The 49,744-nt window shown below is 42.9% G+C and carries 48 protein-coding genes (1 of these 48 running past the window's edge); 38 read left to right on the forward strand and 10 right to left on the reverse strand.

What is annotated here, in order from left to right:
- From J7384_RS13015 to glmS, 14 genes are all read left to right on the forward strand, one after another.
- A protein-coding gene (locus J7384_RS13015; RefSeq protein WP_209114731.1) for a ParA family protein crosses the window boundary here: on the forward strand, positions 1-425 show its 3' portion. It extends 373 nt beyond the left edge of the window; 425 of the gene's 798 nt are visible here — the last part of the coding sequence; the start codon falls outside the window, past its left edge; it ends in the stop codon at positions 423-425.
- Between the two features lie 41 nt (positions 426-466).
- Positions 467-1,372 carry a ParB/RepB/Spo0J family partition protein gene (locus J7384_RS13020; protein ID WP_209114733.1) on the forward strand — a complete coding sequence of 302 codons (906 nt, stop codon included), beginning with the start codon at positions 467-469 and terminating at the stop codon, positions 1,370-1,372.
- 182 nt (positions 1,373-1,554) lie between these two features.
- A complete protein-coding gene (locus J7384_RS13025) occupies positions 1,555-1,953 on the forward strand; it encodes an ATP synthase subunit I (protein WP_209114735.1) in 399 nt (132 codons plus the stop codon).
- Positions 1,954-1,956: 3 nt separating this feature from the next.
- Positions 1,957-2,784, forward strand: a complete 828-nt coding sequence (gene atpB, locus J7384_RS13030) for a F0F1 ATP synthase subunit A (protein WP_209114737.1) — start codon at positions 1,957-1,959, stop codon at positions 2,782-2,784.
- Positions 2,785-2,907: 123 nt separating this feature from the next.
- On the forward strand, positions 2,908-3,123 hold the full coding sequence (gene atpE / locus J7384_RS13035) for a F0F1 ATP synthase subunit C (protein ID WP_209114739.1): 216 nt from the start codon (positions 2,908-2,910) through the stop codon (positions 3,121-3,123).
- A 47-nt stretch (positions 3,124-3,170) separates the two neighbouring features.
- Positions 3,171-3,641 (forward strand): F0F1 ATP synthase subunit B, encoded by a 471-nt coding sequence (atpF, locus tag J7384_RS13040; RefSeq protein ID WP_209114741.1) that lies wholly within the window; start codon positions 3,171-3,173, stop codon positions 3,639-3,641.
- Between the two features lie 14 nt (positions 3,642-3,655).
- Positions 3,656-4,189, forward strand: coding sequence for a F0F1 ATP synthase subunit delta (gene atpH, locus J7384_RS13045; protein ID WP_209114743.1), 534 nt, complete (start codon positions 3,656-3,658; stop codon positions 4,187-4,189).
- A 24-nt stretch (positions 4,190-4,213) separates the two neighbouring features.
- Entirely contained in the window at positions 4,214-5,755 is a 1,542-nt protein-coding gene (gene atpA, locus J7384_RS13050; RefSeq protein WP_209114745.1) for a F0F1 ATP synthase subunit alpha, read from the forward strand.
- A 28-nt stretch (positions 5,756-5,783) separates the two neighbouring features.
- Positions 5,784-6,644: a F0F1 ATP synthase subunit gamma gene (gene atpG / locus J7384_RS13055; protein WP_209114746.1), complete on the forward strand. Its 861-nt coding sequence runs from the start codon at positions 5,784-5,786 to the stop codon at positions 6,642-6,644.
- 30 nt (positions 6,645-6,674) lie between these two features.
- The gene (gene atpD, locus J7384_RS13060) at positions 6,675-8,060 is read left to right on the forward strand and encodes a F0F1 ATP synthase subunit beta (protein WP_209114748.1); all 1,386 of its coding nucleotides are present in this window, start codon (positions 6,675-6,677) and stop codon (positions 8,058-8,060) included.
- A 50-nt stretch (positions 8,061-8,110) separates the two neighbouring features.
- Positions 8,111-8,530 carry a F0F1 ATP synthase subunit epsilon gene (locus J7384_RS13065; protein ID WP_209114749.1) on the forward strand — a complete coding sequence of 140 codons (420 nt, stop codon included), beginning with the start codon at positions 8,111-8,113 and terminating at the stop codon, positions 8,528-8,530.
- A 248-nt stretch (positions 8,531-8,778) separates the two neighbouring features.
- The gene (gene glmU / locus J7384_RS13070; protein ID WP_209114751.1) at positions 8,779-10,170 is read left to right on the forward strand and encodes a bifunctional UDP-N-acetylglucosamine diphosphorylase/glucosamine-1-phosphate N-acetyltransferase GlmU; all 1,392 of its coding nucleotides are present in this window, start codon (positions 8,779-8,781) and stop codon (positions 10,168-10,170) included.
- Between the two features lie 293 nt (positions 10,171-10,463).
- A complete protein-coding gene (locus J7384_RS13075) occupies positions 10,464-11,228 on the forward strand; it encodes a DeoR family transcriptional regulator (protein ID WP_209114753.1) in 765 nt (254 codons plus the stop codon).
- A 23-nt stretch (positions 11,229-11,251) separates the two neighbouring features.
- A complete protein-coding gene (gene glmS / locus J7384_RS13080; protein WP_209114755.1) occupies positions 11,252-13,084 on the forward strand; it encodes a glutamine--fructose-6-phosphate transaminase (isomerizing) in 1,833 nt (610 codons plus the stop codon).
- A 150-nt stretch (positions 13,085-13,234) separates the two neighbouring features.
- Here glmS and J7384_RS13085 read toward each other — a convergent pair whose 3' ends face one another.
- The 3 genes from J7384_RS13085 to grxC are packed head-to-tail and all read right to left on the reverse strand — an operon-like array spanning position 13,235 to position 16,298.
- Positions 13,235-14,755 carry an FMN-binding glutamate synthase family protein gene (locus J7384_RS13085; protein ID WP_209114757.1) on the reverse strand — a complete coding sequence of 507 codons (1,521 nt, stop codon included), beginning with the start codon at positions 14,753-14,755 and terminating at the stop codon, positions 13,235-13,237.
- 26 nt (positions 14,756-14,781) lie between these two features.
- On the reverse strand, positions 14,782-15,996 hold the full coding sequence (locus J7384_RS13090) for a bifunctional alpha/beta hydrolase/OsmC family protein (protein WP_209114759.1): 1,215 nt from the start codon (positions 15,994-15,996) through the stop codon (positions 14,782-14,784).
- Positions 15,997-16,028: 32 nt separating this feature from the next.
- Positions 16,029-16,298 (reverse strand): glutaredoxin 3, encoded by a 270-nt coding sequence (gene grxC, locus J7384_RS13095; protein WP_209114761.1) that lies wholly within the window; start codon positions 16,296-16,298, stop codon positions 16,029-16,031.
- Between the two features lie 159 nt (positions 16,299-16,457).
- Here grxC and J7384_RS13100 point away from each other — a divergent pair, with 159 nt between their 5' ends.
- Entirely contained in the window at positions 16,458-17,324 is an 867-nt protein-coding gene (locus tag J7384_RS13100; protein ID WP_209114763.1) for an AraC family transcriptional regulator, read from the forward strand.
- A 4-nt stretch (positions 17,325-17,328) separates the two neighbouring features.
- On the opposite strand, the gene J7384_RS13105 is transcribed toward J7384_RS13100, so the two are convergent.
- On the reverse strand, positions 17,329-18,105 hold the full coding sequence (locus J7384_RS13105) for a sel1 repeat family protein (RefSeq protein WP_209114765.1): 777 nt from the start codon (positions 18,103-18,105) through the stop codon (positions 17,329-17,331).
- A 228-nt stretch (positions 18,106-18,333) separates the two neighbouring features.
- Between J7384_RS13105 and J7384_RS13110 the strand changes: the two genes are divergently transcribed.
- The 14 genes from J7384_RS13110 to J7384_RS13175 all read left to right on the forward strand — a co-directional run bounded on the left by J7384_RS13110 (position 18,334) and on the right by J7384_RS13175 (position 32,648).
- Positions 18,334-18,624 carry an STAS domain-containing protein gene (locus J7384_RS13110; RefSeq protein WP_209114767.1) on the forward strand — a complete coding sequence of 97 codons (291 nt, stop codon included), beginning with the start codon at positions 18,334-18,336 and terminating at the stop codon, positions 18,622-18,624.
- Positions 18,625-18,643: 19 nt separating this feature from the next.
- Positions 18,644-19,006: a response regulator gene (locus tag J7384_RS13115; protein ID WP_209114769.1), complete on the forward strand. Its 363-nt coding sequence runs from the start codon at positions 18,644-18,646 to the stop codon at positions 19,004-19,006.
- 6 nt (positions 19,007-19,012) lie between these two features.
- Positions 19,013-21,148 carry a chemotaxis protein CheA gene (locus tag J7384_RS13120; RefSeq protein WP_209114771.1) on the forward strand — a complete coding sequence of 712 codons (2,136 nt, stop codon included), beginning with the start codon at positions 19,013-19,015 and terminating at the stop codon, positions 21,146-21,148.
- Positions 21,149-21,682 (forward strand): chemotaxis protein CheW, encoded by a 534-nt coding sequence (locus J7384_RS13125; RefSeq protein ID WP_247741785.1) that lies wholly within the window; start codon positions 21,149-21,151, stop codon positions 21,680-21,682.
- An 11-nt stretch (positions 21,683-21,693) separates the two neighbouring features.
- Entirely contained in the window at positions 21,694-22,161 is a 468-nt protein-coding gene (locus J7384_RS13130) for a chemotaxis protein CheW (protein ID WP_348523871.1), read from the forward strand.
- A gap of 20 nt (positions 22,162-22,181) precedes the next feature.
- Entirely contained in the window at positions 22,182-24,941 is a 2,760-nt protein-coding gene (locus J7384_RS13135) for a methyl-accepting chemotaxis protein (protein ID WP_209114773.1), read from the forward strand.
- A 3-nt stretch (positions 24,942-24,944) separates the two neighbouring features.
- Positions 24,945-25,796 carry a protein-glutamate O-methyltransferase CheR gene (locus J7384_RS13140; protein WP_348523872.1) on the forward strand — a complete coding sequence of 284 codons (852 nt, stop codon included), beginning with the start codon at positions 24,945-24,947 and terminating at the stop codon, positions 25,794-25,796.
- A 21-nt stretch (positions 25,797-25,817) separates the two neighbouring features.
- Entirely contained in the window at positions 25,818-26,474 is a 657-nt protein-coding gene (gene cheD / locus J7384_RS13145; RefSeq protein WP_348523873.1) for a chemoreceptor glutamine deamidase CheD, read from the forward strand.
- An 8-nt stretch (positions 26,475-26,482) separates the two neighbouring features.
- On the forward strand, positions 26,483-27,541 hold the full coding sequence (locus J7384_RS13150; RefSeq protein WP_209114774.1) for a chemotaxis response regulator protein-glutamate methylesterase: 1,059 nt from the start codon (positions 26,483-26,485) through the stop codon (positions 27,539-27,541).
- Between the two features lie 15 nt (positions 27,542-27,556).
- A complete protein-coding gene (locus J7384_RS19600; RefSeq protein ID WP_209114819.1) occupies positions 27,557-28,741 on the forward strand; it encodes a methyl-accepting chemotaxis protein in 1,185 nt (394 codons plus the stop codon).
- 13 nt (positions 28,742-28,754) lie between these two features.
- A complete protein-coding gene (locus J7384_RS13160; protein ID WP_209114776.1) occupies positions 28,755-29,060 on the forward strand; it encodes an STAS domain-containing protein in 306 nt (101 codons plus the stop codon).
- Between the two features lie 5 nt (positions 29,061-29,065).
- The gene (locus tag J7384_RS13165) at positions 29,066-30,796 is read left to right on the forward strand and encodes a fused response regulator/phosphatase (RefSeq protein WP_209114778.1); all 1,731 of its coding nucleotides are present in this window, start codon (positions 29,066-29,068) and stop codon (positions 30,794-30,796) included.
- Between the two features lie 5 nt (positions 30,797-30,801).
- Complete coding sequence (locus J7384_RS13170) at positions 30,802-31,710, forward strand: diguanylate cyclase (RefSeq protein WP_209114780.1); 909 nt, start codon at positions 30,802-30,804, stop codon at positions 31,708-31,710.
- A gap of 95 nt (positions 31,711-31,805) precedes the next feature.
- The gene (locus J7384_RS13175) at positions 31,806-32,648 is read left to right on the forward strand and encodes an HDOD domain-containing protein (protein WP_209114782.1); all 843 of its coding nucleotides are present in this window, start codon (positions 31,806-31,808) and stop codon (positions 32,646-32,648) included.
- A gap of 49 nt (positions 32,649-32,697) precedes the next feature.
- Here the strand turns inward: J7384_RS13175 and J7384_RS13180 are convergent, their stop codons facing one another.
- Together J7384_RS13180 and J7384_RS13185 are read right to left on the reverse strand one after the other, a co-directional pair.
- Positions 32,698-33,465 (reverse strand): alpha/beta hydrolase, encoded by a 768-nt coding sequence (locus J7384_RS13180; RefSeq protein WP_209114784.1) that lies wholly within the window; start codon positions 33,463-33,465, stop codon positions 32,698-32,700.
- 9 nt (positions 33,466-33,474) lie between these two features.
- On the reverse strand, positions 33,475-34,920 hold the full coding sequence (locus J7384_RS13185; protein WP_348523874.1) for an NAD(P)/FAD-dependent oxidoreductase: 1,446 nt from the start codon (positions 34,918-34,920) through the stop codon (positions 33,475-33,477).
- 97 nt (positions 34,921-35,017) lie between these two features.
- Between J7384_RS13185 and J7384_RS13190 the strand changes: the two genes are divergently transcribed.
- On the forward strand, positions 35,018-36,037 hold the full coding sequence (locus tag J7384_RS13190; protein WP_209114786.1) for an AraC family transcriptional regulator: 1,020 nt from the start codon (positions 35,018-35,020) through the stop codon (positions 36,035-36,037).
- 76 nt (positions 36,038-36,113) lie between these two features.
- On the opposite strand, the gene J7384_RS19605 is transcribed toward J7384_RS13190, so the two are convergent.
- Both J7384_RS19605 and J7384_RS13200 read right to left on the reverse strand, forming a co-directional pair.
- Positions 36,114-38,510 (reverse strand): TonB-dependent receptor, encoded by a 2,397-nt coding sequence (locus tag J7384_RS19605; protein WP_209114788.1) that lies wholly within the window; start codon positions 38,508-38,510, stop codon positions 36,114-36,116.
- 434 nt (positions 38,511-38,944) lie between these two features.
- On the reverse strand, positions 38,945-39,820 hold the full coding sequence (locus tag J7384_RS13200) for an EamA family transporter (protein WP_209114790.1): 876 nt from the start codon (positions 39,818-39,820) through the stop codon (positions 38,945-38,947).
- A gap of 240 nt (positions 39,821-40,060) precedes the next feature.
- Between J7384_RS13200 and J7384_RS13205 the strand changes: the two genes are divergently transcribed.
- From J7384_RS13205 to J7384_RS13215, 3 genes are all read left to right on the forward strand, one after another.
- Complete coding sequence (locus J7384_RS13205; RefSeq protein ID WP_209114792.1) at positions 40,061-40,831, forward strand: SapC family protein; 771 nt, start codon at positions 40,061-40,063, stop codon at positions 40,829-40,831.
- A gap of 111 nt (positions 40,832-40,942) precedes the next feature.
- Complete coding sequence (locus tag J7384_RS13210; RefSeq protein ID WP_209114794.1) at positions 40,943-41,566, forward strand: metalloregulator ArsR/SmtB family transcription factor; 624 nt, start codon at positions 40,943-40,945, stop codon at positions 41,564-41,566.
- Positions 41,567-41,650: 84 nt separating this feature from the next.
- The gene (locus J7384_RS13215) at positions 41,651-43,399 is read left to right on the forward strand and encodes a hypothetical protein (RefSeq protein ID WP_209114796.1); all 1,749 of its coding nucleotides are present in this window, start codon (positions 41,651-41,653) and stop codon (positions 43,397-43,399) included.
- A 53-nt stretch (positions 43,400-43,452) separates the two neighbouring features.
- Here J7384_RS13215 and J7384_RS13220 read toward each other — a convergent pair whose 3' ends face one another.
- Positions 43,453-44,472 carry a patatin-like phospholipase family protein gene (locus J7384_RS13220; protein ID WP_209114798.1) on the reverse strand — a complete coding sequence of 340 codons (1,020 nt, stop codon included), beginning with the start codon at positions 44,470-44,472 and terminating at the stop codon, positions 43,453-43,455.
- 152 nt (positions 44,473-44,624) lie between these two features.
- Here J7384_RS13220 and J7384_RS13225 point away from each other — a divergent pair, with 152 nt between their 5' ends.
- Complete coding sequence (locus tag J7384_RS13225) at positions 44,625-44,906, forward strand: hypothetical protein (RefSeq protein ID WP_209114800.1); 282 nt, start codon at positions 44,625-44,627, stop codon at positions 44,904-44,906.
- Between the two features lie 70 nt (positions 44,907-44,976).
- Entirely contained in the window at positions 44,977-45,567 is a 591-nt protein-coding gene (locus J7384_RS13230; protein WP_209114802.1) for a YjaG family protein, read from the forward strand.
- Here the strand turns inward: J7384_RS13230 and rsmD are convergent.
- Positions 45,564-46,166 (reverse strand): 16S rRNA (guanine(966)-N(2))-methyltransferase RsmD, encoded by a 603-nt coding sequence (gene rsmD, locus J7384_RS13235; RefSeq protein ID WP_209114804.1) that lies wholly within the window; start codon positions 46,164-46,166, stop codon positions 45,564-45,566. The two genes, J7384_RS13230 and rsmD, sit on opposite strands and share 4 nt — an antisense overlap.
- A 133-nt stretch (positions 46,167-46,299) precedes the next feature.
- Here rsmD and ftsY point away from each other — a divergent pair, with 133 nt between their 5' ends.
- From ftsY to ftsX, 3 genes are all read left to right on the forward strand, one after another.
- A complete protein-coding gene (gene ftsY, locus J7384_RS13240) occupies positions 46,300-47,844 on the forward strand; it encodes a signal recognition particle-docking protein FtsY (protein WP_209114806.1) in 1,545 nt (514 codons plus the stop codon).
- Between the two features lie 84 nt (positions 47,845-47,928).
- Entirely contained in the window at positions 47,929-48,639 is a 711-nt protein-coding gene (gene ftsE / locus J7384_RS13245) for a cell division ATP-binding protein FtsE (RefSeq protein ID WP_209114808.1), read from the forward strand.
- A complete protein-coding gene (ftsX, locus tag J7384_RS13250; protein WP_209114810.1) occupies positions 48,632-49,573 on the forward strand; it encodes a permease-like cell division protein FtsX in 942 nt (313 codons plus the stop codon). Before ftsE ends, ftsX begins: the two co-directional genes overlap by 8 nt.
- Positions 49,574-49,744 lie beyond the last annotated feature (171 nt).

Genomic DNA, 49,744 nt, shown 5'->3' on the forward strand with positions numbered 1-49,744 from the left:
ACTGTCCGCCGTCATTGAATATGCTAACGGTTAATGCGATGGCGGCGGCTGACTCTGTATTGGTGCCGATGCAGTGTGAGTACTATGCCCTTGAAGGTTTGACTGCCTTGATGGATACCATTTCTAAGCTTACTGCGGTGGTCAACGAAAACTTACATATTGAAGGTATTCTGCGAACCATGTACGATCCGCGTAATCGCTTGGCCAACGACGTATCTGAACAGTTGAAAAATCACTTTGGTGACAAAGTGTATCGCACCGTTATTCCACGCAATGTTCGCTTAGCTGAAGCGCCGAGTTTTGGTGCTCCAGCGATGTATTACGACAAATCGTCTACTGGCGCGAAAGCTTATTTGGCCCTCGCTGGTGAAGTGTTACGCCGCAGTGAACAAGCGCAAACTGAAGCTAAGCAAGCCGTTAGTTAATTAGAACCGTTAATTCAAATTAGAAAACACCAGGGAAATCTATGAGTCCATCAAAACGCAGAGGTTTAGGCCGAGGTCTAGATGCCTTACTAACCACAGCACCAAGCAAGGCTGTTCAAGCTACTGATGAGGCTCCTTCAACATCTGATTCTGAATTACTGGCGCAAAAAGGCGAGTTGCAAACGTTGCCCATTGAGCAATTAGCGCCGGGTAAATATCAACCGCGCAAGGATATGTCGGCTGAAGCATTGGAAGAGTTGTCTTCGTCAATTCGCTCTCAAGGCATTATTCAACCAATCGTGGTTCGCGAAATCGCAAGCCAGCAATACGAAATTATTGCCGGTGAGCGCCGCTGGCGCGCGGCACAATTAGCTGAGTTGGATAGCGTTCCGTGTTTAGTCAAGAATGTACCTGACGAAGCTGCTGTTGCTATTGCCTTGATTGAAAACATTCAGCGTGAAGATCTTAATGCGATGGAAGAAGCCATTGCATTGGAGCGTTTGCAAAATGAATTTGAATTGACTCATCAAGAAGTTGCCGATGCGGTTGGCAAGTCTCGTACTACCGTCACTAACTTGTTGCGCTTAAACAATTTAAACCCAGAAGTTAAAACACTACTTGAGCACGGCGACTTGGAAATGGGCCACGCCCGTGCGTTATTGACCTTAGAAAATGACTTGCAGACCAATACCGCTCGCATTGTTGTCGCCAAAGAATTAACCGTTCGCGAGACTGAAACACTGGTTAAAAAAGCGCTTGAGCCAGCCACTGAAAAAGTCGAAAAAGTTAAAGATCCCGATACCAAAGCCCTCGAGCAAAACCTCTCGGAAAAGCTCGGCTCACAAATCACCATTAGCCACAATAAAAAAGGCAAAGGTAAGATGGTAATTTCTTACACTAGCCTCGATGAATTAGACGGGATTGTTGCTCGTTTTCGTTCGTTCTAAGAAGGCTTGTGGCGCCTGTCAAAAATCGCCTAAATCATTTTAATAAATACACGCTATAGATTGCCCTATTTTGTTGCAAAATAGGCATAAACCAGTATACTTGCGCATGCTTTTTTAAAGTGGTAATGCCGCTTAAAAAAACTGTTAGCTGATATGAAAGTTTTCGCGTGGAGTTTTAACACTTGAATCAACTTGTTAAACCTGGCCGTAAACTTGCGATAAAACAAATGGTTATCGCCATTTTTTTGATATTGTTAACAGTGCTGGTTAGTTATTTTGTTGCTGGATTTGATCATGCTAAATCATCGGTTTTCGGCGGTTTAGTCGCGGTAATCCCGCAAATTGTTTTTGCACTTAAAGCGTTTCAGTATGCTGGTGCAAGCGCCTCAAAAAAGGTAGTTGATGCTTTTTACAGTGGCGTAAGAATAAAATTAGTGTTAACGGCGATTCTGTTTGCCTTGTGTTTTAAGTTTTTTCAACCTGAACCGTTACCTTTTTTTATCACCTATTTTATCGCCTTGTTAGCACCGTTTGTGCTGGCAATAGCAAACAAGTTTCATTTTAATCAACATATGGGATAGAAGATGGCTGCAGATACAGGCTCTTATATCAAACACCATTTGACCAACGCGAAAATGTGTAGCGCCGATGGCGGTATTGCTTTTAACAAAGCATGTGCCGACGCAGGTTTTTGGACGCTTCATATCGATACGCTGCTATGGTCAATTGTTCTTGGTTTGATCTTTCTTTTAACTTTCCGTTCAGTCGCTAAAAAGGCTACAACAGGTGTTCCGGGCAAGCTTCAATGTGCTGTCGAAATGATTGTTGAATTTGTCGATAAAAGCGTCAAGGAAACCTTTCACGGTAAAAATGCGTTAATTGCACCATTGTCATTAACCATTTTTGTTTGGGTTTTGCTGATGAACGCGATGGACTGGGTACCAGTTGACTTAATTCCAACGATTGCCGGTTGGATTGGTTCAACATTTATGGGCATGGATCCACACGACGTTTATATCAAATCGGTACCTACCACAGATATGAACATGACGTTCGCCTTAAGTATTGGCGTATTCTTCTTAATTATTTACTACTCAATTAAAGTGAAAGGCATTGGCGGCTTTACTAAAGAACTTACGCTACAGCCGTTCAATCACCCGGTATTTATTCCAGTGAACTTTATCTTGGAATCAGTAACCTTACTTGCGCGCCCTGTGTCATTAGCACTGCGTTTGTTCGGTAACTTATACGCCGGTGAATTGATCTTTATTTTGATTGCCACTATTGGTTTATTCCAATTGCCAGTGCACTTTATCTGGGCGGCATTCCACTTATTAGTTATTCCGCTTCAAGCTTTCATTTTCATGATGTTAACCATCGTGTACTTGAGCTTGGCGCACGAAGATCACTAACTCTTCGGGAATGAGTTAGACGGCTGCTGTTAATAGGTAAGTCGAAGCCCGAAGGGGAAATAGCATGGATGCTAGAAACAATTTTTTAATTTTAAACTTTACTTTAAATAATCGGAGATAACTATGTTATACATCGCTGTTGCTATCATTATCGGTTTAGGTGCCCTAGGTACTGCGATTGGTTTTGGTCTTTTAGGTGGTAAATTCCTTGAGTCTGCTGCTCGTCAACCTGAGCTTGCTCCTCAACTTCAAGTTAAAATGTTCATCGTTGCTGGTCTTATCGATGCGATCGCTATGATCGGTGTAGGTATTGGCTTATACATGTTATTCGCTCTTTAATCGACATTTTTTAGATACGCGAATAAACATTTATAGGAGGTACACAGATGGATATTAACTCTACCCTAATCGGTGAATTAATCGCATTTGTCGTATTTGTAATTTTCTGTATGAAATACGTATGGCCACCAATTATGGCGGCTATCGAAGATCGTCAGAAAACTATTGCTGATGGCCTTGCTGCTTCAGACCGTGCTGCGAAAGACCTTGAGCTTGCTCAAGAAAAAGCAACTGCACAGTTAAAAGAAGCCAAAGCTCAAGCTGCAGAGATCGTTGAAGCTGCTAAAAAGCGCGAAAATCAAATGATCGAAGAAGCGGCTGAGAAAGCACAAGCTGAGAAAGAAAAAATCTTAGCTGCTGGTCACGCAGAAATTGAATCTGAGCGCAACCGTGCCAAAGAAGAGTTACGTCAGCAAGTTGCTGTACTAGCTGTTGCTGGCGCCGAGAAAATTCTTGAGCGTTCAATTGATGCCGCTGCTCACAGCGACATCTTAGATAAACTTGTCGCTGAGCTTTAAGAAGGATAAGCACTATGTCTGAATTGACTACAGTTGCTCGTCCTTATGCTAAAGCAGCGTTCGACTTTGCTGTTGAAGCAAATGCAGTGGATAACTGGTTTGAAATGCTAGTATTTGCTGCTGAAGTTGCTAATAACGAAACCATTGCTACTTACCTTTCAGGTGGTGCTTCGGTTGAGCAAGCCCAAGAATTATTCTTGAAGGTTTGTGATGAACAGCTTAACAGCAATGGCCAAAACTTTATTAAAGTGATGGCTGAGAACGAACGTTTGTTGGTGCTACCACAAGTCGCTGAACAATTTGGTGAATTAAAAGCCGAATATGAAAAAGAAGTGACTGTGGATGTTAGATCTGCTGTCGAACTCGACGCAGAGCAACAAAAAACATTAAGCGCCGCGCTTGAAAAGCGTTTGGCTCGTAAAGTAAAGCTCAATTGTGTTGTTGACGATACCTTAGTTTCCGGCTTAGTAATCAAAGCGGGCGACATGGTTATCGACGGCAGTGTTCGAGGCAAACTCGATCGCTTAGCCACTACAATGCAATCCTAGCACTTATTTATAAGGGAACAGAGCATGCAACTGAATTCCACTGAAATCGCTGAACTGATCAAAAAACGTATTGAGAAGTTCGACGTAGTTAGTGAAGCTCGTAACGAAGGTACCATCGTTTCTGTAACTGACGGTATTATTCGCATCCACGGTCTTGCTGATGTAATGCAAGGTGAGATGATCGAACTTCCTGGCAACCGCTACGCTATCGCGTTAAACCTTGACCGTGACTCGGTCGGTGCGGTTGTAATGGGTCCTTATGCTGATTTAGCAGAAGGCGTAAAAGTTAAAGGTACTGGCCGTATTTTGGAAGTACCAGTAGGTCGTGGTCTTTTAGGCCGCGTAGTTAACACTCTTGGTGAGCCAATCGACGGTAAAGGTCCTATCGACAACGATGGTTTCTCTCCTGTTGAAGTAGTAGCTCCAGGTGTTATCGATCGTAAATCAGTTGACCAACCAGTACAAACTGGTATCAAGTCAATTGACTCTATGATTCCAATCGGTCGTGGTCAGCGTGAGCTTATCATCGGTGACCGTCAAATTGGTAAATCTGCGATCGCTTTAGATGCAATTATCAACCAGAAAAACACTGGTATTAAGTGTGTATACGTAGCTATCGGTCAGAAAGCTTCTACCGTTGCTAACGTAGTGCGCAACTTAGAAGAGCACGGCGCGTTAGAAAACACTATCGTTGTTGTTGCGTCAGCGTCAGAAGCTGCTGCACTCCAGTACTTAGCACCATACTCAGGTTGTGCTATGGGTGAATACTTCCGTGACCGCGGTGAAGATGCCCTAATCGTATATGATGATTTGTCTAAGCAAGCTGTTGCTTACCGTCAAATTTCATTGCTATTACGTCGTCCGCCAGGTCGTGAAGCATACCCAGGTGACGTTTTCTATCTTCACTCACGTCTACTAGAGCGTGCTGCTCGTGTAAACGAAGACTACGTTGAGCGTTTCACTAACGGTGAAGTTAAAGGCCAAACAGGTTCATTAACTGCCCTACCAATTATTGAAACTCAAGCGGGTGACGTTTCGGCGTTCGTACCGACTAACGTAATTTCAATTACCGATGGTCAAATCTTCCTTGAGACTGATTTATTCAACTCAGGTATTCGTCCTGCGGTTAACGCTGGTTTATCGGTATCTCGTGTTGGTGGTGCTGCGCAAACGAAAATCATCAAGAAACTTGGTGGTGGTATCCGTTTAGCACTTGCTCAATACCGTGAACTTGCAGCGTTTGCTCAGTTTGCTTCTGACCTTGACGACGCAACTCGCGCTCAATTAGAGCACGGTCAGCGCGTTACTGAACTGATGAAGCAAAAGCAATTCAGCCCATTGTCAGTAGCAGAAACTGCGGTTTCTCTATTTGCTGCTGAAAAAGGTTACTTAAACGACGTTGAATTAAACAAAATCGTTGATTTTGAAGCGACGTTACATACCTATGTAAACAATGAGTGTGCTGAGTTGATGGCTAAGATCAACGAAAGCGGTAACTACGATAAAGATATCGAAGCAGGTTTAGCGGCAGCACTTGACGCGTTCAAGTCTACCCAAACTTGGTAATTAGTTAACCTTTTCGGAGAGAATAGTCATGTCCGGCGCTAAAGAGATAAAATCGAAGATTGGAAGTGTACAAAATACACAGAAGATCACCAGCGCGATGGAAATGGTTGCAGCCAGTAAAATGCGTAGAGCGCAAGATAATATGGCTGCCTCTCGTCCATACGCTGAAAATATGCGAAATGTGATCGGTCACATCGCGCTTGGTAACTTAGAAGTACGTCATCCGTATATGGAAGAACGTGAAGTTAAGCGCGTAGGCTATATCGTCGTCTCTACAGACCGCGGCTTGTGTGGTGGCTTAAACATTAACTTGTTTAAGTCAGTACTTGCTGACGCTGCTAAATGGCAGGGTCAAGGCGCAGAAGTTGAATTTGGTATTGTTGGCTCAAAAGCGACTGCCTTTTTCAACAACATGGGCGCTAAAGTAACCTCACAGGTTTCTGGTTTAGGTGATAGCCCTTCAGTAACAGACCTTATCGGTAGTGTTAAGGTAATGCTGAACGCCTATGACAATGGTGAGATTGACAAGTTATTCGTCGTTTACAACAAGTTTGTTAACACGATGACGCAACAGCCAACCATCGATCAACTTTTACCTTTGCCTAAGTCTGATGATGACGAAATTCAACATCGCTGGGATTATATTTACGAACCAGATGCCACTGCGTTATTAGAGCAGTTACTTGTTCGTTATATTGAATCTCAGGTATATCAAGGCGTGGTTGAAAACCTCGCATGTGAGCAAGCTGCTCGTATGATTGCCATGAAAGCGGCAACCGACAACGCGGGTGACTTAATTGATGATTTACAATTGGTATACAACAAAGCGCGTCAAGCAAGTATTACTCAAGAGCTGAGTGAGATTTGTGCTGGTGCAGCAGCGGTGTAGGCAAATAGAGCAGAATATAGAGGATTAAACATGAGTACAGGTAAAGTCGTCCAAATCATTGGCGCAGTTGTGGATGTTGAATTTCCACAAGATGCTGTACCTCAGGTATATGACGCGTTAAATGTAACTGAAGGTGACCTTAACGGCTTAGTACTAGAAGTACAGCAGCAGTTAGGTGGTGGCGTTGTTCGCGCTATCGCTATGGGTTCATCAGACGGTTTGCGTCGTGGTCTGAACGTAGTAAATACAGGTAATAACATCCAAGTTCCAGTAGGTACTGAAACTTTGGGTCGTATTATGAACGTTTTGGGTGAGCCAATTGATGAAGCTGGCCCAATCGGCGAACAAGAAAGATGGTCAATTCACCGTGAAGCGCCAGCATATGCTGACCAAGCAGCTTCTAATGAATTGCTAGAAACTGGTATCAAAGTAATCGACTTAGTATGTCCATTCGCTAAGGGTGGTAAAGTTGGTTTATTCGGTGGTGCTGGTGTTGGTAAAACCGTTAACATGATGGAACTTATCCGTAACATCGCGATCGAGCACAGTGGTTACTCAGTATTCGCTGGTGTTGGTGAGCGTACTCGTGAGGGTAACGATTTCTATCACGAAATGAACGATTCAAACGTACTTGATAAAGTAGCGCTTGTTTACGGTCAGATGAACGAGCCACCGGGCAACCGTTTACGTGTTGCGATGACTGGTTTGACAATGGCTGAGAAGTTCCGTGACGAAGGTCGCGACGTACTTTTCTTCGTTGATAACATCTACCGTTACACGCTTGCTGGTACTGAGGTATCTGCACTTCTAGGTCGTATGCCATCAGCGGTAGGTTACCAACCTACACTTGCTGAAGAAATGGGTATCCTTCAAGAGCGTATTACGTCAACTAAGACTGGTTCAATCACTTCAATCCAAGCGGTATACGTACCTGCGGATGACTTGACTGACCCTTCTCCAGCAACAACCTTTGCTCACTTAGATGCAACAGTTGTACTTTCGCGTTCAATCGCTGAATTGGGTATTTACCCTGCGATTGACCCGTTAGATTCTACTTCTCGTCAACTTGACCCATTAGTTGTTGGTCAAGAGCACTACGAAGTAGCGCGTGGCGTACAGTCAGTATTACAACGCTACAAAGAGCTTAAAGATATCATTGCTATCTTAGGTATGGATGAGCTTTCTGAAGAAGATAAGCAAACCGTTGACCGCGCTCGTAAGATCCAGCGTTTCTTATCACAGCCGTTCTTCGTTGCTGAGGTATTCACTGGTTCTCCTGGTAAGTACGTATCTCTTAAAGACACTATTGCTGGCTTTAAAGGTATTCTTGCTGGTGAGTACGACGATTTACCAGAGCAAGCTTTCTATATGGTTGGTTCAATCGAAGAAGCTGCTGAAAAAGCTAAATCAATGTAATTACTGTGCTGACTAATACTGGGTATTGGTCAGCAATTTAGGAGGTCGAAATGGCTATGACTGTTAATTTGAATGTAGTAAGTGCTGAAGAGAGCTTGTTCTCTGGCAGCATTGAAGCATTACAAATCACAGGTAGCGAAGGTGAATTAGGTATTATGCCTGGTCACGCACCTTTGCTGACCTCACTAAAACCTGGTATGGCTCGCATTGTTAAAAAAGGCGGTGAAGAAGAAGTTCTTTATCTTTCTGGCGGTATGCTAGAAGTTCAGCCTAACAATGTTATCGTGCTTGCTGACGTTGCTACTCGTGGTAGCGACCTAGACGAGCAAGCAGCAGAAGCAGCGAAACAACGCGCGGAAGAGCACTTAAATGCTCAAGGTAGTGATGTTGACTACGCTGAAGCTGCGGCGGAATTAGCCCGTGCTGTTGCCCAATTACGCGTAATTCAGGCGACTAAAAAGAAGCTTTAATACCAAACGGTAATTTTTAGTGATTAAAAAGCGATGCTTAACATTAGTTAGCATCGCTTTTTTGTTTTCTATTGATTATAAATACTCAAGTATTTTGACATTGGTCTTTATTAACCGTTGCACCATCGTTATCAGCGGCTTTTTAACACCATTCTTAAGCGACTTTATTCAAGACTTTTCAATAAATCTAGGTACAATAATAAGCAATCCTATTTAGCTCATTAGTTATTATATTTAATGGAATTATTATGAGTCTTTCAGTTGTCATTTTAGCTGCGGGTAAAGGTACTCGCATGCGTTCAAGCTTGCCAAAAGTATTACACCCGGTTGCCGAAAAACCTATGGTGGGTCATGTCATTGACTCAGCTCGAGAACTTGATGCTGAAAATATCTATTTGGTTTATGGTTTCGGTGGTGAGGTATTAAAAGCGACACTGACACAAGACGGCCAAGGCGATGATCTGACCTTTGTTGAGCAAGCTGAGCAACTGGGCACGGGCCACGCGGTTGATATGGCGTCATCTCATATTAAAGACGACGAAGACGTATTGGTGCTATATGGCGATGTACCGTTGACGCAAGTATCAACCTTAGAAAGTTTAGTTGCGGCTAAGCCCGAAAATGGCATGGCACTATTAACTGTTCACTTGGACAATCCTACCGGCTATGGTCGCATTATTCGTGACTCTTCACCTCAAGATAATGGCAATGTCGTTGGCATTGTCGAACAGAAAGATGCCAACCCAGAGCAGCTCGCTATTAATGAGTGTAACACCGGTATTTTGCTCGCCAATGGCGGTGACTTAAAACGTTGGTTGAGCAATTTGTCTAACGACAACGCTCAAGGCGAATACTACTTAACAGACGTAATCGCTATGGCCCATGGTGAAGGTAAAGAAATAGCCACTGCACATCCCGAAACGGCTATTGAAGTTGAAGGCGCTAACAATCGCGTGCAACTGGCGGCGTTGGAGCGCGCCTTTCAATTGCGCAAAGCTGAAATGTTAATGATTGCCGGCGCAAGTTTAAGGGACCCTAATCGCATAGATGTTCGCGGTACTATTATGGTTGGCCAAGAAGTTCATATTGATATCAACTGTATTTTTGAAGGCGAAGTGGTGTTGTCACATGGTGCAAGAATTGGCGCAAACTGTATTTTAAAAGATTGCACTATTGGTCAGAATGCGATTATCAAACCAAATACAATTATTGAAGGGGCGGTGATTGGCGACAACTGTTCGGTTGGGCCTTTTGCCCGTATTCGCCCTGATTCAATCATGAACTCTGACTCACATGTCGGTAATTTCGTTGAAATGAAGAAAACTACACTAGGCTCTGGCAGTAAAGCAGGTCATTTAACTTACCTTGGTGACACTACCGTTGGTCAAAATGCCAATATTGGTGCTGGTACCATTACTTGTAACTACGACGGTGCCAACAAGTTCAATACTATTATTGATGATGGTGCTTTTATTGGTTCAAATAGCTCGCTAGTTGCGCCAGTATTTGTTGGTAAAGAGGCTACTGTTGGCGCTGGTTCAGTCATTAACAAAGACGTTGAACCAAGCGAGCTTGCAGTTTCTCGCGCTAAGCAGCGCAACATGACCGGCTGGCAAAGGCCCGTGAAAGAGAAAAAGTAACTCTTTAGTTCGTTGTTAGTTAAAAGCACCTTTATTGGTGCTTTTTTGTTTTTAGTGAGGTGAATAACAACACTAGATCAGCAAAAATAGGCTTTGTCGCCACCAAAATCTCGTCTCGTTGTTCGCCGTTGGCATAATTTGTCGATTATTTATTCGAATGGCTTGCATACAACTTTGGCTTTTGTTTAAATAGCGCAACTTTCAAATCGAAACTTTTACTTTCGTTTTGTGTTGTGTTAAAACCTCCTCGAGCCGACATAACACACGTATTGGAATTTTGAATTACGATTATTATGTCTAAGCGCAATACTCAACAAAGACGACACACCATTATCACTGAGCTAGAAGCTAGCGGCCAAGTGAGTGTTGATGACTTGGCTAAGCGCTTTGAAACGTCAGAAGTGACTATTCGCAAAGATCTTACTGCCCTTGAGAACAGTGGTTTGTTATTGCGACGTTACGGCGGCGCGGTTGCCTTACCGCAAGAAATAACACAAACGAATAATAATAATCTATCGAAACGAAAGCTGGCGATTGCCAGAGCTGCTGCTGAGTTAATTCGAGATCACTATCGCATTATTATTGATAGCGGTCGCACGACATCTGCACTCGTTGAACAAATAGCAGAAAAAAAAGGCTTAGTTGTTATGACTAATGCACTCAGTGTTGCTAATTTACTTCAAAGTCTAGAAAATGAACCAACAATACTGATGACTGGCGGTACTTGGGATCCTCATTCGGAATCTTTTCAAGGGCAAATCGCCGAGCAAGTGCTCAGAAGTTACGATTTTGATCAGCTTTTTATTGGGGCTGATGGTATTGATATAGACCGAGGGACGACAACGTTTAACGAGCTTATTGGTTTGAGCCAAGTGATGGCAGATGTTGCTCGTGAAGTTGTTGTGATGGTTGAGTCTGAGAAGATCGGTCGCAAAATACCTAATTTAGAACTCGCTTGGTCAAAAGTCACAACCTTAGTGACGGATCAGGCGTTAGCGAAAGAAACAGAAAAAGCATTAATAGAGCGCGGTGTGAACGTTATTTGCGCCGCGTTTTAACATAGAAAAAAGGATAAATACTTATGTGTGGTATTGTTGGTGCAGTAGCGCAACGCGATGTTGTAGATATTTTGGTTGAAGGTCTTAAACGCCTAGAATACCGCGGTTATGATTCTGCAGGTGTTGCCGTGGTTGACCAAAACAATCAGTTACAACGCCTTCGCCGTTTAGGTAAGGTGCAAGAGCTTGCTGATGCTGTTGCTGCGAATCCTGTTACTGGTGGTACAGGTATTGCTCATACTCGTTGGGCTACTCATGGTGTTCCAAGCGAAGTGAATGCTCACCCTCATGTTTCATGTGAAACAATTGCTGTTGTTCACAACGGTATTATTGAAAATCACGAAGAACTTCGAACTGAATTAAAAAGCTTAGGTTATGAGTTTGTTTCAGAGACCGACACTGAAGTTATTGCTCACCTTGTCCATCATGAACTAAAGCAGGCCGAGTCACTACTGTCAGCCGTGCAAACTGCGGTGAAAAAACTTGAAGGTGCTTATGGTACCGTGATCATGGATGTACGAGATACTGAGCGCGTAGTTGTTGCTCGTTCTGGTAGTCCTCTTGTTATTGGCTATGGTTTAGGTGAAAACTTTATTGCCTCAGACATGATGGCATTGTTACCTGTAACTCGTAAATTTGCCTTTTTAGAAGAAGGGGATGTTGCTGAAGTGACTCGCTTTGATGTGAGTATTTTTGATGTTAATGGCGAGCCAGTTGAGCGTGAAGCAAAAGAATCTGAAGTAAGTCACGACGCCGGTGATAAAGGTGAATACCGTCACTACATGATGAAAGAAATTTACGAGCAACCAACTGCTATTCGCAATACCCTAGAAGGTCGACTCGTTGATGGCACAATCAACACTGAGACGTTTGGCCCTGCTGCCGATGCCATCTTCAAAGATATCGAACATGTACAAATTATTGCTTGTGGCACTAGTTATCATTCGGGCATGGTTGCCCGTTATTGGTTAGAAGCTCATGCAGGTGTCTCGTGTAACATTGAAATTGCCAGTGAGTTTAGATACCGCCAATCACATGTGCCGAAAAACGCTTTGCTCGTGACTATCTCTCAGTCTGGAGAAACTGCTGATACACTCGCCGCACTGCGCTTGGCAAAAGAGCTTGGTTATAAGGCCAGTTTAACCATTTGTAATGTTCCGGGTTCATCGCTTGTACGCGAATCAGACTTAGCCTTTATGACCAAAGCTGGCGCTGAAATTGGCGTTGCTTCAACTAAAGCCTTCACTACCCAGTTAGTTGGGCTAATGATGCTAACACTTGCTTTGGGTAAACATCACGGTATGTCTGAGCAAGCACAAGCTGAAATGACTCACGCTTTAACCACTTTGCCAAACAAGGTAGAAGAAGTGTTGTCGCTAGCTGCACCAATTGAAGCGCTTGCTGAAGACTTTGCTGATAAACATCACTCATTATTTTTGGGGCGTGGCGACCAGTACCCAATTGCAATGGAAGGTGCGCTTAAATTAAAAGAAATCTCATACATTCACGCTGAAGCATATGCTGCTGGTGAGCTCAAGCACGGCCCACTTGCTCTTATTGATGCGGAAATGCCGGTAATTGTTGTTGCACCTAAAAACGATTTGATTGAAAAGCTTAAATCAAATGTTGAAGAAGTGCGTGCGCGTGGTGGTTTGATGTATGTCTTTGCGGATGTTGATGCCAAGTTTGACAGCGACGAGACCATGAAAGTGATCAATGTGCCACATTGTGACGACTTAATTGCGCCGATTGTCTACACCTTACCTCTACAACTGCTGTCTTATTATGTTGCTATCATTAAGGGCACTGATGTTGACCAACCTCGCAATCTTGCCAAATCAGTAACGGTAGAGTAATCACTAAGAACTAAGAACTAAGAACTAAGAACTAAGAACTAAGAACTAAGAACTAAGAACTAAGAACTATGGTTGTCATTGCTAACTCTAGAGATTAAACAATGATAAAAGCGACTTACTGAGTAAGTCGCTTTTTTGTTGGTTAGCTAGTTAAGTGACTTGATCGCCTTGGCTTTTGGGCTCAACCCCGGGGTATAGCTCGTCTAAAGGTATTGATTTGCCATTTTCTGTGACCATGCGAGCGTGGTGCCGCTTTAATTGCCTCGGTTCTTTAACACCACAAGAGTGCGCCAACACGCCAACTTCATAATTCATATTTTTAACAAAGTTCGCTACTCGTTGCGATTTTTCTGTTGCTACTAATCCTCGTTGCAGGCGCTTGTTGTGGGTGGTGATACCTGTTGGGCAGGTATTTTTATTACACTGTAGCGCTTGAATACAACCAAGGGCAAACATAAAGCCTCGCGCCGAAGTAACAAAGTCGGCACCTACGGCTAACGCCCACGCAACGCCTGATGGTGTTATCAGTTTTCCAGAAGCGACAACCTTGATGCGCTCTTTAAGTTGATACTGATTGAGCATATCAATAACCACGGGCAAGCTTTCACTAATTGGTAAACCAACATAATCCATTAATGGCATTGGGGCGGCACCGGTACCGCCATCGGCACTGTCAATGGTGATAAAGTCAGGCGCGGACTCGATGCCACGCGCTTGTATCGCGGCAAACAGTTCGTCTAACCAATGATACGAACCGATAACCGCTTTAAAACCAACCGGTTTACCTGTGACTTTTCGCACTCGATCTATTATATCAAGCAAGTCTTTAGTATTATTGATGTCTGGATGTCTATTTGGGCTAATGGCATCACTGCCCAGTTCAATACCGCGAATTGCGGCAATTTCCGCTGTTACTTTCGCGCCAGGTAAAATTCCGCCCTTGCCCGGTTTAGCGCCCTGGCTAAGCTTAATTTCGAACATTTTAACTTGTTCGTGAGCAGCAATTTCCTTTAATTTCTCGTCGGATAAATTACCAGCTAAATCGCGGACGCCAAACTTTGCAGTACCAATTTGGAATACTAAATCAGCCCCACCTTCAAGATGATAGGGTGACAAGCCCCCTTCTCCGGTATTCATCCAACAGCCAGCTTGTTTCGCGCCTAATGACAGAGCATTGACCGCTGGAATCGATAGTGCACCATAGCTCATTCCTGAAATATTGATCACAGATTGTGCTGAATATGGCTGCTGACAATATTGACCAATCAATACCTCTTTGTTCGAACAGGCATCTTCACCTAAAGTTGGGTAAGGACAATTAACGAATAAAATCGAACCCGTTGGTTTTAAGTCGCGAGTAGAACCAAAAGCGATGGTGTTTACTTCATCTTTGGCTGCGCGATAGGCCCATGAGCGTTCGGCTCGGTTAAACGGCAATTCTTCTCGGTCCATGGCAAAGAAGTATTGGCGGAAAAACTCGCCCATGTGCTCAAAAACATAGCGAAAGCGGCCAATCACAGGGTAATTTCTGCGAATGGTTTGCTTGGTCTGTGTGACGTCGACAATGTATAAAACGACTATGCTGAGCAGTGCTAAGCCAATGCAAAAAATAAATAAAAATGCGGCAAATTCAATAGTAATAAACAGCCACGTAGGTACTGATTCAAGCATAACAAGTAAACTCCTCTGCTGCTTCGTTAAGCGATGTTAGTCACTATGTTAATCTCGCTTTCGAGTGAACGATGTACTGGACATTTGTCGGCAATCACCAATAACTTTTGGCGTTCATCGTCGGTCAACGGCCCTGTTAGTGTGATTTTTCGCTCAAACTGATCAACTTTGCCGTCAACTTGCTCGCAGCTGTCGCAGTCTTGTGCATGAATTTTATTGTGGATGATGTCTACTTCTACGTGATCTAGCGGAATGTTTTTGCGTTTCGCATACATGCGAATGGTCATTGATGTACAGGCACCTAAGCCGGCGCTTACCAATTGATAAGGCGTCGGCCCTAAAAAGTCCCCCCCGTAACTTACTGGTTCATCGGCAATCAGGTGATGGCCAGCCGCGCTAACATCTTGTATAAAGCTATTGGGGTCGGTTTCACTGACTCTAACTACGCCTTCCGGTGCGCTCATGGTTTTTGGTAGCAAACTAACGTCGATATAGCGCTGTACCCACGCCGCGATTAAATCAGCCGCATATTCAGCGTCTCTTGCTTCGGTCAGTAAGTGATCGGCATTGTCTAGCGTGATAAAACTTTTCGGGTGTTTAGCCATTTGGAAGATACGCGCGGCATTATCAATTTCTACGGTTTCATCTAATGGCGCATGTAATACCAATAATGCTTTTTTTAGTGATGCAATATGTTGCTCAAGTGAAACCTGAGAAATATCATCGATAAACTGTCGTTTAATGGTAAAAGTGCGGCCGCCTAGTTGGACATCGGCCTGACCATGGCTTTCTATTGAATCTAGGTGCTGACCAAAATTGTGAGCGACGTGCTGCGGATCAGCTGGCGCACCAATAGATATCACCGCCTTTGCTTCAGGCACTTGCCCTGCTGCCGCTAAAATGGCTGCGCCACCTAGAGAGTGGCCAATTGATAGCTCAGGAGCCTGATAATTGTCTCGCAGGTAGTTAGCGGCGAGTAGCAGATCTTCAATATTAGAGCTAAAGCTAGTGTTGGCAAATTCACCGCTTGAGTGACCTAAACCGGTAAAATCAAACCTCAGTACAGCAATGCCCAAAGCGGCAAGACGCTGGGCAATTCTTCTCGCGGCTGGAATATCTTTAGAGCAAGTAAAGCAATGAGCAAATAATGCGTAGGCTGCAGGTTTGCCGACTGGTAAGTCGAGTCTTGCTGCTAATGTCGAACCATCGTGTCCTAAAAATTCTAAGCGCTGTGTTTTCATGAGTTTGTTTCCCGGTTAAGTCGAGCAAGTGATTATGCGTTTGCTGAGTTGATCTTTAATAGCTTGTGTAATTGACCACTTTGCAATGCTAAGTGTAGGTCGTCATTGCCTCCTACGTGATAGTCGTCGATGAATATTTGTGGCACCGTTTGACGGTTACTGCGGGTGCGCATCTCCAGTGCTTTTTCTTTGTTATAGGTAATGTCGTATTCTTCAAATTTGACCCCTAAATGGTTCAATGTTGCCTTTGAGTTTTTGCAATAAGGGCAATACCCTTTACTGTAAATTTCTACTTTAACCATAGTGTGACTCCTAAATATTTTTGGGTTGAAAACTATTCACAATCACTATTATGCGCTGATAGAAAATACTAACAATGCATAATAGTCTTGAATGTTTACACCGATCGTCTATTCTTTGGCAGTTGATAGCTAACACTGTTGGTATTTTGAGAGAGTTGCATGGAAATACTGAGTGAGTTGTTAAAGTCGTTAAAAGTCAGCGGTAGTGTGTATTTTTGTGATCACTTGATCTCACCTTGGCAAAAAGATTATCAAGGTACTAACGCGGCTGCTTTTCACTTGGTCCGAGATGGCCTTTGTTGGGCGACTATTGGTGATCGGGTTGAGCAATTATTTCCCGGTGATTTGATTTTTATCGGCGCAGGCATTAATCATCAGTTGGCGAGTCAATCGCCACATCAGGCTCGTGGTGAATCAAGTGACAGCTCATTGTTACTTTGTGGTAACTGTGATTTTGCGACAGACACATTAACGCCGTTAAAAGATATTTTTCCCGATACTACGATTGTCCGCGCACAAGAGCTTCAGCAGCACCCCTGGCTAAAGAGTACTTTTGAACAATTGAGCGCTGAGTATATGGCGCAATCACCCGGCAGCGAAATAATCGTTGATAAGCTCACAGAGGTGGTTTTGGTTGAATTAATACGGATTAATTTTGGTCGCCGAGAGCAAAATGGTTTTCTAAAAGCGCTTCAAGACAAACGGATATCTGCAGCGCTAAATTTATTGCACCAGTCACCGGAAAAAGCGTGGACCATCGAGCTACTAGCCAGTGAAATTGGCATGTCGCGAGCGGCATTCGCCAAGCGTTTTACTGATTTGATTGGCGAACCAATGTTTGCCTACTTATCTCAACTGAGAATGGAAAAAGCCAAAGAACTTTTGAAAAATACTCAGTTACCGGTTGATGAAATTGCGCTTAAAGTAGGATATGACTCAGAGCGCTCTTTTGCTAAAACATTTGGTAAGTACCTTGGCGATACACCTAAGCAATACCGCAAAAACAGCGCAAATAACGACGATTAGTGCTTTACAATAACTGCTCGGCTAATTCGAGCGCTTGTTGATAAAGTTCAGGATCATTTTCCTTAAACTGATCAACTTTGGTTTGAGCTGGTGAGAAGGCTAAATTAGCTGCATTGATTAACCAAGCGAGACCAAGTGGATAGTTTTCTTCAACCCCTTCACTTAAAAAGTAGGCTCGTCCGAGTGCCCCCATCGCTTGCGGAAGTTGTGTCTCAGCCGCTTGTTGAAACAGCTCGAATGCCGCTGAATACTGACCTTGTTGGCGCAGTTCAACACCTTGTTGATATATCTGCTCAATACTGAGCTGTTCGTCAGCTTCTTGCTCTTGATTTGATGGCGTTTGCTGTGTCGGTTGCAAAGTCGGCTCAGCTACCGAAAGTTTGCTCGTTGTCGGTTCAAAAACGGTGAATTCATCATCGTCAAAAATATCACGGATATTAAAATCACGCCTTTTTTCAGTCAGCATGCAAGTGACCACAGTGTCGTAACGAGTATTGAGTTGTTCGGCGTTTTTTTGTTGTTGTATCAACTGCTGCTGATAAAACTGTATTTGACTTTCTAACTGAGCAATGTGCTTATTTTTGTCGGCAATTTGTTGCTGATAACTTTGCGTGAGACTGGCAATATGAGCGTCGTGGCTTTTGTCTAGCCTTGTTTGTTGCTTCTCTTGGTTAGCTTCAAATTGGTTAAGAACCTGCTTGATATTATTCTCGTAGTTGGTCTTCATTTTTTCAAACCAACGTAACAACTGGTTTGCTAAACTTAAGTTGTTATTCGACATTGATCACAGCTCGCTAAAGTTCTAACTGAACTAACTTTATCAGCTCACCTAGCCAAATTAAATATTTGATGAACAATATTTATTTTTGATTAATAATAACCTTACTTTTTTACGGTTATTAACTATTTTCATTAGTGGCTTGATTATTTTTGAGTTACCATATAGCTTAAATCTGTCACCTTTTTTTACAAAAATTGAATTTCGTTAATTCGCTAGAGGAATGGCTTGATGGAGCAGACATTACTAGAGTTACCTACTGATTTAACAATCTCTCACGTCCAAACATTCAAGCAAGATGCGCAAAACTTTATTAGCGATGTGCAACATGTCGTTATTTCTGATCGTTCCCTCGATAAAATTGATACGTTGGGCGTTCAATTATTATTGGCTTTAATTGATCTTATTCTCAGTGAAAAAAAGCAGTTAACGTGGCAAGCCGATTCAGATTTACTAAAAGAAACTGTCCGTCAATTGGGTTTGGCAGATTCAGACTTTAAACACTACTTATTCGAACACTAAATTACACAAGGGTTAAACAATGGCGAATATTTTGATAGTTGATGATTCAAACTCTATCAGGGATATGGTCAGCTTTACGTTAAAAAGCGCAAGCTACAACACTGTTGAAGCTAAAGATGGTTTAGAAGGCTTAAATGCTGCTAAGCGCTCGAGCTTCGATTTAGTAATTACTGATGTGAACATGCCAAATATGGATGGCATCACCTTATGTCAGGAATTGCGCAAGTTACCAAACTTTAGATTTACGCCTATTTTGATGCTAACGACTGAAAGCTCAACAGATATGAAAATGAAAGGTAAATCAGCAGGCGCAACCGGATGGTTAGTTAAGCCATTTAATCCAGAGAAGTTACTAGCGACCATCAAACGCGTAATAAGGTAATTTGCTATGAGCATAGATTTGTCACAATTTTTACCTTCTTTTTTAGAAGAAAGCGATGAAGGATTAGCGCTAATGGAGTCAGGGTTACTTGACCTTGAACCCGGTGATGACGAATCTATAAATGCTATCTTTCGTGCTGCACACTCAATCAAAGGCGGCGCAGGCACCTTCGGTTTTAATCAAGTCACTGACTTTACACATTTAGTTGAGACCTTACTCGACGAAATGCGCGATGGACGCCGTGAAATTGTTGGTGCTGACATTGAGATTTTGCTTAAGTCAGTTGACTGTATTCGCTTGTTAATTGAAGCAGAAAAAGTTGGTGAAACTTGTGAAGATAGCCGCATAGGCCATACGACAGATTTACTCAATCAAACCTTAGCGCTATCGGATTCGTCTAACGAAGAAAGCAACGAGCAAGCCTCTGTAGAAAGTACTAATGTTGGTGGTTCGAGCCAAACTAGTTGGCAGATAGAGTTTATTCCTGAACATCATCTTGTTCAGACCGGTAATGATCCAATCTTTTTATTGAATGCCCTCGCTGATTTAGGTGAAGTGAGTATTCGTTGCCAATCTCAGTTACCAGCCTTTGACGAATTAGACCCTGAAGAACTTTTTTTAACGTGGCAGATAGAATTAATCGCCGATGTTGATGAAGACGAGATTCGAGAAATATTTGAATGGGTTGAAGACGAGTGCCAGTTAAACATCACTAAGGTTGAAACGGTTGAACAAGTTCTCGCTGAACCTGAGCATATTGCTTCTGAGAACACTGAAGCACCAGTACCTCAAATAGAGCCTGAACCCGTCACAGCTCCAGAAGCCTCAATTGCACCAACCAGCGCACCTGCTGCGAGTACGCCAGCGACTAATGACAAAGCAAATAAACCCGCCGCGAAAGCAACAGTGAAAGCTAAACCCGACGCTGGTTCTATTCGCGTTGGTGTTGATAAGGTTGATAGCTTAATTAACCTCGTTGGAGAGCTTGTTATTACGCAATCAATGTTATCTGAATTGGGTAATAACTTTGATTTGACTAAAGTTGAGCGTTTAAACGCAGGCCTTGAGCAGCTGTTGCAGAATACCAAAGAATTACAAGAAAGCGTGATGCGAATTCGGATGTTACCGATTAGTTTTGCTTTTAACCGCTTTCCTCGTTTGGTTCACGATCTGTCATTAAAAACGGGTAAGCAAGTTGATTTAGTGATCAACGGTGAACAAACTGAGCTTGATAAAACTGTCATGGAGCAAATCGGTGACCCACTCGTTCACTTGGTGCGCAACGCGGTTGATCACGGTATTGAAGCTGGTGAGCAGCGCATTGCCAATGGCAAACCAGCACAAGGCACAATAACGTTAGATGCATACCACCAAGGCGGCAACATTGTTATTGAAATTAGCGATGATGGCGGCGGCATTAATCGCGATGCCGTACTCAATAAAGCGATTGAAAAAGGTGTAGTTGAGCCTGGAGTTACACTCACCGACAGTCAGGTCTTTGATTTGTTATTTGAACCTGGCTTTTCTACCGCTAAGCAAGTCAGTGATATTTCTGGCCGTGGCGTTGGCATGGACGTGGTTAAGCGCAACATTCAAGCATTGGGCGGTCGCATCCAAGTTGAATCAGAACAAGGACAAGGCAGCACTTTTCGCGTTTACCTGCCACTTACACTCGCTATTTTAGACGGTCAATTAGTCAAAGTTGGCGACCAAGTTTACGTGATTCCGCTTATTTCGATTGTTGAATCATTGCAGGCTAAAGCTGAATTGATCAACACCGTATCTGGTGATTTAGTTCTCTACCGATTGCGTGAAGATAACGTACCGGTACTACCTGTTTATCAGCTTTTTAATTTGCCTGCCGATAATAAAGATGTTGAAGGCTGCTTGTTGGTTGTTGTTGAAGCCGATGGACAAAAAGTCGGCTTAATGGTTGACGATTTACTTGCGCAACAACAAGTGGTGATAAAGAGCTTAGAAGACAATTACCAGCAAGTAGACGGTATTTCAGGTGCCACTATTTTAGGTGACGGCTCAGTCGCCATGATTATTGATATTCCGGGGATTATTGATATGGCGTTGTCACATGCGCGCGACAAGCAAGATCAATTTTATCAAAGTATGACTCAGGAGCACGTGTAAATGGACATGCAAGCACTTGCCTCAACCGTTCCTGTTCAAGGCGAATACTCATTAGAGGGTATCGACTTTATCACTAATGGTGACCAATACTTAACCTTTGAGCTCGATCAAGAGCAATACGGTGTTGATATTCTCTCAGTTGAAGAAATTCGCAGTTGGGAAAAACCGACTAAAATCCCAAATTCACCGACTTATGTGGTTGGAGTGATTAATATGCGCGGCGTTATCGTGCCAATCATCGATTTACGTCTCAAGTTTGGTATTGGCACGGCTACGTATACCGAAACTACGGTTGTCGTTGTCTTAACCATAGAAACTGACGAGCACAGTCGCACCATAGGGTTTGTCGTTGATGCCGTTTCAGACGTGCTTGACGCTGAAGAGAGCGACATTAAACCGGCACCTGCTTTTGGTGGCCGTATACCGCCGTGTTATGTCGATGGTTTAGTCAACTTAGAAAACGACTTGGTGACCTTACTCAATGTTGTTGAACTGCAAAAAATAGAAGCCCACGCTTCTCGTAAAAAGGGATAAGGAGCAAATAGGTGGAAGAACAAGAATACCTAACATTTATGCTCGACGGTGAAGAGTTTGGTGTTGATATTTTATGTGTGCAAGAAATCCGCGTATTAACAGCGGTTACTGAACTGCCCAATAAACCTCATTATCTAAAGGGTGTTATCAACCTTCGCGGTGTCATTATTCCTATTGTTGATTTAAGAGAGCGCTTTGGTAAACAAGGACTTAGTTACGATGAGCAAACTGTGATTATTATTTTAAAAAGTCCAAACCCAGCCGATAACATGGTGGTTGGTTTAGTGGTTGACCGCGTTGCTGAAGTCTACAAAGTTAATCGAGACAGTGTTAGCGCGGCTCCATCATTTGGCAGTGCCATTGATAACAGCTTCTTAGCTGGTTTAGCAAAAGTCGAAGAAAAGTTAATTTTATTGCTCGATATGAACAACCTGCTAGACCAACAGAAACTATATATTCAAGGCGAGCTAGCGAGCTGAATTAAGACAAGGAAAGACCAGTGACGCCAAGACAAATTAGCCTAATACAGGCAAGTTGGCAAAAAGTTCAGTTATCGAGTATTGAACTAGAACAACAATTTTTTAATCAGTTGTTTGCGGCTAAGCCTGAATTAAAATCACAACTTAACCATGCAGTTCAAGCAACGCCAGGACAACTAGTGCAGTTGGTTGACGATGTCATTCAATATTTAACTGTATGGCAACAAGGCGAGATAAATTTATCAGTACTAAATACCCTACCTGAGTATTCGGTGTTGTTAAAACATGAGAAAACCGTTGGCAAGGCAATGATGGAGACATTGTCTAGTCATATTGCTGAAGACTTTAATTTAGCGACTAAGCGAGCTTGGTTAGCCATTTTTAGAGAGTTGACAGCCCATGCACTTGAAGTGTTTGACAAGGTCAATACTTCAACCCTAGAAACCCAATTAAAACAAGACGATGGCCTACTTATGGATAATGATAAAAATATAGACTTTTCGATGTATTTACAGTGTGCAGTTGACCAATCGGGAACTCCTACGATGATGATCGATAGAGAGTTTAATATTATTTATGCCAACAATGCCACACTTGCCCTGCTGAAAAAGCACGAGGCAACGTTTCAAAAGAAATGGCCTGGGTTTGTCGCCGACAAAGATATTTTAATGAAGACTAATATTGATGATTTTCATCAAAACCCTAGTCATCAACGCAAGTTGCTAGCCGACGTTAACAACTTACCTTATAAAACCGATATTCACATTGAAGATTTAACCTTTGAACTTAATGTTACGGCAGTGATTAATGCTCAAGGTGAGTATATTGGTAACTCTCTCGAGTGGCATGACGTTACTCAAGCTCGTATTCAAGAAAATAAAGCGGTGCAATTACAAGGTGCAATTGATCAATCTGGTACGCCAATTATGATGATCGATCGCGACTTTAATATTACTTACGCCAACAATGCGACAATTGCGTTATTGAAAAAGCACGAAGCAACCTTTCAGCAAAAGTGGCCAAGCTTTGTTGCCGACGAGCGATTGGTGATTGGCAGCAATATTGATGGTTTTCACAAAAACCCAAGTCATCAGCGCAAGTTATTAGCCGATGTAAATAACTTGCCTTACACCACAGACATTCATATTCAAGATTTAACCTTTGAGTTAAACGTAACTGCGGTCATTGACGTTAAAGGTAATTACATTGGCAACTCGCTTGAGTGGCAAGACGTTACTGATTTGAGAACTAAAGAATTAGAGGTTGGTCGCTTAACATCTGCCGTTGACGGTATGACAACCAACTTAATGATGGCCGACACTAAAGGTAACATTGTTTACGCTAACACTGCGGTGATAAACATGTTGCGCAAGCGTGAAGCACAACTTAAGTCAGTATTGCCATCGTTTAACGTTGATACCATTGTTGGTACCAACTTTGACAGCTTCCATCGCAATCCAGCTCACCAGCAAAATTTATTGGGTAATCCTGAAAATCTGCCGTACACCGCAGAAATTTCGGTTGCCGGCTTAGAGTTCCAGTTAATTGCAATGGCATTGCGAGACAGCTCAGGTAAGCACGTTGGTACCGGCGTTCAGTGGCTTGATATTACAGAGCAAAAAGACGCCCAAAAACAAATTGATAATATTATTAGTGCAGCTATTGCTGGTCAGCTTGAAGAGCGCATCGATACCGCGACTTATGAAGGCTTTATGCGCGAACTAGGTAATAATATCAATACCTTGTTAGATACCATTATTCAGCCGTTAAACGATGCGATTAAGACATCGCAAGCACTTGCTAAAGGTCAGTTGACTCATAATATGAGCGAAGACTACAAAGGTGAGTTTTTGGTCTTGGCAGAATCTATGAATGGTTCAATTAACAATTTGAGCTCGATGGTCAGCGAAATTCGCGCGGCCTCAACCAGTGTTTTCGACGCTGCTCGTGAAATTGCCGCTGGTAACAACGAATTGAGCCATCGCACAGAATCACAAGCTTCAAGTCTAGAAGAAACTGCTTCGGCAATGGAAGAGTTGACGAGTACTGTTCAGCAAAACTCTGAAAATGCCACTGAAGCAAGTAAGCTTTCTGGCTCAGTAATGACTAAAGCGAGCAATGGCGGCGAAGTGGTTAAAAGCGCCATTACTGCAATGAGTGACATTAACAAGTCGAGTAAGAAAATTGCCGATATTATTAGTGTTATTGACGAGATTGCCTTCCAAACCAACCTATTAGCACTAAACGCGGCGGTTGAAGCAGCGCGTGCTGGTGAGCAAGGTCGCGGTTTCGCGGTTGTTGCTGCTGAAGTGCGCAACTTAGCACAACGCTCTGCAGGCGCCGCCAAAGAAATTAAAGGGTTGATCAACGACAGTGTTGAAGCGGTTGGTCACGGTACTAAGCTCGTTGATGAAACTGGTCAAACCTTCAATGACCTTGTGACAGCAATTGAAGAAGTGAGCAAAATGCTAACGGATATCGATAGCGCTGGTCGTGAGCAATCTGCAGGTATTGGTGAAGTAAGCGCGGCGGTTAGTCAGATGGATGAAATGACCCAGCAAAATGCTGCGTTGGTTGAACAAGCGAGTGCATCGAGCAAGTCGATGGAAGAACAAGCGCAATCGCTACTCGAACAAGTTGCATTTTTCGACCAAGGTGATGAACAGCCAGTTTACAGCAATCAGCAACCGGCAGCCGCTAGAACAGCATCGCGAAGCGCACCAGTGATGAGTCCACGCCGTCCGGCATTGTCAAATGATCAAGAGTGGGAAGAGTTTTAACTCGTGACTGTGGTAGCGGCTCAACAACGAGAAGAACAACTGACAGATAAAGACTTTGCCTTTATCTGTCAGTTTGTTTATCAACGCTCGGGAATTGTCTTAAATGAAAGCAAAAAAGAGATGTTGTATCGGCGCTTAACGCGAGTTGTGCGCGATAGAAAACTAAAGTCTTTTGCTGAATACTGCCAAATATTGAAGACTAACCCCGAAGCCGAGCAAGATTACTTTATTAACGCTATCACCACTAACTTAACCAGTTTTTTTCGTGAAAATCATCATTTCGAATATTTGAGAGATCACGAATTTCCCCGTTTGCTGAACAACAACAAAGATCGCCGTATTCGGATTTGGAGTTCAGCGTGTTCTACGGGAGAAGAGCCCTACAGTATTGCGATTACGACATTAAAAGCGATGTCGACTCGAATCCGCAATTGGGACGTGAAAATACTGGCAACAGATATTGACAGTAACGTGTTGGCGACGGCAAAAGCTGGTATTTATAAAGATAAGCCTGATCTAGTGCCAGAGGTCTACAAGCGAGGTTATTTCCAAAAGGGCCGCGATGGCAATGCCAACAAAGTTCGCATTCAACCACAAGTACAAGAGTTGATCACCTTTAAGCAGCTTAACCTATTGCATTCGTGGCCGATGAAAGGGCCATTTGATGTTATTTTTTGCCGCAATGTCATCATTTACTTCGATAAACCCACCCAAGAAGAATTGTTTAGTCGCTATTATCAATTGCTCAAACCTGGCGGTTTATTGATCTTAGGGCACAGTGAAAGTTTGGGTAGTTATCAGCAGTATTTTGAGACCATTGGCCGGACTATTTTTAGAAAGCCTGAACACGGATAAACAGGGACAGAGAATATAAGTGTGATAGTTATAGGAAAAGAGCAAGCAGACCAATTCAGTTGTTTACCTGAATTTGATCATATTAATCACTATTGGGACAAAAGCCGTCAAACTATGGTGGCGAAGATCTTGCCCGGTGAATTTTACATGAGCAGAGAGCCTGTTGTTATTGCGACTACGCTTGGCTCATGTGTCTCTGCTTGTATTTGGGATACCCGAATTGGTATTGGTGGCATGAATCACTTTATGTTACCGATCACCGAAAAAGAAGCGCATCAGGTTAACTGGGCGAGCCGAGGTTTAGTTTCTGATGCTACCCGTTATGGCAACTTTGCCATGGAGCACCTGATTAATACCATTTTGAAATACGGTGCGCGAAGAATTAATTTGAAAGCCAAGATTTTTGGCGGTGGTAAAGTACTTGCCCAGCAAGTGTCTAATGTTGGTGAACGCAATATTGATTTTGTTGTTGATTACCTGGCGAACGAGCGCATTGAAATTGTCAAAGCCGATGTCGGTTTAACTTGCCCGCGCAAAGTTATGTTTGAACCCCATACTGGTCGCGCTTTTGTGAAGCGTTTAGCCAATGTTCACAACGATACTATTTTTCAGCGTGAAAACGATTACCAACGCCACATTAAACAAGAAGCCGTTGAAGGCGATATTGAACTATTTTAGGAAACATTATGGCGAAGATTAGAGTGCTAGTGGTTGATGATTCCGCGTTAATTCGGAGTCTAGTCACTCGATTATTATCACTTGATCCTGATATTGAGGTCGTTGGTGAAGCCGAAGATCCATTTGTCGCACGAGAATTGATTAAAAAACTCAATCCAGACGTTTTAACCTTAGATGTTGAAATGCCCAAAATGGATGGTATTACGTTTTTGCGCAATTTAATGCGTTTACGTCCAATGCCAGTGATTATGTTGTCGACATTAACAACACAAGGTGCAGATATTACGCTCGATGCTCTAGCTATTGGCGCAGTAGATTTTATTGCGAAGCCTTCGGCCGATGTTCTACTTGCGAAGCAGGACAGTTTTAGCGAGCGCTTAATCACCAAAGTGAAACAGGCGGCTGGCGTTGATCAAAACAGTGTTAAGCGCCACCAGCTGGTCACTGGAAAGTCGAGCCAAGCGAGCTTGTCTTACAATGGCGGCCAACAAGTTGACCAATTGATTGCGATAGGCGCTTCTACTGGTGGTACTGAAGCGATTCAAACCGTGTTACAAGCCTTACCAACCAATACTCCGCCGGTTGTTATTACTCAGCACATTCCACCGACGTTTAGTGAGCGCTTTGCCAACCGTTTAAACAATAAATGTCAGATTACGGTTCAAGAAGCCAAGCACGGGCAAAAACTAATGGTTGGCAATGCCTATATTGCACCCGGGGGTATGCATTTGCGCATCGCTAAAAAGGGCAGCAGTTATTTTTGTCAGTTAGATGATGGTCCAGAAGTGAAACGACATCGGCCATCGGTTGATGTGTTGTTTCAGTCATTGGTAAACACTGCCGTCAATACTCAAGCATTGTTGCTCACTGGAATGGGAGATGATGGTGCAGAGGGGTTGTTAGCACTGAAAAAAGCCGGTGCACGGACAATTATTCAAAGTAAAAACTCGAGTTTAATTTGGGGGATGCCAGGTAGTGCCGCTAAAATTGACGCTCATACCGATGAAATTGATTTAGCTAAAATTGCAGAGTCGGTGTTAAAACATGCTAACTTAGCTGTTCGTTAAAGAGGGATTTAAGTGATGCAAATAAAGAGTAAATTGTTAGCGGTCGCCGCTGTCTTAATTGGTCTCGTTCTGATCAATGAGCTGTTTATTAGCGCAGCCATAGTGACGACAGTACTTCTGATTTTCGCTCTGGTACTAACCGTTTGGCTTGCTTGGCAAGCTTCTCAAGAAACGAGCTCTGATACTAGCTTGGCCTATGATACACCTAGCGAAACCATCAGTATTAATCAAGATGCCGAGTTGATTGGTGACATCCGTCGCCTTATGGAGCACGAGTTGATTATTTTTGAAAATGAAATTAATCGGACTTGTGACCTAGTACGTGAGGCCGTTGGTGGAATTTCTTCCTCGTTTAAAGAGCTTCAAGGATTTAGTTCTGAACAGCACAGTATGTTTGAAGAATTGATCACTAATACGCGCAGTATTGGTGACGACAATGATACTTCTCTGCAATCATTTGTCGAAAACTCAAATAATACGCTAGACGAGTTTGTTAACGTTATTGTTAATACCTCGAAAAAATCATTAGAGACCATGTCTTTTACCGATGAAATGGTGACACAATTCGACAAAATTTTTAACTTGCTCTCGCAAGTGGAAAGCTTAGCAGACCAAACCAATTTACTTGCCTTAAACGCGGCTATCGAAGCAGCACGCGCTGGTGATGCCGGTCGAGGCTTTGCTGTTGTTGCCAACGAAGTGAGATCGTTATCACTTAGCTCGACCGACCTCAATGAAGATATTCGCCAAGAAATTCGCTCTTCAAAAGAAGTCATTGAGAAGCTGCGCAGCTCGGTAAAAAGTATCGCCTCTGCTGACTTAACATCGACCTTGAAAGAGAAAGAACAAGTTGGTGTTATGATGAATTACGTTAGTAAGCTCAACGATTTAACTAATCGAAAATTGACCTTCTTGAATGACATGATGCCGCGTATCGACAACGCTGTTGCCACTGGTGTTCGCACTTTACAGTTTGAAGATCTCACCTACCAAACACTCGATTCGTTAAAAGAGAATTTGGCCAATTTAGGCGAAATCAAAGATGACTTATATGCCCTTGAACACAATCAAGACGACCAAGCTGCATTGACTCATTTTAAAACTAAGTGTCAGCAAATGCTGCAACAATCTGCTCGTTCTGATCAAACCCGCAGTGTCACCCAAACGTCTATGGACGAGGGTGAAGTAGAGTTATTTTAACAAGGTACAAGTTATGACAGTGACAAGGTTAATATCAGACAACAACAAAAAACTGACAATTACAATTCAGGATAAATTCGACTTTTCCCTGTATCAGAGCTTTCGCGACTCATATAGCGACTTTGATTCACCGAACGGCCAAATTGTGCTCGACTTGCACAAGACTTCATACATGGACAGTTCCGCACTGGGAATGATTTTGTTGTTAAAAGAACACGCCGATAAGTTAGCTAGCAAAATTGTGATTACTGGCCCTAATCCAGCTGTTTTACAAATTCTAGAAATCGCCCAGTTTCAAAAAATGATGACAATTGAGTGATCTAAATGGTTACAGACTTAGCAAACAAAGAAGATAAAGTCGCCTTAGTTGTTGAAGCTGATGTTATTCATCAACGCTTATTGCACAAACTGCTCGGCCAACTGGGTTACCAAGTTTTTATTGCTGAAAATGGCCGCCGAGGAATCGAACTCTATAGCGAGTGTATGCCTGATATTGTCTTGATGGACATTGATATGCCGGTTATGGATGGTTATCAAGCGGCAAGAGAAATTAAAAAACTAGCAAGTGGGCGATTTTTACCGCTAATTTTCTTTGTTAAGCAAGACAGTGAAGATATTTATATTAACTGTTTTGATGCCGGCGGTGACGGTGTTGTGGTTTGGCCGTTTTCGCCCCAGTATTTTCACTCTAAAGTTAAGTCTGTTGAGCGCATTGGTATTTTGTACAATCAGCTGCAGGCCCTTCAGCAAAGCCAACAACAAGATGCTGAGCTCGCCGAACAACTGATGGCTGGCGTGATTGAAGCGCGTAATTACGGCACCGACAAAATCAATATTGTTGCGCAAGCTGCTGAATTATTTAGTGGAGATATTCACTTAACGGCGCTTTGTCCCAATGGTGATGTTAACGTTTTGCTCGGTGACTTTACTGGCCATGGTTTACGCTCATCAATTGGGGCAATTCCACTAGCCGAAACATTTCGAGCGATGACAAAAAAGGGCTTTTCGCTCGATAAAATCATCGCTGAGGTTAATCGTCAGCTCTATCAGTTGTTACCAACAGATTTGTTTTTAGCCGCTGCAGTGGCAACAGTCTCAAGTCACGACCAATCAGTTTATATTTTTAATGCTGGACTGCCCGACGTTTATTTACTGTCAGAAAGTGGCCGTATTAAGCGAAAAGTAAACTCTGTTCATCCCCCGCTTGGTATCATGGAAAACTTGCTTTCTGATACTGCTATTTCGGTACATACAGTCAAACAAACAGACACTTTAGTCATGTTTAGTGATGGTGTTATCGAAGCGCGAGCGCCATCCGATAAAATGTTTGGTATCAAGCGACTAGAAAAGTGCATGAAAGCTGGTGTAGTTAGTCAACAAGCGGCCAGCACTATTATTGAAGAGGTCAATGCTTTTTGTCATGGTTTGCCACAAGAAGATGATATTTCAATTATTGAAGTACCTTGTGGCGGTTGGGGGGCGACTAGTGTTGAAGTATCAAAGCAAGCGATCAATTTAAACAACACTAATTACTGCTTGCTTGAACATGACAATGTCGACCCTGCTTGGCAATGGCAAATGAAGCTAACAGGCACGCGCTTAGCGAGCGTTAATCCCATTCCGATGGTAATGAACCAAATCCAAGAAATAGAGGGTGAGCGAGACCGTTGGCAGTCGATTTATACTATTTTAACTGAGCTTTACGTTAACGCCTTAGACCACGGTGTGCTAGGCTTAAGCTCGGAGTTAAAAAGTTCACCAGAAGGGTTTGCCGAATACTTTAAAGAGCGCCAATTGAGATTGAATCAATTGGCATCTGGGTATATCGATATTGAACTAAAATACTATGCACTCAACCAAGGTGCAAAATTAGTTATTCGCATCAAGGACAGTGGTGAAGGCTTTGACATTAAGCGCTTTTTTGCCAAAGCTAGCGAAGACAATGGGACGTCAATTAAGCTCAGTGGGCGTGGTATTGAGTTGGTTTTACAACTCAGTGATACCTTGCATTATTACGAGGAAGGAAGTTTGGTAGAGGTCTCGGTGTTATGTTAGCTAGTGTGAAGTTAACAATTCTTATTATTGACGATAATTCTCATATGCGCGCGGTGATCAACGAGTTGTTGGCGGACAGTGGTCATCAAGTTTTACTGGCTGACGGTCATCAGCAAGCGCTTAGTTTTCTCGAGCAAGAATCGATAGATCTTATCTTAATGGATATCGAGATGCCGCATATGGACGGTTACGAACTTACCCGGCTCATTCGCGCTCAATATACTAAATGGATTCCCATTATTTTTCTTAGCGGTAACACCAGTGATAAAGCGTTAGAAAAAGGTATTGAAGCGGGAGGTGATGACTACCTAACCAAACCGGTCAGCCAAATTATTCTAAATGCCAAAATCTCCGCAATGGCGAGAATTGCCGCCATGCAAAATCATCTAGACGAGCTCAACCGAAAACTACAAAAGTTAAGTAACCAAGATGTCTTAACTAAAGTGCTCAATCGACGCGCCTTAGAAGATAAACTAAAGCAAGCTTGGCAAAGTTATAAAGACGACGAACAAACGTTTAGCTTGTTAATGATAGATATAGATCACTTCAAGCGTTACAACGATGACTACGGCCACCCAGCCGGAGACCAATGTTTAAAGCGTTTTGCACTATTATTAAAGCAAAATGTCAGCCGAGATCTCGATATTATTGCCCGTTATGGTGGTGAGGAATTCGTTGTTGTTGCTCCCGGCGCGTCGTTAGCCGAAGCACAAATTAAAGCAGATAGAATTATTACTGCAATTAATCAAGAAAAGATCGAGCACAACAATGTCTCAACGGGCTATTTAACTGCGTCAATTGGTATTGCCGTTAGCGACAGTAATGTTAGTCATTATCGGGAACTCGTTAAACGAGCTGATGACGCCTTGTATCGCGCCAAGGAGCAAGGTCGAAATCAATGGCAGAGTAGCTAATCTGTCAATCAGTGCTTAGTTCCCCCAAAAAATATGATCTTGTTATTTTAACTATAGTTTTTACGTAAATCACAAATTTAGGAGTATTTGTAAAGGTGTTGAATCTTGATGAAAAACAAATTCAATCGGTAATGTCGAGCTTTCAGATCCCAATTAAGCCTCAAGCATTGCAGGAAATCGAGCGATTGATGGATGAGGAATATCCAGATTTAAACAAAATTTCGAATGTGATTAGTAAAGACGTTGCTTTGTCTTCGGCGATTTTAAAGGTTATCAACTCGCCGCTTTACGGCATGAATCGCCGTATTTCAGAAATTAAACAAGCATCGATGATGCTTGGTTTGAACACGATAAAAAGTTTAGTGACCGCTTTGTTACTCAAACAAAGCTTTGCCGGTAAAGCCAGTATCTCACTAGAGCGCTTTTGGGATGATGCTCTTGATACCGCTAACGCAATGCAATTCATCGGCGGCCGTGTTAAAAACGAAGTACCTGTTGATATGTTATTCACCATTGGTCTATTTCACGATTGTGGCATTCCAATGTTGGCGCTGAAGTATCAAAACTATAAAGAAGTTTTGATGACAGCCAATACCGATAACGTCAATTCAATCGCATTAGAAGAAAAGGCTTATGGCACTAATCATGCGACATTAGGCTATTTTGTTGCTAGCTCGTGGCACTTACCAAAGAATATTTGTCAGATTATCCTACGCCACCACGACTTATCCTTCATCGGTTCGAAAACCAACGATATTCAAGATGAGCTAGCGTTGTGTGTATTAAAAGCAGCGGAAAACCTAACTGAAAATGCCAAGCGTTATCGCGATTCAGCCGACTGGCCTGAGTTTGGTGACAAGGTTCTCGATACTTTAGGAATATCCGAGGAAGACTATGGCGACTTACTAGATGACTATAACGAACTTTACTTAGGTTGATAAATTTAACTTTGATGTTATCCAAATAAAAAGGGCCTATGAGCCCTTTTTATGATCGTAGCTGTTTTGTCTCGAGCCACAGCTCTACGCCCTCAATAACTTGTTGCCAGTTTTGCTCACCCAAAAGCCAATGCCCGTTGATGGGCCACTCTAGATAATCGAGCTTACCACCATACCATTTAGCCATTTTTCGACTCACGCTAATTGGAATAATGTTATCTTCAACACTGGCGTAGAACATTACTGGACAATTGATAAGCGTCTTGTCGATGCGGTTGTTTTTACTGACATTGAGTTTACCTAAGCCGAGTTCAAACAGTATTCTGCCTGACTCTGGCACTAATTTATTAAACAACGTTAGTTTGTCAGTAGGACTAAGTTTGTTAAACAGCAAGTAGTTGGCTTCACCTTCTGACAAGCTAAAGCGACTGCGCCATAAGCGCCACCTGAAAAAGTGCCTAATTAGTCCGGGTAACATTTGTAACCTTATTGGAAAAATATGTCCCGGTGCCGCACTGTTAATTAATATCGCCGCGCTCAGTGAGTGGTGTTGCGCTAACTTTTGAGCCAGTAGGCCGCCCATTGAATGGCCAATCAATATTGGTTTGGTAAAGCGGCTAATGTACTCACTTAAAAACTGGCTGTAATCGTCGAATGACTTGCCATTGATCTCTTGGCTACTTGTATCCACGTTGTGGCCAGGCAGCGTTGGGTTATGACAAGTATAACCAGCATCAGTAAAATACTGCTGCCAAGCTTGCCAAACACTGCCGGTTGAGAACATACCGTGAATAAATATGATGTCAGGTTTATTCATGGTGTGTTTTTATTGGTATTTTAGTGCCGGATCAGCAAGTGGTTGTTGATACATTTTTTTGTCTTTTTCAAAACTGTGATGGACATGCCAATTGTTGCTTTTCCCTTGGCGCAAAAACACGGCTTTGTCGCGCTTTACATAGCTTGCGGTTAACGAGCATAAGATACTGTCTTGTTGATGTTCACCATCATTGGCGACCGGTGTTACCACTTGGTGTTGGTGTTTATCCATTTCGGTGAGTAACCGGCATACGTAGTCGGCAGCCATATCTATTTTTAATGTCCAAGAGGCGTTGGTGTAGCCAAATAAGTAGGCGAAATTTGGCACTCCCTCAATCAATACGCCTTTATAAGCGAGCTTGTCACTAAAGCTCTGTGCTTTGCCATCAATTGTGACCGACATACCACCTAATATTTGTAGCTTTAATCCTGTTGCCGAAACAATAATGTCAGCGTCTAGGTGTTGCCCAGATTTTAGTTGAATGCCTTTTTCGGTCAGTGTCTCTATGTGATCGGTAACAACTGAGGCTTTTCCAGAGCGAATGGCATTGAACAGATTGTCATCAGGTACTGCTGCTAAACGTTGGTCCCAAGGTGCGTAACTTGGCGTAAAGTTACCGATATCAGTACTGCCCGCCAAACTTTTTTCAACTCGGCCAATAAAAAATCGCTTCATAAAATCGGGAAAGCGGCGACAGGCTCTAAAGATGGAGCTTTGCAATTTGATATTGCGAAAACGGGATAGTCGGTATACCCAACTGTCGGGAAGAAATTTTCTCAAGACAATACCTACTTTGTCTTTGCCAGGCACTGAGAAAATATAAGTCGGTGAGCGTTGTAACATAGTGATATGCTCAACGTCTTCAGCCATTGCCGGAATCAAGGTGATCGCAGTGGCACCACTGCCAATAACTACCACTTTTTTATTTGAGTAATCTAAATCTTGAGGCCATTTTTGCGGATGAACAAGGTCCCCCTTAAAGTTATCTCTGCCGGCAAATTCGGGTAAATGACCTTGATCGTGGTTGTAATAACCAGCAGCAGAAACGAGGTACTGACATTTGATAATATTGGTTTGTTCACTACCTTCTTCTTGTATGGTAATAGTCCATTGATTTTCAGTACTCGACCAATCAGCAGCTTTTACTTTGGTGTTAAAACAAATATTTTTAGTTAATTTGAAGTCTTCAACCGTGTCAGCGATATAGTTTTTAATATCACCACCTTCAGCGAGAATAGTGTCGCCAAGCCAAGGTCTAAACTTGTAGCCAAAGGTCAGCATATCAGAATCTGAGCGGATGCCCGGGTAGCGAAACAAATCCCAAGTCCCCCCGATATTGGCTCGGCGTTCTAGTACTAAAAACGACTTGTTCGGGTGTTGCCTTTTGAGTTGGCATGCCATACCGACACCTGATATGCCTGCGCCAATAATTATTACATCGTATTTATTATTCACTATTATTACCCGATTATTGTCTTAATTTTGCTCAATGCTAAAACAATGCTAGGCTATAAAATTGACATTGCTAGACATTTTTTTGACTTAATCGGACATGAACAAACTTATTCGCGCCAGTGCCTTGCGCGGTTATTTTGACCTAATGAAACAATTTAACCTCGACACCAACCAGCTACTTGACCGGGTTGTGTTGTCTCGTCGGCAGTTAAAATACGAGCACAATTTACTGCCATTAGCTAGCGTTGCGAGGCTGTTAGAACTCAGCTCTGAGCAAGTCAATTGTGGTGATTTAGGCTTACAGTTAGCTCACAAACACGACTTGTCAATTATGGGGCCGCTGGCACTTTTGATGGAAAGTGCCGAAACCGTGGGTGCCGGTCTGCGCTTTGCCATTGATTACTTATTTGTTCACAGCTCTGGGCTCAGTTTGGGTGTTAACCGCGAGAGTACCTTGGTGGCTGATGGCGCTGAATTAGTGTTTAATTTAAATATAGAATGGCCACAACGCTACCGTCAGTTCATCGATTTGTGTATGGCTGATCTTTACTTTTTTTTAGTTAATTTAGTCGGTGAGAAGGTTCCGTTATTAGCGGTCAGTTTGCCCTATAAACCTCAATGCTCTGAATCGGTTTATCGCAAGTACTTTGGTTGCCCTGTTATATTTGAGCAACCGCACGCAGGCTTACACATTGAACCTAAATTACTTAACAAAGCTATTGCTACTGCCAACCCTCACTATCAAAAAATCGCTGAAACCTATTTGATAGAGCAATACGGTTTACCTCACTATTCATCGCGTGAAGTGGTCTCTAGCCTGGTTGAAAGCACGCTTGGCACCAACAAGTGCAACAAGGAGAGTATTTGTCAGCTGTTGGCTGTTCACCCGCGTACTTTACAGCGTCGTTTGAATTGCGAGAGCACGAGTTTTGAGCAGATCAAAGCTGAAACCATTAAACAAGCAATGCAGCATTACTTAACCGAGAGTCAGCTACCTTTGTTACAAGTAGCAAGTATTTTGGGTTACTCCGAGCAGTCAGCGATGAATCGCGCTTGTCGGCGTTGGTTTGGTCGGTCACCCGGTCAGTTGCGCAAGACTGTGAGTCGGCAACAGTAACTGGACAGGATAAATAAAAAAGCCGTTACACCAAGGGATGTAACGGCTTTATCATTACGACATATAGCGAGCGTAATTAAAACTCAACGCGCATACCAATGGTTAGGCTACGACCAGGTAATGGCGCTTGATCTTTTAAGAATGAAGTATGCACTCGGGCTTCTTCATCTGTTAAGTTCGAACCGCGTAAGAACAAGACTAAATCAGCGTTGTTCAATTGGTGAACATAGTTAATGCTAGCGCTTAGTAAACCATAGCTACCGGTTTCGGTTTCAAAGCTGCTAATGTTGTCTTGTTTGGCATACCAGCTGTACTCAACATCACCATACCATTGCTGCCAATCAAAGCTCAATTTAGTACCAAGTCTCAATGGTGGAATACGCGGTAAATCACCACCTTGGTCTAACTTGCCACGAATGTAATCAGCATAAACTTGCAATTGTAAGTTATCGTTTAAGCGAGCGTGAACTTCAGATTCAAAGCCGTAAAATTCAACGTCTTGTTGTTGGAATAAAAAGACCGGCAAGCCTTCTTCTTCCTCATGACCACCCTCTTCTTCGTGGCCATCTTCCTCTTCTTCTTCACCGTGACCGTGCTCGTCTTCACCAGCGGCAAATAAACCTGTGTTGTTTTGCACTAGGTAATCGTCAACCTGGTTGTAGAAAAATGAAACGGTATAGCCAAAGTCACCGTCAAACTTGCGCAAAGTAATGTCTAAGTTAGTCGATACTTCTTCTTCTGGTGCTTGCGGATTCAAAATCAATTCGTTGTCAGCGTCTAAGCTGAATACTGAACCGACATCAAAGGTTTGTGTTGCCAAGTGAGCACCAGCAGAAAACAGTTCCTGGTGGCTTGGCGCACGCTCTGAGCGAGAAAGTGATACGGCAAAAGCGCGGCCTGGTTGGTACTGCCAGTTAGCGCCAGCAGATAGTGATACACTGGTAAAGCTTTGCTCACTTAGGTTGAAGGTTTGCTCTTCATCTTCGTGGAAGGTGACGGTTAATGTATCTTCTGGGTCGATATCTGTGTGCTCAATACGGGCACCTAGTTCAACCGTAACATTGCCGAATTTCTTCTCTTCAATGACAAATAGCGCTAGGCTGTCAGTTTCACTTGGCGGTGTAAATGCTTCTTCACCAATTGCCGCATAGTCAACGGTTGATTGGTGTAAACCAACAATACCGTGCCAACCATTTACTGCAATGTGCTCAGCAGTAAGGCGAGTTTCCCAAGTTTCATTAGTGAAACGAGTACCTAACTCTTCGCCTTCTAATTCTTGGTGTTCGTAGTCAGTGTAACCTGTGGTGAACTTCACTTTAGTTAAGTAATCAGTTGGTGCTAACCATTCACCCGCTACTTGATAACGAGTCATATCAACGTCAAGACTTACGCTTTCCTCTTCTTCCTCTTCGCCTTCTTCGTGTTCACCTTCTTCCTCTTCTTCACCGTGTCCGTGGCCCGGAATACCGTATAGGTTGTCTAAACGTTGAACGGAGAAACCGATGTAGCCACTGTCACCAACATAAGAAATACCAGCTGTTGCTGAATCTGTATCAATTGCGGTGCTTTCCAAGGTGCCCGGTGCTTCGCCTTCATCAGGTGTTGTTTCAGCAAAGCCTGGAATGTCGTAGTCATTGGTTTCACGAGTAAAACCGTCAAAGTGGAAAGAAAATTGACCAGCGCTAGCGTTGGCATCAATTTTCGCGAAGCGTTCGTCAGAAACCGAGTCGTATCTCAACTCAGCTTCGCCGGTTGCGCTGTCGTAAATTTCTGTTGGGATGCGGTTGTCAACAACGTTGACAACGCCACCAATAGCACCACTACCGTATTGGAGCGTTGCTGGGCCTCTAAGCACTTCAATTTGTTGAGCGGTATTGGCGTCAGTTGCAACATTGTGGTCAGGGCCTACGCGAGAAGCGTCTGAGGCATCTAAACCGTTTTGAACAATCTTAACGCGTGGGCCATCGGTACCACGGATAATTGGGCTGCTAGCAACAGGACCGAAATAGTTTGAGTGAACACCTGGTGTAGTTTTTAGTGTTTCACCTAATGTTGGTGCTAAGTTTCGGCGAAGTTGTTCACCTGACAGCACCGAAACAGGCGTTGTTGACTCTAGCACTGAGCTTTCTAAAGCATTGGCAGTAACAACAATGTTTTCAATGATTGACGGCGTTAAAACAAAGTTTTGTTCTTGCTTTTCATTGGCAACCGTTAGTTCGAGATCTGCATGAATATAATCACTTGAGTATACGTGCAAGTGTAAATGTTTTACGTCATTAACCGAAATAGTATAACGACCTTGATCATCAGTAGTCGTTTGCTTTTTGTTTTCATCTAACGTAATAACTGCGCCGGATACTGGTTGGCCTTGTTCGTTTGTCACTTGACCAAAAATTTGGGCAGCCAAGCTAGTTTGGCTAAAAACAGCAGAGCTGATTAACAACGCTTGAGAAATAAGGTTAAGAGGTTTCATTGAGCTAACTTAGTTGAATGTAGTTATATAGAGCCCAAGATGATATAACATCACACATAAGCTGAAAAGCTATTTTTGTTACATTATATCGTCACTTTTTGTCGTTCTATCTCAATAATAGGTGTCGAATTAGTTATCTTGAAATTGGGGATAGTTGCTCAGGTAGTCACACCAAGTGTGGAAATCGGTGTAATTGAAGCGAGTATCAGTAGCCTTGTACCAAATTGATTGGCCCCGTGGTGATAATCGAAAACGTATTTTGTAGCCATCGATTGAGACGTAGCAGAGTAATGCTTCACGCGTTTCGTTAAACACTTTTACACGAGCAAAGTTTTCATTGTTGACATCGTATTCATTGCGCGTGCGTGGTTTTGCGTCACACAACATGGGTATTAGTAAACATAAGCTGATAATTATTTGCAAAAGAGTTCTATTCATATTGATGACTTAGTTGCCGACTTATCTACACCTGACTTTGTTAACCAATGAGCCCACCACAAACTAATGGCCATTAAGCTCGATCCTAAAAGCAGCTTTGTAATATCTGCGCCTTCATTAAATATGGTTAAAGAAAATAGAAGTGCAAAGGACAAATACCCGTTATTCATAATCGCTAGCAATGGGCTGCTGACCTGTTGGCTGCCCCAATTCCACAAATAAAAGCCGACTCCTGAAGCAATAACGCCGAGATACAGTATCACTGACCATTGTTGCTGACTTATTGCTGTTATATTAGCGGCTAATGCTGGCCATGCAAAAATACCCGTGAGTAAACTGGCGCCCAAATACAGTGAAACCATATTAGCAGTATGGTTTTTAAGCGATAAGCTACCGACATACTTATAACTGACTTGGCCGATAGCAAAGGCAATGTTGGCAACTTGCAGTATTGCAAAGCCAATCAACAAATCGTCTTGGTTCGGCATTTTGAATACCATTATCGAGCTGGCACCAATCGACAATAAAATGGGTAATAGCCAAGCAAATGTCAGACGTTTGCTGATAATACTGTCAATCAATAAGACGTAAATTGGTGTGAATATAGTAAATACTGCGACTAAATATCCGGGTAAGTATTGATACGACTCGATATAGGCCAGGTACATAACACCAAACTGGACTGCGCCAATGGCCATCAACTTAGCATTGGGTTTAAAGCGGCCGAGATACAAACTAATAGGTAAAAAAGTAAGGAAACACAATATTAGTCTTAAATGAGCGACCATGGCTGGATCTAAGCCAGTCAGTTGGCCCTTAATTAAGCCAAACGAAAATGCCCAAAGTATTGATACAAAAAGTAATGCAGCCATAAAAATGCAGTTAACGTGCGTTTAGCCGTTAAGGTATCAAAACCATGCCGATTTGTCAGTTTGTCGACAATAAAACAATTTTTTAAAAATTAATTTACTTTTAGCTGTTGAAACACTAGTTTATTGGCACCATAACAATCGTTAATGATTAAAGGGCTTAGCACCAAGCTTCCTTGGGCGTATTAAGCGAGAATACAATTTAGCCGACGACAGGCATTAAAATTTAAAGAGTAGTTTTTTATGGCAAACTTAGTTCCAGTAAAAAAAGAGCAACATCAAAATTTAAAAATTTCAGCGCATCGCAATCTTGAGCACCTAGCTGACCAGCATATTGCAGGTGCAGGTGCCGGTGAATTTGCTCAGTTAGCAACAAGTTTTCCTTTGTTCTTTGTAAAAGATGACACATCTAATGCTATTCGCAGTGTTGCTATGATGGGATTAGAAACAGGTGAAAATTTGTATTTGCAAGGTGACAAGTGGTTGTCTCCTTATGTACCGCAAAATGCGAGTATGATCCCATTTGGTTTAGGCTTAGATCCTGAAAAAGAAAAAACTTTAACTACTTGTGTTGATATTGACAGCGAGTTTGTTGGCGAAGACAAAGAACTTGCACTTTTTGACGAAGAAGGCAATGAGACAGAGTTTTTGAAGTCAATACAAGACTCTTTAGGCCGCCTATACGACGGAGAGATTCTAACTGGCAAATTCATTAAAGAACTTGACGAAAATAACTTGCTACAAGAGCTCGAGTTAATTGTTGTTCATGCTGATGGCGCGCAAAAGAAACTTGTTGGTATCTACGGTATTAACGAAAAAGCCATGCTAGATCTTCCTGATGAGAAAGTGTTAGATTTCCAAAAACGCGGTTTGTTTATCCCTATTTACGCAATGCTTACATCTTTAGGTCAGGTAAATCGTTTAGTTCAACTTCGCAATGAATACGGTGAAGTAAAACTTCAAGGCATTCAAGTGAAGCCAGTAGAAGCTGAGCAAGCAGCTAACGAACAGTAGTATTACTGGTAATTATATTGAAAAGGGGCTTTGGCCCCTTTTTTATTGTGTAGACTTTGTATATAAATACAAAACTATATAAAACACTTTAGAAAGTAAGTTGGAAGATCAATGGAAAAAAATGCTGATGCCATCGTTCAAGAGCTAAAAGTTAACGGTGCGATGACTTCAGGTCAGCTTGCTGAAAAACTAAACATGACTAGCATGGGCGCGCGTCAGCATTTGCTTAGACTAGAGCAAAAAAAGCTGGTTAATTCATATATGCTAAAAGCTAAGCTCGGTCGTCCTAAGCAGATGTGGCAGTTAACCCAGCAAGGTCACAATCAGTTTCCTGATCGACACGCGGAATTGACCATCCACTTTATTGATTCTGTCACCCGACTGTTTGGTGAACAAGGTTTGGAAAAGCTGATAAGCGACCGAGAGCAACAAATGCTAACCGTCTATCAAAATGCTTTGTCGAATTGTCAAAATTTACATGACAAAGTTGCCAAGCTCGCTGTTTTGCGAACAGAAGAAGGTTACATGGCAACGGTTGATGTTATCAGCGACAAATGCTATCGCTTAGTAGAAGCTCATTGTCCAATATGTAGCGCGGCCACTAAATGTCAAAATTTTTGCCGCTCAGAACTCGAAATATTTAAACAAATTCTCGGACAAGACGTCACGGTTACTAGGGATGAATACCTCTTAGATGATGGCAAACGGTGCAGCTATTTAATTGAATTGCGATAAATAATTGATTAAAAATTAACAAGGCACAATTCCTGTGATAGGTTATTATTGAGTAGCACAATCTGGTGGTAGGGAGCAAACTCAATGGTCGCTAAGAATCCTGTTTCTGCTGAAATTGAAGAACAAATTCAGACACTTGCTGGCGAGGTTTATCTACAAGTTGAAGATAAACTCTCGGCTATGGTCAGTTCAGTATTGACTGAATACCAAGTCCCTGAAGAGCAAGTGCTCAACCATGCTAAGTACCGGGACTTAGTTGCTGATTTAGCTAAACACCAAGAAGCACTCGAAACCAGCAAACAACAGTTGGCAGCATCTGAACAAGCGCTTGAACAAACACAAGTAAGCCATCAACAAATCTTAGATGAACGCGATAGCAAAATTTCAGAACTCAATAAGCTGACCAAGCTCGAACAACATGACCATCAGCAAGCCCTAGAACAACAACTCGAAGATATTAGCCAACTGACCAGCCAACTTAAGCAACAACAAGGCGAGAATAAAGCGCTGACCGAGCAGCTTGCCGCTCAGCGTGATGCTACTGCCCAGGTCACTAGTGAGCTGACAAACCTCGTTGATAAAAATCAACAGCTCGAAAAGGCTCAACAAGCACAACAAGCGATTATCGATGCGCAAAATCAACAAATTAGTCAGCAACAAAAAACAGCGTTAGAACGAGAAGCCGAATTTGAATTGTTGCAATCGCAGCAAGAACAAAGTGCTGAGCAAGCTAAACAGAGTAAAACGCTGTCGTTGCAAGAACAGCAAAAATTGCGAAATATTGAAAAGCAATTTGGCATTGTTGAGCAAGAGTTACTGGCAAGCCAAGAAAGTCGCGTATTGATTGAGCAGGGGTTATCTTCAGAGCAAGAGCGTCATCGTGAAACCCAGCAAAAGCTCGATCAAGTTGCGAAAGACCATCAACAGTTAGTTGAAGCATTTGAGCAATTACAAACGAGCCATGATAAAAAAGTCGAACAAGTGCTCAATCAACAAAGCGTCTTGCAGCAAGCCGAGCAGGAAGTAAGCGAGGCAAAACAAGACGTAACAAAGCAGCAAGCTCAATTGGAAACTCTAGAGCAAACCATTTCTAAACAGCAAAATGCGATAGCTGAGTACAATGGTAAAGTGACAGGACTTGAACAAAGTATTGCCCAGCAACAACAACAAAATCAACAACAGCGTGATGAGCACAAACAAGTCGAGGTGAAGTTGCGCGACGCTATTGCCAGAGAGCAAGAAAGCAATAAAGTTCAGGCTGTTACTATTGGTGAACACGCCGAGCATGTAAAAGCCTTACAGCAGCAACTCGAACAAAGTCAGCAAAATATCAAAAATGCAGAGCAACAGTTAGTTAATTTATCTAAGCAACACCAAGAGTTACAACAGCAAAGTAAACAACGAATTACACAACTGGAAGCTCAGCTTAGTCGTGCTCAGCAAAGTAATCAACAGCACGAGCAAACGCAACAAGCTTTAGAACAGCAGTTACGTGAACAAGAGCAAGGTTGGCTTGAAGAAAAGCAAACGCTCAGTCAGCAGTTGGTTGCCTTAGAGCAGAGTGAACAAGAGCAACAACAATTAGCAACTAAACTAAGCAAAGATCTTGAGGTCACGCAAACCAAACTCAACAATAATCGTCAGCATTGGCTAGATAAGCAAGATAAACAAGAACAAGACTACGACAAGGCGCGAGAAACCATTAAATATTTACGCGATGAAAACTTTGAACTCAATAGTAAGTTAGAGCAGCAGGTTGCAGATTTAGAAGAAAAACTTACTGAATATCGCCTGCGTTTTGAATATGCGCAGAAGCAACTTGCCAAGCAATAGCCTAGCGGCTGAACGCAAGAGCAATAGCACAGTCTTGCGCTCAGTAAATGGCGCTAGCTAACAATTGGTTTGCCAGTCTTGGGATCTATTCTGTCGAGTGACGGTCCTTTATAGCCGCCTGCCAATAATTCCACGGTCGCGTCACCGTATTGCTCAAACCAAAAATCACCCATTAATTTCAGCCGTTTAATATTGGTGCGGCTAACGTCATCCATGGCGTCATCTGGTGGGGTCGGTAAAAAACTACTTTGGCGCATCTCACTATTGATACGAATGTAGTGACCGGGATCTAAAATAGTCATCGCCTGGTAGGCCACTACTCGTTCATCACTCAAAATATCGAGAATATGTCCTTTGGTCATCCATTGCATTGCACCCCAACCTTTCGATGCTGCCCCATTTATTTTACGAGTCATAAAACCGGTGCCAACTGATAACACCCTGAGTTCACTCAATGCGACTTGCCAAGCTTTGCGCGCTTCAGCAATTGCACACATAGTTGGATTGTTGGCAATCACACCACCGTCAACCAACCAAAATTCATCATCTTCTGGTGGCATCATCAGTTCTTTAGTCGGAAAATAAGTGGGGGCTGCACTGGAGGCGTCAGCGACTTGGTATGATTGCAAGCTGCAATGAGCCGCTTTGGTTGATTTGATCACAACCGGGTGGCGCTGCTCAATGCCATAAGTTACCGCTAATACATGTTTATTCTTTGGGACATCGCCAATGGTCGCTGTTTGCAAATTGTCTTTGAGTACTTGTTGCTTGCCTTTGGCTTCGTATTTTGGGGCGTTGATACCATCGATCTCAAATAGCCCTTTGTTTTCTGTAAATATTCGCTTGGCGTTGTTAACATTATACAATTCATTAATCGCCGCCATTGTCATATTTGTCGTGGCAAGTGCTAACGCGATGATACTGCCAGTACTGGTACCAGCGTAAAAATCGACGCAATCGCGAATCGATTTTTGGTGTTGTGCTTGAAGTTGCTGCTCGACATGAGCTAAAAACTGGGTGGTCGCGGCACCGCGAATACCACCACCGTCTAAGCTGAGAATTAATTTTGACATATTCAATTCCTTATATTGATTTGTCTATCCTACAAACAACCAATTTCTCGCAGGTAATGGGTACTACAGGATAAATTTAGCGCAATTGGCGTGATTAGCAATTCATCAACTACTAGCGTGATACTCGTTCTGCTGCAAAGTGCGTGTTTCAGTTGGAATTAAAAACGTATTTAGACAAGGCATTGATTACTCCGGACATCCTGTCCTTCGCTGAAGCCAGCCCCCGGCTGTTCAAAAATGTTCCAGACATTTTTGTGCAAAGAATGGTTGTTCTCGGCAACTGCTCCTGCGTTGCCCTAATGTCCTACATCCATGTAGGAACCTTGTTAAAATCAATAACGCCGTATAAATCGTTTTTAAACCAACCCTTAGGGCGTTTCGCAGGAACAGTTGTCGATCATAACAACAGCTTTGATATTAAGTCCCTGCGATAGCGCTGAAATCTCGCATCTTGAAGTAGAACGAGTATATAATATCGTCACCTAAAAGAGATGAGAATTACTTGTGACCATTCGCCTGCCGTTGAAAAAACTGTCCCACTGGCAACAAATTACGTTTGCAGCTGCCTTGTTAGAGCGCATGTTACCCAATTATCAAATGTTTGCTGATGCTTTTGATTTTGGTGACGCTAAGTTGTTGCGCAATCAGCTTAACTTAGTTTGGCAATGGTTGGACAAAAGCCAAAAGATCAAAGTCAATACAACGGCTCAGCTAGAAAAGTTAGCGCAAGTGATTCCCGATCCTGAAGCTTTTGACTCGTTTGGCGTTTATCCAGCAATTGATGCATCGATGGCAGTCACGGCTTTATTGCAAGCGATATCAGAGCGTGAGCTTGAATACGTTGAGAGTGTTAGCCGATTATCAGCCAATAGCGTAAATTATTACGTTGAACTTATTTTAATTGATGAGCTCGGCCCTGAACAAGAAATTGATCAATTACAAATCAATGCTCACCCCTTGATGGTATGGGAACGAGAGACCCAAAATGAGTTGTTTGACTTTTTGCAAAACAGTGCCGAAAACAAGCAAACCTTGCAGCGTGCCAAAGCCATGGTATTGGAAGAAGGTCTGTCAAACCTCGGCATTGAGATCTAGCGGCTATATTGATAAAGCCGATAGGCAACCTGCCCAGCAATTTTTTCCTTTAAAAGTTGCCAGTTGTCACCTAACGCAGGCGCCGATGTCTCCGCTTCCATTTCAACATAGACAACGGCATCGTCAGCCAACCAACCTTTTTCTAATTGCTCAAGGGTTGGTTTAACTAAACCTTTGCGAAATGGCGGGTCGACAAATACAAGGTCGAAACTAGTGGACGTTTGTTGCAGGTAGCTCAGGATATCTTGATGATAAACCGCAATATTGTCAGCCTTTAATGTTGTTGCATTTTGCTTGAGCTGTTTCGCAGCGTCCTTGTTGAGTTCAATTAATGCAACTTCCTCAGCACCTCGTGATAACGCCTCAAAACCAAGGCTGCCAGAGCCAGCAAAGCAATCTAAGCAGCGGCTTTGATATAAATACGGCATCAGCCAGTTAAACACCGTTTCTTTAACTCGGTCAGTCGTCGGTCGCAAACCATCAGCCATTAATACCGGCAGTTTCCGACCGCGGTGCTTGCCAGCAATAATGCGGATTTGACCGGTTTCTTTTGATGGTTTAATCGCTTTACTTGGCTTGCGTGAATTTATTCTGTTCATATTGGGATTGAGTTGGTTTTGCCAAGGCAATTAAGGTGTTAAGATAGCGCTAATTTTATCCCTGTTTACTCCGTTTACTCAAGCGGCTGTCAAAATCAGCGTTGAGTAGATCTAATGCGAACTATTGAGTTTTATGTCAAAGAAGAAAAACTTATTTGCCAAGCTTGGTTTTGGCCGTAAAAAAGCGGCGCAAGTTGATGTTGAAGAAAACGTCCAAAGCAGTCTTGAACAGCCAGAAAACAGCCCTGAGCAAGTAGAAATTAGCCCTGAGCAGTCATCAGATAACAGCGTTGAACAGCCTGAACAAAATCAGACACCTGAAGCTACTCAGCAAGAAGGCGGATTTTTTTCTCGCTTTACCCAAGGCTTTTCAAAGTCTGCTGAGTCAATACCGCAAGAACAGACACAACAAGAGCCTGAATCTACTCAAGAAGTCACTCAGTCAACGCCAGTTGAACAAATAAGCGATAAAGAGTCTTCAACAGAGCAAGAGTCCTCAATAGATAAAGAGTTCTCAACAAACCAAGAGTCTTCAACCAATAGCCAACTTACAGCAACGGCACAGGCAGAAGATTTAGCAGAAGAGCTTGTCGCAGGCTCTCAGCAAGCTAATGATGTCCTGCCAGAGCCAGAGCCAGAGCCAGAGCCAGAGCCAGAGCCAGAGCCAGAGCCAGAGCCAGAGCCAGAGCCAGAGCCAGAGCCAGAGCCAGAGCCAGAGCCAGAGCCAGAGCCAGAGCCAGAGCCAGAGCCAGAAAAGAAAGGCTTCTTCGCCCGTTTGAAACAAGGGTTAAGCAAAACACGCCAAAATTTAGGTGGTGGTTTGCGCGATTTATTTCGCGGTAAAAAAATTGATGACGAACTGTTTGAAGAGCTCGAAACTCAATTATTACTCGCCGATATCGGCGTTGATACCACCACTAAGATTATCGATTCATTAACTGAATCAGCTAGTCGCAGCCAATTAAAAGACGCTGACGCACTTTACGATTTACTAAAACAAGAACTCAACCAAATTCTTAGCCCGGTCAATCAGCCATTAGTTATTGAAAACAGCCAAGGTCCATATGTTATTTTGATGGTCGGTGTTAATGGCGTTGGTAAAACAACGACCATAGGTAAGATGGCCAAACAGTTTCAGGCTCAGGGTAAGTCGGTGATGTTAGCCGCTGGTGATACCTTTAGAGCCGCAGCGGTTGAACAGCTACAAGTTTGGGGCGAGCGCAACGATATCCCAGTAGTTGCTCAGCACACAGGGGCTGACAGTGCTTCTGTTATTTTTGATGCAATTAGTGCTGCTAAAGCGAGAGGCGTTGATGTCTTAATTGCCGATACCGCAGGTCGTTTGCAAAATAAAGGTCACTTAATGGAAGAACTGAAAAAAGTTGTTCGAGTGATGAAGAAAATTGATCAAAACGCGCCTCATGAAGTGATGTTAACACTTGATGCTGGTACTGGGCAGAATGCTTTGAGCCAAGCCCAACTCTTTGATCAAGCGGTTAATTTAACCGGCATTAGTTTAACTAAACTCGATGGTACCGCTAAAGGTGGTGTTGTATTTGCTATTGCCGACAAGTATCAAATTCCTATTCGTTACTTAGGGGTAGGCGAAGGTATTGATGATTTACGTCCGTTTAACGGTGAAGATTTTGTCGATGCGTTGTTTGCTAAAGACGACTAACCAATGGCAAAGGACTTGCCTTTGCCTACTAGGTTGACGCATAGTGTTGATAAACAAATAAAATAAATAATAACGCAGTCGGTTATGATTCAATTTAGCGATGTCAGCAAAACGTACCCCGGTGGTTTTCTTGCTTTAAAGCAAGTGAGTTTTAAGCTTGAGCCGGGGGAAATGGCGTTTTTAACCGGCCATTCAGGCGCTGGTAAAAGTACCTTACTCAAGCTGATTAGCGCGATGGAAAAACCATCAACTGGTCGCGTAATTATTAACAATACCGATTTAGCTAGTGTTAGTTATCGCCAAGTACCTTATGTTCGCCGCGGTATTGGCATGATTTTCCAGCACCACAACCTATTAATGGATAGGACAGTGTTTGACAATGTCGCCCTGCCATTAATTATTGAAGGTTGTAGTCACAAAGAAATTAAAAAGCGGGTTGATGCTGCCCTCGATAAAGTCCATTTAAGCAATAAACTGCGCTGCTTGCCTTATATGCTTTCTGGTGGTGAGCAGCAACGCGTTGGTATTGCCCGGGCAATTGTTAACAAACCCCCTATTCTACTTGCCGATGAACCAACCGGTAACTTAGATCCCAAATTGTCGTTAGACATTATTCGATTATTTGAAGAGTTTAATGCCGTTGGTGTCACTGTTTTGATTGCGACTCACGACTTGGGGCTGATCGCACGTATGAAGTACCGCACCTTAACGCTGAAGCAAGGTACTATGATTACCGACGGTTTGGTTGATGGTTTAGCGACTGAATCAACAGTGACTGAGGGACTTCATGGCTAGTTTAATGACGCGATTATTGGCGCTACCGGTTAGGCATGCTCAACAGGCGGTTGGCAGTTTAGGAGAACTTTGGCGAACACCGTTTACGTCGGTTATGACGGTATTAGTACTGGGTATTAGTTTGACCTTACCAGCAATTTTGCACTTGTTTGTAAAAAACGCTGAACAGATATCCCAACACTGGGACTCTGCCGCCGAAATCACCTTGTTTTTAGAGCTCAACGGCAGTGATAAAACCAATCAGGCCTTGGTTAAACGAATTAGCCTTTATCCAGAGGTTGCCAATGTTGTATATATTTCGGCAGACGACGCGTTAAAAGGTTTTCGAATTAGCTCAGGCTTCGGCGAAGCACTTGATTACTTGTCAGACAATCCGCTACCAGCAACAATTTTAGTCACCCCGACTAAACGTGCAAGCCAAGCATCAGCAGCACAAGACCTGCTGGAAAAACTCAAGCAAGAGCGAGGTGTCGCTCAAGGTAAGCTCGATTTAGAGTGGTTGACTCGGCTTGAAGCCATCACCGATCTGTTAAAAGAAATTGTTTGGTCGGTCGCGTTGTTGTTGTGCTTGTCGGTGGTGTTGATTATTGGTAATACGATTCGCTTGTCGATACTCAATCAAAAAGACGCCATCGCTGTGATGAAGCTCGTTGGTGCCACAGATGGCTTTATTCAACGGCCATTTCTCTATGCCGGTATTTGGTACGGTATTCTAGGCGGCTGTTTCGCAATTTTGGCGATTAGTGGTTTGGCTTACTATTTATCGGGAGCAATATCTGCGGTCACTGAACTTTATCAAACCCAGTTTAACCTCGCTTTGTTATCGGCCGCTGAACATTTGTTGTTGATTGGCTTTGCTGTGGTGTTGGGCTTGTTTGGCAGCTATCTTTCTGTCCGTCGCCATATCAAAGAAATTGAACCAAGTGCTGATTAACTCTTGATGAAAATCAGGCAATAAAAAAGCGCTATTCTATAGCGCTGACCCGTCCTAAATAAGGTTGACACTTTTCAATCAATGAATTGGAGAGCATCATGAAATCAACCACTAAACGAACTCAAAAGGATTACTCACTCGCTTTTAAATTGTCGGTTGTCGAGCAAGTTG

The sequence above is a fragment of the Endozoicomonas sp. G2_1 genome, assembly GCF_017744155.1.
Lineage (GTDB): Bacteria > Pseudomonadota > Gammaproteobacteria > Enterobacterales > Alteromonadaceae > JAGHQT01.

What these genes read in the sequence shown, in the direction of transcription:
- J7384_RS13020 (WP_209114733.1), top strand. Translation starts at nt 467, where the DNA reads ATGAGTCCATCAAAACGCAGAGGTTTAGGCCGAGGTCTAGATGCCTTA.
- atpB (WP_209114737.1), top strand. Translation starts at nt 1,957, where the DNA reads ATGGCTGCAGATACAGGCTCTTATATCAAACACCATTTGACCAACGCG.
- atpE (WP_209114739.1), top strand. Translation starts at nt 2,908, where the DNA reads ATGTTATACATCGCTGTTGCTATCATTATCGGTTTAGGTGCCCTAGGT.
- atpF (WP_209114741.1), top strand. Translation starts at nt 3,171, where the DNA reads ATGGATATTAACTCTACCCTAATCGGTGAATTAATCGCATTTGTCGTA.
- atpH (WP_209114743.1), top strand. Translation starts at nt 3,656, where the DNA reads ATGTCTGAATTGACTACAGTTGCTCGTCCTTATGCTAAAGCAGCGTTC.
- atpA (WP_209114745.1), top strand. Translation starts at nt 4,214, where the DNA reads ATGCAACTGAATTCCACTGAAATCGCTGAACTGATCAAAAAACGTATT.
- atpG (WP_209114746.1), top strand. Translation starts at nt 5,784, where the DNA reads ATGTCCGGCGCTAAAGAGATAAAATCGAAGATTGGAAGTGTACAAAAT.
- atpD (WP_209114748.1), top strand. Translation starts at nt 6,675, where the DNA reads ATGAGTACAGGTAAAGTCGTCCAAATCATTGGCGCAGTTGTGGATGTT.
- J7384_RS13065 (WP_209114749.1), top strand. Translation starts at nt 8,111, where the DNA reads ATGGCTATGACTGTTAATTTGAATGTAGTAAGTGCTGAAGAGAGCTTG.
- glmU (WP_209114751.1), top strand. Translation starts at nt 8,779, where the DNA reads ATGAGTCTTTCAGTTGTCATTTTAGCTGCGGGTAAAGGTACTCGCATG.
- J7384_RS13075 (WP_209114753.1), top strand. Translation starts at nt 10,464, where the DNA reads ATGTCTAAGCGCAATACTCAACAAAGACGACACACCATTATCACTGAG.
- glmS (WP_209114755.1), top strand. Translation starts at nt 11,252, where the DNA reads ATGTGTGGTATTGTTGGTGCAGTAGCGCAACGCGATGTTGTAGATATT.
- J7384_RS13085 (WP_209114757.1), bottom strand. Translation starts at nt 14,755, where the DNA reads ATGCTTGAATCAGTACCTACGTGGCTGTTTATTACTATTGAATTTGCC.
- J7384_RS13090 (WP_209114759.1), bottom strand. Translation starts at nt 15,996, where the DNA reads ATGAAAACACAGCGCTTAGAATTTTTAGGACACGATGGTTCGACATTA.
- grxC (WP_209114761.1), bottom strand. Translation starts at nt 16,298, where the DNA reads ATGGTTAAAGTAGAAATTTACAGTAAAGGGTATTGCCCTTATTGCAAA.
- J7384_RS13100 (WP_209114763.1), top strand. Translation starts at nt 16,458, where the DNA reads ATGGAAATACTGAGTGAGTTGTTAAAGTCGTTAAAAGTCAGCGGTAGT.
- J7384_RS13105 (WP_209114765.1), bottom strand. Translation starts at nt 18,105, where the DNA reads ATGTCGAATAACAACTTAAGTTTAGCAAACCAGTTGTTACGTTGGTTT.
- J7384_RS13110 (WP_209114767.1), top strand. Translation starts at nt 18,334, where the DNA reads ATGGAGCAGACATTACTAGAGTTACCTACTGATTTAACAATCTCTCAC.
- J7384_RS13115 (WP_209114769.1), top strand. Translation starts at nt 18,644, where the DNA reads ATGGCGAATATTTTGATAGTTGATGATTCAAACTCTATCAGGGATATG.
- J7384_RS13120 (WP_209114771.1), top strand. Translation starts at nt 19,013, where the DNA reads ATGAGCATAGATTTGTCACAATTTTTACCTTCTTTTTTAGAAGAAAGC.
- J7384_RS13125 (WP_247741785.1), top strand. Translation starts at nt 21,149, where the DNA reads ATGGACATGCAAGCACTTGCCTCAACCGTTCCTGTTCAAGGCGAATAC.
- J7384_RS13150 (WP_209114774.1), top strand. Translation starts at nt 26,483, where the DNA reads ATGGCGAAGATTAGAGTGCTAGTGGTTGATGATTCCGCGTTAATTCGG.
- J7384_RS19600 (WP_209114819.1), top strand. Translation starts at nt 27,557, where the DNA reads ATGCAAATAAAGAGTAAATTGTTAGCGGTCGCCGCTGTCTTAATTGGT.
- J7384_RS13160 (WP_209114776.1), top strand. Translation starts at nt 28,755, where the DNA reads ATGACAGTGACAAGGTTAATATCAGACAACAACAAAAAACTGACAATT.
- J7384_RS13165 (WP_209114778.1), top strand. Translation starts at nt 29,066, where the DNA reads ATGGTTACAGACTTAGCAAACAAAGAAGATAAAGTCGCCTTAGTTGTT.
- J7384_RS13180 (WP_209114784.1), bottom strand. Translation starts at nt 33,465, where the DNA reads ATGAATAAACCTGACATCATATTTATTCACGGTATGTTCTCAACCGGC.
- J7384_RS13190 (WP_209114786.1), top strand. Translation starts at nt 35,018, where the DNA reads ATGAACAAACTTATTCGCGCCAGTGCCTTGCGCGGTTATTTTGACCTA.
- J7384_RS19605 (WP_209114788.1), bottom strand. Translation starts at nt 38,510, where the DNA reads ATGAAACCTCTTAACCTTATTTCTCAAGCGTTGTTAATCAGCTCTGCT.
- J7384_RS13200 (WP_209114790.1), bottom strand. Translation starts at nt 39,820, where the DNA reads ATGGCTGCATTACTTTTTGTATCAATACTTTGGGCATTTTCGTTTGGC.
- J7384_RS13205 (WP_209114792.1), top strand. Translation starts at nt 40,061, where the DNA reads ATGGCAAACTTAGTTCCAGTAAAAAAAGAGCAACATCAAAATTTAAAA.
- J7384_RS13210 (WP_209114794.1), top strand. Translation starts at nt 40,943, where the DNA reads ATGGAAAAAAATGCTGATGCCATCGTTCAAGAGCTAAAAGTTAACGGT.
- J7384_RS13215 (WP_209114796.1), top strand. Translation starts at nt 41,651, where the DNA reads ATGGTCGCTAAGAATCCTGTTTCTGCTGAAATTGAAGAACAAATTCAG.
- J7384_RS13220 (WP_209114798.1), bottom strand. Translation starts at nt 44,472, where the DNA reads ATGTCAAAATTAATTCTCAGCTTAGACGGTGGTGGTATTCGCGGTGCC.
- rsmD (WP_209114804.1), bottom strand. Translation starts at nt 46,166, where the DNA reads ATGAACAGAATAAATTCACGCAAGCCAAGTAAAGCGATTAAACCATCA.
- ftsY (WP_209114806.1), top strand. Translation starts at nt 46,300, where the DNA reads ATGTCAAAGAAGAAAAACTTATTTGCCAAGCTTGGTTTTGGCCGTAAA.
- ftsE (WP_209114808.1), top strand. Translation starts at nt 47,929, where the DNA reads ATGATTCAATTTAGCGATGTCAGCAAAACGTACCCCGGTGGTTTTCTT.
- ftsX (WP_209114810.1), top strand. Translation starts at nt 48,632, where the DNA reads ATGGCTAGTTTAATGACGCGATTATTGGCGCTACCGGTTAGGCATGCT.